The organism is Bacillus sp. RO1 (genome assembly GCF_012524115.1).
GTDB lineage: Bacteria > Bacillota > Bacilli > Bacillales > Bacillaceae_I > Sutcliffiella_A.
This window is the reverse complement of the sequence record NZ_JAAZWB010000089.1, coordinates 115,343-171,532: the sequence shown is the minus strand read 5'-3', so window position 1 is coordinate 171,532 and position 56,190 is coordinate 115,343. Positions and strand designations below refer to the sequence as shown.

Genomic DNA, 56,190 nt, shown 5'->3' with positions numbered 1-56,190 from the left:
GGCGCGATTGCAGCATAATGAGCCGCTCCTTACTTAAGAATTCGGCAGGGTTATTCAATATTATAACCAATGGTTTCATTTAAGGTGTCAAAAACTATAAAAGCAATAGTAAAATTATTACTTTTTAAATTTCATATTTCACCAAACGGAATAGCTGTATCCTTTATTTTACATGGAGGACAAAGAAACTAAATACATAAAAAGCAATAAGCAAAAGCTAGTTATTACAGTTGAGGTAGATAGCATAAACATTTTGAAATCTTCCTTGTGCTTAATTACTCCTTTAAACCCAAAGAATAATCCTATAAGAATTAGTAAAGTCCATATTAACATTATTGTCTGAAATGGGAACAAAGTATAGAAGTTTATAAGGAATAGTGGAAAAGTCAACAATTGAACAAACATAATGACTAAAAGAGTATTCATATAACACCACCATGTATCTCTTATCAAGAAATCCTAACTTGATAATTAAATAATTATTTCTATTATACTTTAAAAAGTAATATTTTTCCTTTGTTATTTTAATACCTAAAAAATTACAACTATTGTAACTCTACAATTGGATTAGTCTATGTTTTAGTGTCCAAAAAGACTCGTCAATCGATGAGTCTTATTACCTTTTATAATCGCCAGTTTTGGTGTCAATATCAGTGTTATTTTGGCTTATTTTTGGGTTTGAGCACCTGAAAACGAAACCCTTTACCTTAGCAGGGTAAGCTTCTTTTTTATGGAAAATTTACCTTGAGTAAATGGTCTATGTTTGAAATAATTGGTATTAAGTAATAGGGCAGGATAGCACAAGAAAGAAGGGGAAGGGTTATGTTAATCAGAGAGATAGAAATTGAGGATGCAGAGAATTTGATAAATCTCATTAAGGAAGTAGAAGGAAAATCAAATTTTATGCTAATGGAAGCTGGAGAAAGAAAAACTACTCATGAACAGCAACGAAAACATTTAGAACGTCTTGGACAACAAAACAATTCGACAATCTTTGTAGCAGAACAAGAAGGAAATTTAATAGGTTATTTGATTGCTGTTGGCGGAAGTGTAAAGAGAACTAAACACTCTGCTTACATTGTTGTTGGAATTTTAGAACAAAACAGAGGACAAGGGGTTGGAACTGTTTTATTTAAATATATTGATGAGTGGGCGAAAAGTCACCACATAACACGATTGGAGCTCACAGCGGTTACTAAAAATGAAGCAGGTGTAGCTCTATATAAAAAGAGCGGATTTGAAATAGAAGGCACAAAAAGAAATTCTCTTATGATAGATGGAACCTTTTATGATGAGTATTATATGTCAAAGTTAATAACTTTTTAACTCAATTATTTAGGAGCTATTGAAAAATTAATTATGAAGAAGGAGGAAATATAATGGTTGCCAGCTTAATTATAATTGGAATTATATTAATGATTTTAGGGATTTTATCACCTATTGGTTCTGGAACAACCATATTGATTTCTGTAATTTTATTTGGCATGGCAATAGTACTATCGTTTAAAAAAAGAAAGGTTTCAAGTTCCTGATTGCTAAGCTATATAGGATCTATAGTTAAAGAAATGTATAGTTATTTCGAAATATAGTCTTCAGCAATAGGGCGTCATTCTTGAAGAGGGATAGGTGCTTTAAAACCGAATGGGGAATTAGGATGAATGATCTTTCAAATAAATTAAATCAATTTATGAATAGAAATTTTAATGATCTCGTTCTAGCGCCGGGGTTATTTTATTCATGGGGGAATGGACTACGTTTTGAAATTTCCAACCCTGATTTATCTTTTCAAGAAAAGGCTAATCTTAAACAAGTTTATGAGCGTAGTACGGATATATTTAAAAGAGTTTTTGACGAAAATGACGAAATTTTATTAGTAACCAATGTGTACTGTCACAAAGCAGATACTTTTCTCCAAAGGAAGCCAATAAATGTGTACCGGAAGTATGTAAAGAATAGACAATCATTAAACAAATTAAGGCATGAGGTTTTGCCTAGTATCGAGTGGGATGATGAAGGAAGCGATGAATATCACAATGAAGTTACACATCGTTTTATATTTCAGTGCAAAAAAAGTGAAGTTCGCTATACACAACTTTTATTGGCGATAAGTTACGAAGACTTCGGGCATCAATCTTGTATTTTAAAAGGCTTTCCTAGGAATGGGTACGATATCTTTTTTGTGAATATATCAAAAAAGATTATTTATCATTTATACGATGATCGTGGTTGTGATGTTATAGCAGCAGATAAGGAAAATATACGCTTACTCTATGAAGTTCGCAATAAATGGATACTTGATTATGACCGAGATAAAATCGAAGGCACGTTCAGCTAAGTAGGGTTGTTACCGCTACTGTTAAAAAATCGGGCGCAGTTCTTGTAAAAGGGTATGCTATTATATTTTGCTAAAAGGTGGGAATAGTGAATGAAAATACTTGAACTAATAAAGAATTTCTTATTATTCAAGGTGAGAAACCTACCACTGAAATTAAGCCTGGGAGGTTAATAGTATGAAATCACTGGGGACGTTATACTTTTTCTGTGGGAAAATGGGAGCAGGAAAATCAACTAAATCAAAACAATTGGCGATAGATAAACATGCGGTTTTGTTGTCTGAGGATGAATGGCTTTCATCTCTTTATCCCAATCAGATCTCATCATTTGAAGATTATCTTAAATACTCAGCTCAGCTCAAGCCGTTGGTGAAAAAGCATGTCCAAAATATATTAAGCGTAGGTACAGATGTAGTGATGGATTTTCCAGCTAACACTAAAAAAATGCGAAAGTGGTTTTTGGATTTAGCTTCAGAAGTCAATGCAAACCATCAACTAATTTTTCTAAATCTAAATAACGAACATTGCTTACGTCAAATTGCTCAAAGACGTATCGAACAACCCGAAAGAGCAGCTTTTGACACAGAAGCGATGTTTATACACGTTACTAAATTTTTTGAAGCACCAGAAGCATCCGAAGGTATAAATATGTTAGAGGTTAGCGGAAAAGAATAACAAGGAGTTCAACATAGAGGGGTTGTAAGATAATTACATTTTTAAATAAAGAGAGTGAGTTGATGGTTTACATTCAAGATCATTTAGATCCTCTAGAAAAAATTTAAAACAATATCACTTAGGTGATACATAAATACTTTGAGATAATTCAACAACTGAAGGAGGATGTAAAAATATAAAAAAAAAGGAGACAGGAGATTCTTTGATTAGTTCTGTCTGAAAGTCAGGACCAATCACTGTCACCTTTTCCCTTAATCGGCTCAAATGAAGTATAAGTAAATAAAAATGACCGATAGCTTTTACATAGGTAGTCAATGAAATTATCTTGCTTGCATTGATTAAACATTTCTTTTATTCGTAAACTTATGAAGATTAGAAATCAGCATTTATGATGGTTTCTAATCCTTTTTTAAGTACGTCCTTTTAGAAGGTAAGAACTGTCCTCGATTAACATAGAATTGCTCAATATCAAATATTTCTAAAGAATGATGATTTAAATGGAGGGCTCATGAATATATACTTTATTAAATTAACTGAACCTACCTTACAACTTGTAGATAAGTTTAACCGGTGGGAAAACGACACCACTTTGATACCGAAAACACGCCCTAATCAAGACCAGTCAGAATTGGAACTGCAAAAATTCATTTCTATCGATAGTTTAACAGAACGCTTGGAGCATCATCATATTTACTTAATTTATATGGATGATCAGTTGGTTGGGGAAATGAACTATATAGTCGATCCGAACCATCTTTACAAAAAAGAGCAAGGATCAGCCTGGATTGGTATTACGATTGGTGAGCCAGAAGGGCGGGGGAAAGGAATTGGATATACGGCAATTCAATATCTTGAGAAACAGATTCAGAAGCATGGCCTTAAACGTATTGAACTTGGCGTGTTTGAATTTAACGCACAGGCACATAAACTGTATAAGAAGCTGGGATATAAGGAAATTGGAATAATAGAAAATTTTACCTATTGGCAAGATAAAATGTGGTCCGATATCCGCATGGAGAAGTATATAGGAGACGACTAAATTAATGAGGATAGGGTGTAATTATTAAACATCACGCTATAGGAAGTAGTGATTGACCAATAAAAGCTGCTACAGTCAAAATTTTGATGTTACTTTAGTTAGGACGGTCATTCAACCAATGATTCGTCAATTTTGCATCATAATGAAAATTATGATGGAAGTGCACAAGAAGAATTTTTTCATTTTAAGCATAATGATTACCAATAAGTTACTATATGAATTGGTTCTCCCGAAAAAGGCCGTTATCATAGAACAAGATTGGCGCTCAATTTTCATTTTAGGTCCTGATTCCAAAATAAATTATGGTGGATATAATGGTAATTTGAGATGAATTCTTATTGAGTAAATAAAGATGTTCAAGACGGTGGTTTGCATAGAAAAAGCCCCTTTTGAAGGGGCTTTTACTGAAATTATCTTCCGCGTCGCTCTTCTGACGGCTCTTCGTCTAAGTCCGGCTCTTCTTCATCCATGTTATACGGAGTGTCACGCTCACCAGGTTCTTTCACATCTCTTGGATCTGTGTCGATATCAAGACCCCTGTTCAGATCACGATCAAGATCACGGTCATAGCGGACAGGGCGATAGTTTACATCCTCTGGTCCATTATCGGGCTCGTTGTTCCCCATATTACATGCAGTAAGTACACTTAATGAGAAAAGAACAGACGCAAGTAAAAGCATTGATTTCTTCATTTTTATGAAACCTCCTTGTTGTTTAAAAGTGAAATCAATTTTAATATTTGCTATCCAAACATTTTTACTCTCCTTGCCAAAAATTCTCTTTGTTTCCTAAGGGATGTTTTTTTACTAGCATTTGAAAAAATATGGATAAGATAAATTTCGAAAGAAGGAGTCGTGCACTAATGACAAATACGAAATCTTTGCGAACTTGCGACCAAGGGCACCAATATTATAAAAGTAGTGATTGTCCAACCTGTCCGATTTGTGAGAAAGGACGCAAAATCGACAGTGGCTTTCTCTCACTACTTGCAGCACCAGCAAGACGGGCTTTAGAGAACAATGACATTATGACTTTAGAGCAACTATCTAGATATACGGAGAAAGAGATTTTGCAATTACACGGTATGGGACCAGCTTCCATACCTAAACTAAAGGCTGCATTAAGGGAAGTGGGCTTTTCTTTTAGAAACTAATCAATAGCTATAAATTAAATCCCAAGATAAAAGTTATATGAAGTTCTACAATTAATTGTCCTTTCTTGTACAGATATGGTTTTTTCTAGATATATCGCAGCGTAAAATACTTATTATGGTGCGGATTGATGAAATTTTTTCAAAATCAGCAATATTCACTAAAGACATTCGAAAGAAAATAGGCTACAATAAAAAGCGTTGTTAATCTATGCTTAAGCTAGTTTAGTTTAAGAACCATTAATTAAAAATTGCATAATTATTTGATACATTACAACATTTAGGTGCCTTTGTGAAGAAAGGTTAAAAGGGAAGCTGGTGAAAATCCAGCACGGACCCCGCCACTGTAAGCGTTGAATATTGCCGAGATTATCCACTGTGCAACAGCATGGGAAGGGTCGGTGATGTGCTTGAAACGCAAGTCAGGAGACCTGCCTATTTGTTTTTAAGGATTCTGCGAGGAAAGAATGCTTAAAGTGACATTCATTTATTTTTTCCAGTTATTAATGTTTTAAAGCGAATCTTTTTGGAAGAGTTTTAAAAATTATCTGGATTGAGTGGACCTTTAAACGTCTTTTTGCAACTAGCAGAAAGGCGTTTTTTTCATGCGAAAAAACAGGAGGTATGTTTATGAGTAAAAAGACGAAACAAAGGGGCTTGACACTGGTGTACACCGGAGATGGCAAAGGCAAAACAACTTCGGCAATTGGTTTGGCAGTTCGAGCAGTAGGCAGGGGGATGAAGGTGAAAATCTATCAGTTCATCAAATCACCTGATCGTACCTATGGTGAACAGATTTCTCTGAGAAAACTAGGAGTGGAGATGGAGCAGCTGGGAATTGGTTTCACTTGGACAAAGACACCAGAAGAGCATCGAGAAGCGCTTCGGAAAGGTTGGCCTAAAGCAAAGGACGCTGCCATGAGTGGTAAGTATGACATAGTTGTCTTGGACGAGTTAAATAATGCTCTAAGCATTCAAGGGTTTCCTGTAGATGATGTTCTACCATTAAAAGAAGTTTTGGCACTTATTAAGAACAAGCCTGAGCACGTTCATCTTGTCATTACAGGTAGAGATGCACCAGAAGAAGTACAGGAGGCTGCCGATCTTGTCTCTGTAGTCCATGCCGATAAGCATTATTACGACAAAGGAATTCCGGCAGTTAAAGGGGTGGAATTTTAAGAAGGAGGTGGGGAGAAAAATGGGCAAACGAAGAATTCTGATAGCAGGTACTGGCAGTGGGGTAGGGAAAACAACCATCACCATTGGTTTGATGGCGGCGATGAAGAATAAGGGTCTTAGTGTCCAAGGGTTCAAGTGTGGACCGGATTACATCGACACCTCATACCACACTGCTGTAACAGGTAGGAAGTCGCGGAATTTGGATAGTTGGATGCTTTCATCTGATTGCGTGAGAGAAGTCTTGGTTCGTGGAAGTGAGGGAGCCGATATCTCCATCATAGAAGGGGTGATGGGATTCTATGATGGGAAAGATCCGCTTTCAGATGAGGGAAGTAGTGCAGAAATAAGCATCCTCACCGGCAGTCCTGTTGTACTTGTGGTGGATTGCTCCGGAATGGCAAGGAGTGCGGCTGCAATGGTCAAGGGGTATCAGGAACTGTCAGGCAAGGTGAACATTGTTGGAGTGATCGCGAATAAAGTCGGAAGCAATGGTCATTTTCATCTGATTAAAGCAGCGGTCGAAATGGAATGTAAGATTCCAGTTATCGGCTATCTGACAAGGGAGTCCGAATTCGAGATGCCAGAGCGACATTTAGGACTTGTTCCATCCATTGAACGAGGGGAACTGGAAGGCTTTTTTCATGCATTGGGTGAGCATGTTGCAAACACGGTGGATGTTGATCGTTTATATGAGCTGGCGGATGAGGCTTCCGAGCTTACAACCGAGAGTAAGCCTTCCATTTTTACTGCATCTCCCAATAAAAAGGTTCGTATAGCCGTCGCCTATGATTCTGCTTTCCATTTTTATTATGAAGAGAACTTGGAACTTCTGCAAAACAGAGGGGCGGAATTAATCTTTTTCTCTCCATTGGAAAATGAGGAGATCCCAAATGATGTGGACGGATTGTATCTTGGTGGAGGCTTCCCGGAGGAATTTGCACCAAGACTCTCTACCAATACAAAAAGCAAGGATAGCGTCTATCAGGCAGTAGTGATAAGGGGAATTCCTACCTTTGCAGAATGTGGAGGCTATATGTATTTATGCAAGGAACTTGTGACCACAGGTGGAGACGCATATCCCATGGTTGGGATCATTCCTGGTAAAGTGCGCATGCAAACCAGGCTCGTTGCCCTTGGATACAGGGAGATCAAAGGGTTAAACGGGAATTTTCTCTTGAAGGAGGGAGAGGTGGCAAGAGGACATGAGTTCCACTATTCTACCTTTCATCACCAAACAGAGCTACCGGACGCATTTGAAACAAAAGGAATGAGAGGAAACGGGAAAGACGGGTATATCTGCAAGAACCTTGTTGCAGGATACACACATATTCATTTTGCCTCCAACCCAATGGTCGTGGAAAACTGGATTCAACAATGTCTGGAGGTAAAATTGCATGTTTAAAGGGACGCCACTGATGATCCAAGGAACGCATTCCGATGCGGGAAAAAGCGCTGTCGTAACAGCATTGTGCAGGATTTTTGCAAGAGAGGGTTATAAAACTGCACCGTTTAAATCGCAAAACATGGCGCTGAATTCCTATATTACCAGGGATGGAAAAGAAATTGGGAGGGCTCAGGGTGTTCAGGCGGAAGCAGCTGGTGTCGAGGCGACGACCGACATGAATCCCATCCTGATCAAACCTACCGGCGACTATCGATCGCAAATAGTCGTTCATGGAAGTCCTTATCGCAATATGAAAGCGGGTGCTTATCGTCAAGATTTCTATGAGTTAGGTCTAAAGATAATAACGGAAAGCTATAATCAGCTCAAAAAGGAGTTTGACTGCATCGTGATAGAAGGGGCGGGAAGTCCTGCCGAGGTGAACCTCAACGATCGTGAGCTCGTGAATATGCGTATTGCCAGGTTGACCAATGCACCTGTCATTCTTGTAGGTGATATAGAAAAGGGCGGAGTATTTGCAAGCCTTGTCGGAACATTGCAGCTATTAGAAGAGGAGGACCGTAAAAGAGTCATTGGCGTAGTCATCAATAAATTCAGGGGAGATGTGTCCCTGCTTGAACCTGGGCTTGAATGGTTTGAAGCACATACCGGCTTTCCTGTATTAGGTGTGATACCTTATGTTTCCGGCTTACATATTGAAGCGGAGGACTCTGTCGTCCTTGATAGCTATTCCAAAGAAAAAGACGGTACGAAAGACTTGGATATTGCAGTAATCCGCTTCCCTTATATCTCGAACTTCACTGATATAGATCCACTCTTTTCTGAGGAGGATTGTCATGTGAGGTATGTGCAGAGGGCGGAAGATCTCGGGGTACCGGACTTGGTCATCCTCCCTGGCAGCAAAAATACGTTAGGTGATTTGCAATTTTTGCATGAAAGTGGCATTGCGAACAGGCTACAGACTTTGGTAGAACTGGGAACTAATCTAATTGGGATATGTGGTGGATATCAAATGCTCGGTGAGGTAGTCGTGGATGAGTATGAGGTGGAATCTTCGTTAAAGGTGGGTACCGGACTTGATCTCATCCCGATGAAAACGCACATGGCAAAGGAGAAGAAGACAGTTCTTTCTGAGGGGATGCTTACGTTTAACGGAAAACAATTTTTTATTAAAGGTTATGAAATCCATATGGGAGTATCAACCGTCTCTGATAGAAAAGATGTCATGCCGTTTGTCGTGTTAACAGACCGAAAAGAAGGAGTGCAGATTGGAAATATCATAGGTACATACTTTCACGGTCTCTTCCATAATGACAGTTTTAGAGAGGAACTGTTGAACTCATTAAGACGGAAGAAAGGCCTCTCTCCTATAGTAAGCAGGAACTCTTTTGATAGAAAAAGAGAAGAGTCGTTTAATAGATTGGCAGATGTCGTAAGCACGCATCTTCATATGGAAATGATTAAGCAGAAGATGCTTGAATTTCATGAATTAAGCAAAAAGGAGGCAGGGAAACCGAATGAAGAACGTGTATAACTTAAAGCCTGTTAACCTAAAGCAAGGCGAGAAGATGGAGGAGTATTTAAACTCTTTAACCAAGCCTCAAGGTAGTTTAGGGGTTGTGGAGGAAATCGCAATTCAGCTTGCACAGATTACAGGGGAGGAGTTTCCTGAGGTAACACCACCAGGGATCATTGTTTTTGCTGCTGATCATGGTGTAGCTAGCGAAGGCGTGTCCGCATACCCTCAGGAAGTGACTGTACAAATGGTTCATAATTTCCTTGACGGGGGAGCCGCGATAAATGTATTGGGAAAACAGATTGGCGCAAAAGTTGAAATTGTCGACATAGGGGTGGCGGCAGATGTCAGCCGGGCAGGACTTCACATGAAAAAAGTCCGTAATGGGACATGTAACTTCCTCGAGCGGGATGCCATGACCAGAGAAGAGGCTTGGGATGCAATTGAAGTGGGAAGCGACATGGCAACCAATGTCATCGGAAGGGGGGCGAAATGTCTAATCGTAGGAGAAATGGGGATTGCCAACACGACGAGCAGTAGTGCTATCCTGTCTGCCTTAAGTGGGTTGGATGTAAGTGATGTCATCGGTACTGGGACTGGGATAAATTCTGAGCAATTGAAATGGAAAAAGCAAGTTATCCGTCAATCGCTTCAAGAACGAAACCCTGACCGGAATGATCCAATCGATGTACTATCGAAGGTCGGTGGCCTTGAGATTGCAGGAATGGTTGGCGCCATTTTGAAAGCAGCGGAGCTGAATATTCCGGTTATAGTGGACGGTTTCATCAGCACGGTGGCGGCTTTACTTGCGCAAAGGCTATACCCTGAAGTAAGAGGGTACCTTTTCATAGGCCATCAATCCATGGAGGCAGGCCATAAGCATGCGATTAAAATGCTAGATAAAACGCCAATCCTAAATCTCGGTCTCCGACTTGGAGAAGGGACAGGTGCGGCTCTTGCCTTTCCAATACTAATGGCGGCAACAAACATCGTGAAAGAGATGGCAACCTTTAAATCAGCAGGAGTTGCAGAAAAAATTTAAACATTACATCAAAAAGTAGAGGAGAAAAAAGATGAAACAAACTAAACAAAATTGGGGAATTATAGGTCTTGTTTTGATGATATTCATTGGAATAATAACAGGATGTGGGTCAACCTCACAAGAAACAAACGGAAATGTAAATGATGCGGCAATCTCTGGAAACACAAGCAGTGAGGAGCAATCGGAAAATACAGCCTTTCCTATAACCATAACAGACGATTCCGGTCAGGAAATCACCATTGAAAAAGAACCAGAAAGCATTATTTCTATGCAACCAAGTAATACAGAAATCGCTTATGCTCTTGGTCTTGGAGATAAAATGATCGGAGTGTCCGATTATTGTAACTATCCAGCGGAAACTGCCGATGTGGAAAAAGTAGGCGGCCAAGACATGAATGCGGAAATGATTTTGACATTAATGCCCGATATAATCTTTGTAACAGATTATCATCATCAGAATCATGAGGCAATTCTCAAACAGTATAAGGAAGCTGGAATAAGTGTTATTGTCATTGGCAGCGAATCTTCATTTGCGGATGTATATGAAACAATCGAATTGATTGGAAAAGCTACTGGTACAACAGTGGAAGCAGATAAATTAGTTGACGATATGAAGGAACGACTACTTACAGTGGAAGAAAAAGCTAAGCAAGTGACCGCAAAGAAAAAAGTTTGGGTAGAGGTTTCTCCTGCTCCGGATATTTTCACGACAGGTCAAGGGACATTCATGCATGAGATGCTTGAGACCATCCAAGCGGAAAATGCTGCCGGCAATCAGAAAGGCTGGGTAAAGCTAACGGAAGAGGAAATTGTCCAGTTAAATCCAGATGTGATCATTACTACTTATGGCTATTATGTGGACAACCCAAAAGAGGGGGTCATGGCTCGTTCTGGTTGGGAGGAGGTTCCTGCCATTAAGGATGGAAATGTCCATGATGTGGACAGTGATACGGTAACAAGGCCTGGCCCCCGTTTGATTGAAGGAGTGGAGCACCTTGCAAAACTTATCTATCCAGAGATTTTTGAATAATAAGGTCATTTGGTTGTATCTGGGGAGCGGAGGGTTTGTACTTGTTGCAGCCCTCCTTGGTTTATTAAACAGCAGTGTCTCGATTCCGATACCAACCATCTTGCATATCTTATCGGAAAATACACTCGGGAAGGGTTGGCTGCCTGACATTCCCAAGAATGAAGAAATGATCATTTGGCATATCCGCTTTCCGCGTGTGTTGCTCGCCATGTTTGTCGGGGCATCCCTTGCGATTGCTGGCGCGGCATTTCAAGGGTTGTTAAGGAACCCCCTTGCTGATCCCTACACCATTGGGGTTTCTTCCGGAGCTGCATTGGGGGCGGTAGCCGTACTTTTCTTCAACATCTCCATTATTGGTCTTGGAAGCTTCACCCTCCCTGTTGTGGCAATTCTCAGCGGATTGTTGTGTTTGCTCCTTGTATTTGGACTAGTCAAATTGAGTAACAGGGGGCTGGCAATAGAAACCATCATTCTGGCGGGAATCATAATAAGCGCGTTTATCAGCTCTATTATTTCTTTAATCATTGCCCTTGGTGATAAAGAATCTATGACCCAAATTATTTACTGGTTATACGGAAGTGTGGGAATGAGGAGTTGGGGGCATGTACAGCTTATTTTCCCGTTTATGGTGGCGGGATCTATTCTTTTGTCCCTGCATTATCGTGAATTGAATGCAATGGCGCTTGGGGAAGAGGCCGCAGATCATATCGGAGTGAATGTGAAAAGAGGGAAGGTACTAATCTTGTTTGGTGCTTCGCTTCTGACAGGTTCTGCAGTAGCTGTATCTGGATCCATCGGATTTGTGGGCCTTGTGATTCCTCATTTGGTAAGGCTAATGATTGGGCCTAATCATCGCCACGTACTACCTTTATCTATGCTGATTGGTGGGGGATTCCTGGTAGTTGCAGACTTATTTGCAAGAACCATCATTGCACCGAAGGAACTGCCGATAGGTGTAATAACCGCATTAATCGGAGCCCCAGTCTTTGCTGGTCTGCTAATCAGAGATAGGATAGGGAAGGGGAAAGGAAATGATTAAATTAAAACGGCTCGTCGGTGGTTACCAACCGGACAAACCAATTATAAACGGGGTTGACCTGGCTATTAGAAAAGGGGAGTTTTTTGCGTTACTCGGACCAAACGGGAGTGGAAAGACAACCCTCTTCAAACTTGTAACAGGTCAGCTTCCTGTGGTATCGGGGGAACTGTTGCTTTCAGGCAGGCCACTCTCTTCTTTTACAAAGTTGGAAAAAGCTAAGCAAATTGCGGTACTTACACAGGAAATTCAGGTTTCATTTGATTATACTGTCGAAGAAATCATCAGTCTTGGACGGTATCCACATCAAAAAGGTCTATTTAGGAGCCTCACCAAAAATGATAAAGAAATCATGCAGCAAGTGATGGATATTACTGGAGTGGCCGTGCACAAACATAAGCAATTCCGTAAATTAAGTGGGGGAGAGAAGCAACGCGTCCTTCTTGCAAAGTCCCTTGTCCAGGAACCGGAGATCCTTTTGTTGGATGAACCGACCAACCATCTTGATATAAAGCATACTTTTCATATGTTGGATCTTATCAAGGAGTGGCAGCACACAAAAGGACTGACCGTCTTTGCCATCCTGCATGATTTGAATGTGGCGTCTTTGTACGCAGATCGTTTGGCACTTTTACATAATGGGAATTTTTTGGAGGTGGGGGACTCTGACACTCTCAGAAAAGAGGAGCAGCTTGAAAGAGTATACGATGTGTTGATCAAAGCAGGACCACATCCAGTTGTCCCTAAACCCCAGCTATTAATGACGCCAAAGCTGGAAGCAAGGAATGAAGTTCAAGGCTTGGCAGATTTCGAATTGAACAGAGATGAGAGGTTAATCCATGTCCAATCCATCAGACCGTTAAGAACCATCTCTAATGGAGTGACAGGTGAGGGAATCCAGTGGCATAAACATTTCTGCAACTTTCATGTGGAGAAGGATTATAACTGTGACAATCCTGAAAAAGATATCGGGGAATGGTTGCATCAAAAGGGAATTCCGACTGAGCAGTCAGTCGGGATGATGACGGCAGTAGTGCTTTCGGATGTTGTGATAATCAAGAAGGAAATCAAAGGCATAGAGTTCATGGCAGTGGTTACAGCCGGGGTTGGGAATGCAGTTGATATCACAAACACAGAAATGTGTCAGACACCGGTGACCATTGGCACCATTAACATCATGCTTTTTATTGATGCACATTTAACGGATGGTGGACTTGTTAATGGATTGATGTCAGCGACCGAGGCAAAGGTGAAAGCCCTTCATGATATGAAGGTACAGGATCCAAAATCCCGCACGATTGCTACGGGGACTTCCACTGATGCCATAGTTCTCGCCGTTACCCAACAAGGGGATAAAACTCCTTATGCTGGATCTGGGACCCTTATTGGAAAGGGGATTGGTCATCTTGTCTATAAAGGGGTATCAAAAGCCATTCAAAAATACCGAAAAAGAATAGGTCAGCATGTATGTTAGATAATGTGTTCTATATAAGTATGTTTATTTTTGGAGCAGCGGTTGTGTTGGATGTAATCTCGGGGGATCCGCGATGGCTGCCACACCCGGTGGTACAGATGGGAAAACTCATTTCTTTTTTGGAGAAGACTTTGAACAACGGTCATAAGCGAAGGAGGAAGGGGGTGCTTCTGGCATTCATCGTAGTTCTCTCTGTTTATGGAATTGTATGCCTTATCATAACGCTATCCTATAAGATTCATTTTTATGTAGGCGTATTATTGGAAATCTACTTTATATGGACAACCATCGCCATCAAGGGATTAGCGGATGCAGGAAAAAGTGTATGGATTCCGCTTCTAGAAGGAAACTTGGAAGAAGCCAGAAGATCCCTTAGCATGATTGTGGGGAGAGACACAGAGAACTTGTCAGAGAGTGAAGTGGTCAGAGGAACTGTAGAAACCATAGCGGAGAATACAGTAGATGGCATTACCGCCCCTTTGTTCTGGGCAATGATAGGTGGAGCCCCTCTTGCCATGGCATACCGAGCCATCAATACTTTGGATTCCATGGTAGGTTATAAGAATGAAAGGTTTCTGGATTTTGGATGGGCCTCTGCAAGGCTGGATGATATAGCTAACTTTATTCCGGCAAGGCTGACAGCTCTATCCATATGGTTATCTTCTGTTTTTATCAAAGGCTCTAATAGAAAAGCGGGATGGCTCATTACTATGCGTGATGCGAAGAAACATCCCAGCCCCAATAGCGGTTGGCCGGAAGCAATGACAGCAGGCTTGATGGGGATCCAGTTAGGTGGGGTGAATTATTATAAAGGGATTGAATCTAACCGAAAAACGATGGGGGATTTTCATAGAAAACTAGTGACAGGGGATATCCCAAGATCCATTATATATATGCATGGGGGTTGGGGTGTGTTTTTTGGATTAGAAATATTATTTCTATTTTTATTAGGACAGAAATGAGGGTTGAGGATGAATTGGCCAGAACATGGCGGTCAGCCAGATATGATGAAGAAGCTCTTGCAGGCAGAAGAGCAAGAAGTCTTGGACTTTAGTGCGAATCTTAACCCAATGGGGCCACCTGAATGGTTGCAGGGGGAATTGGAGGGACAGTGGAAGAAGCTGTTGTGTTATCCTGACCCGAATTATTCTTTTAGCACTAGTTCATTGGCATGGATGGAAAGGATTCATAATGAGGAAATCCTTCTTACAAATGGAGGAGCGGAAGCTATTTTTCTTGCGGCTAAATATTTTGAAGGGAAAATAGCCGGGATCGTCCATCCTGCTTTTTCGGAATATGAACGGGCATGTAGGCATTATCATTTACAGGTGAAAGGCATTACTACATCACCTCTGAATAATTTTCGATTGCCGATGAACCAGCTGCTTGAAGCACTGCCTGATTGGGATGTCCTCTTCCTTTGTCGTCCCAACAATCCGACAGGGGTGGTCATTCCGAAAGCAGAAATTAAAATGTTATTGGAACAGGGTCTGCATCATCAAACTTTCCTAGTTATAGATGAAGCGTTCGTGGATTTTATTCCATCCGAGACGCTGACACCGTTGCTAAAGGAATATCCTAACCTAATTCTACTCCGGTCATTGACTAAGATGTACACGATTCCTGGTCTTCGGTTAGGTTATATGATGGCCAGAGAAGCTGTCATAAATGAAATAAAAAGCTTTCAGGTACCTTGGAGTGTGAATGCTTTGGCAAGTGCTATTGCTCCACTTTTACTAAGGGATAAAAACTTTGTCGCCCATACCGTCAGTTGGCTTGAAGAACAGACAAGGAAATTGCGAACCTTTGCAGAAAGTAATGACTTTTATTTATCTAACACTTCGGTGAATTTCTATCTTCTTCAGGATAATAGACATCCAGAAAAAACGGAGGCACTTTTCACTTTCTTGTTCCAACACGGTATTTTAGCAAGACATACATATAATTTCATAGGGTTGGAAGGCAGTCATTTACGGCTTGCTATAAGATCGGAGGAAGAAAATGCTAAATTGTTGACCATTCTTAAAAAATGGAGGGAGAGAGTGTGATCATTTTTATCTCCGGGGGGGCTCGATCAGGGAAGAGTCATTTTGCAGAAAGGTTGGCTTTATCCCTTCATAAAAAAGAACCCACTAATAATCTTGTTTATTTAGCTACTTCCCAAAATAGTGATAAAGAAATGGAGGGGCGAATAGCGATGCACAAGGATCAGCGCGGTAAGGAGTGGAAGGTGGAAGAGGTACCGGTTGAGGTTGCAAGAAGTATCATGCGAGCAAATAAAGGTGATGTGGTACTGCTGGATTGCCTGACCATTTGGCTTAGTAACATGATATTTCATGGAATTGTAGGGAACGAAGAAGAGATAGTTGCTGAAGTAGATAAGTGGTTGACTCTTGCAAGAAAGAAGGGATTGAGTTTATTAATTGTTTCAAATGACCTGAACGAAGAACCTCCTTCCTGTTATAAAACGGTCACTTCCTATATATATATGTTGGAATTACTTCATCAACATATCGTGAAACAAGCTGATGTGGCGGTACAGGTCAGAGTTGGTATTCCAAAATATTGGAAAGGGAGAGGGGTGTTAGTATGAAAAATAGCTTGTATGGATTAGCCTTATCTCTTCAGTTTTTAACCAGGATACCAGTACCTGTGGAGTGCCCTTGGAACAAAGAGAGTAGTAGGTGGGCGTTAAGATGTTATCCGCTAACAGGCATGGTGTTGGGAGGGATCATAGTCTTTATTATCTCATTTTTACATGGTGTCCTGCCAACTTGGATGTTGGCACTACTTATTTTGACCATCTGGATTTGGCTTACAGGAGGGCTGCATTTGGATGGCTGGATGGATGTAGCGGATGCGGTTGGTTCCAATGCAACACTTGAGAAAAAATGGGAAATTATGAAAGACCCACGCGTTGGAAGTTTTGGAATATTAAGTTTATTGTTCCTGTTAGTATGGAAAGCCGTTTTCATCTATTTACTATTGAACGAATCCTATCAATCTACCATGTGTTTCTTGGTCATCCTTGCCTGTTCAAGAGGAATTGCGGTTTATCTGATGCATCTTTTCCCAACTGCTCAACAGCATGGGTTAGCGTTTGAATGGAAGAAGAACCTGACTGGGAGGGACCTGGTACTAGCATTCCTGCCTATTGCTGTATTGTTTTTATTTCTTCCGCAGTACCTTGTACTGTTGCCAGCTTATGCCTTGTTCACATGGTGGTATGGCAAATGGATGATGAAACAATTCAAAGGAAGTAATGGTGATCTGATGGGGACTGCGATAGAAGGAGGAGAACTATGCGGGTTAATTGTTATGTGGACCTATATCTCGTTCGTCATTGGATAACCGATTGGAACAGGGAGAAACGTTATCTTGGACATACGGATCAGAATATCTTGATGGATGGGCTTGATGAGTTGGATTTACTAAAAACAGAGTTTGAAGATCTTTCTTTTGATAGCATTTATTCAAGCGATCTACTAAGATGTCAAAACACATTGAAGTTCTTAAGCCTGCGTCACTCTCCAAATCTTGATTCTAGATTAAGAGAAATGAATTTTGGTGATTGGGAAGGGAAGAAATACGAAGAGTTGAAGGAAGATCCTTGTTACCAAAGATGGCTTGATAATTGGGAATTACATAGCACCCCCTCTGGTGAGAGCGGTCAAATGTTCCAACGAAGGGTGGATGCATTTGTTTCGGATATGTTGAATAGAAATAACCTATCCTTTAATAAAACTAACATTCTGGTGATGACCCACGGTGGAGTGATTCGGTACATGCTTAGTCAGTTCAAAGCTACAAAATCTTTTTGGGAATCACCTGCTGTACCGCATGGAAAAGGATTACTATTGAAATTAGAGAAAAGAGAGGGGGACTGGGTGTGCAGCTCTTTATCGGTGGTGCCTATTGCGGAAAAAGAAAGGTAGTGAAAGCCATTCATACTGGTGAATTTTGCTGGGTTTCTTCCTATTATAATAGTAATTTTACCGACTGGAGATCATATCGGGAGGATGATACCGCTATTGTTTTAGAAGGTTGGGAAAAATGGATAATGGATGCTCTACAATTAGAACATGATGATGACTCCATTCGACAATTTTTTTATTCCTTTTTTTTGGAGTTAAAAGAAGAGGAACGAAAGAAGGGGAAAGAAATAATTCTGATCATGTTGGAAATGGGCAGGGGAATTGTCCCACTGAATAAACAGGAAAGAAGCCTCCGTGACATTGCGGGATGGATCTCGCAAGATGCTGCAAAACTAGCAGATGAAGTTTACTATGTTTGGCATGGAATGAAGGAACAAGTGAAGTGATGGACTTTTAGTAACTGTTTAGCTATATATGAAACAATACATTTTACACAACGCGTGTATCAAATTAATAAAGAAGGAATTGTATTTTTTCTATTCTTGGGGATATTATTCTTGTTAGCTGGAATAGGAGGGTGTAATAATGAATTACATGAAGTATTCGAAGGCAATGTCATTAGTCATGATGATTCTTCCCTGGTCTCTGGTTCCTATGTTAGGGAAGCATGCTTTCAAACGATACTTCCCATCTGGTATTTTTATTTCGTTTGTGGTACTGCTTGTTAACCTTATCGCCAAAAAGAGAAGATGGTGGAGGTGGCATGAAGCCTTTTCAACGAAGGTAACTTGGGTAATTCCATTTACGTGGGGACCGTTTTTAGTTGGTTCTATGTGTATATTAAAGTGGACATATGGCAACTTTTTTCGCTATATGCTGTTGAATGTAATTGTGGATGGAATGTTTACTTATGGTTTGATGTATTACTTACAAAGGCTTCACATATTCTCTTTAGTCAAAATGAAGAAAATTCAATTAATGTTTGTGTTTATGATTGATGCCTTGCTTTTATATGGTTTTACATTCTTAAAAGAAAAAGTATTAGTGAAATAAATTGGTCAACCAGATATATTTCCTTATCAGGTTGACCTTATAATACTTTGTTTTTCTGCTTCTACTTTGTTCAGCAATTTTTGAAAATAAGATTAAGATAAAATATAAGATAAATTCCAATCATAATTTTCCTTTACATATAAATAATATTCTATGAAACAAGTTTTAATCCCACCGCTGCACTTAGAACCATGGCTATAAAAATTAATCTTTTCCAATCCTTGGATTCCCCATATAAAATCATTCCTAATAGTGCACCACCAGAAGCACCAATACCTGTCCAAATTGCATAAGCTGTACCCATAGGTAGGGTCTCCATTGCGTAAGCTAGGAATATGAAACTTGCGCCAAAACCAAGAACTAATAAAGCAATGGATTTCCAATTTCGATCATTATGAAGTTTATTGATCATTGCAACACCAAACATTTCAAATAAGCCTGCTAAGATTAAAGAAATCCAAGCCATTAGAATTCACCGCCTTCTTTAACATTATCTGTTGTGACTAATTTCAATCCAATTACTCCTGCTAATAAAAATAAAATCAAGAGTGCTTTATCAACTTTAAATGGTTCTCCAAAGAATAGGATTTCAGAAAAGACAGTTCCTGCTGTACCTAGACCAACAAAAACCGCATAGACAGTTCCTACAGGTAATTTTCGTCCCGCCATAATCATTAAGTAGAAGCTAATGAAGATAGCAATAACAGTTCCAGTCCAACTCCAAAAGTCCTCAGCGTGTTTCAATCCAATTACCCAAAAAACCTCAAAGAATGCAGCGATAAATACTTTCATCCAGTCTTTATTCATCTAAAGACACCTCCAATTTTATTATTACCAAAAATACAAAAAAAGCCTGAGAGATAACTGTAAAACAGTATCTCCCAGGCTTTTATCCTTCCGTGACACAGCAGAGCTGTGAGTTTTCTCTCGGACCAGACCAATTATTAATTGCGGAACCCTAGAAAACATTTTACTTATGCAATTACTTTACATTATATACACATTTCACATTTATTCAAGACTAAAGTTTTGGAAACAGCATTGTACTTGTGTATATGGACCCGTATCGGCGTTTATATGAAATACAATGTAAAGAAAACCATTCTATGAAAATTTTGTTTAGTAATCATTCGTTCTTTTTTTACTCAAGGGCGTCATAATAGGAAAGTCTGTGTCTATTTGATCAAGAGCCCACAGAAATTGATGCCATTTTTGGATATTTCCTATTACTTTAATTGAAGAAGGAGAAGGGCGGTTGTTGGTAGTGGCTAACTCATATAAGGATTCTTTATTCATGATGACCATAACTTGATCCTCTTTTAATTCATCAGATAAATATCGAAAGATTCCACGTTTGACCTCCGTTAAAGCTTTTTCTTTCCGATCTGGAATAATGAAATTCAATTTGAAGTCATACTCCCCAGCAATCAATCCGTTGATTCGGATACTCAACATGTTCAACACTTGTTCGAGTGTCATTATATCTAAAACCTCAGTTGTGATGGTAGACCGCTGTATTGGTATAATTCCGTAACGAAGTTCTTGTGCACCCATCAGATATTCATTGCGCCATGGGCCGGATTCTGCGATGTATCCAAGCTGCTCAAGTGCATCCGCACAAAGGTATTTGGCTTTTTTATTGGATGGATTTGCGAAGATGACGTGCTTGGTGACTTCAGCTACCCATTGGTAATCACCTTCTCTAAAGCATTCTTTTGCTTTTTTGATGACTTCATCCTCGCCTCCCATATAGTCCACATATTTTTTGGAGGACTCTTCCGGGAGCAGTTTGTTTAAATCGACAGGGTTTCCGTTATACCATCCCATATATTTTTGGTATACCGCTTTAGAATTATGGTTGACAGTTCCATAAAAAGAACCGTTAAACCATTCGTCTTTTAAACTGTCGGGAAAGGTTACCATTCTTCCTACTTGATCGATCGTGTAGCCTTGATTTATCAACCTTAGTGTCTGATCATTGATATATTGGTACATGTCTCGCTGTTTTTCCATATATTCTATGCAGTATTCTTTTCCGTGCCTTGGCCAATTATGGACTTCAAATACAGACGTTAAATGTTCTCCAAATAAATCAATGGCCTGTTGGATGTATTGGGCCCATGCGACTGGGTCCCTCACTTCAGCTCCTCGTAGAGTATAGATATTATGAAGCGAAGCTGTACAGTTCTCTGCAATACACAGACTTTTTTCTCCTGGGATAAACATGTTCATTTCAGACGGAGCTTCTGTGTCCGGGGTGATTTGGAATTGCATTCTCACACCATCAATAACTTTCTCAACGTAGGATTCATCCTTGGAAGGTGAAATTTCTTCCGCATTATTGATTAAAGTCACAACACCAGTAGATACATACTTTCCGATGCCGCTGTCTACTTGACCTTTTTCTCCACGAGGCAGCACCTCTCCATACATGTAAAATCCTCGCCTTGACATGGCAACACCTGCTGTCACATTCTCTTCCAGGGCTGCACTTAAAAATCCGCTAGGTGCATAAATTTTCACTTCATCCGTAGTTCCACTATTAAGGACTCCATCAACACCTCCATAATGATCCACGTGTGAATGAGAAAAGATGATGGCACTAATGGGGATCTTGCCGAAATAGCTGTCAATTAATTCAAAGGCTGCTTCTGCTGTTTCTCTGCTTGTGAGACAATCGATAACAATCCAGCCTGTCTTTCCACGAATAATACTTAAGTTAGCAAGATCAAATCCTCTAACCTGGTAAATGTTTTCTGTTACTTGAAAAAGACCGGCATGTAAATTTAATTTTCCTTGGTACCATAGTTTCGGGTTAACGGATAAAGGAAGTTTGTCGTTCAATAGGAATTCATAGCGTTTTAAATCCCAAACAGGGAAAAACGAGTCATCTGGTTTGATAACGGGGAGGGAGACGTTTTTCAGGACATTTCTCGTAGCCCACTCCTGTTCAATCTTCAGCCTTGCCCAGGGCAGGTTCTTTTTTATTAATTTATTAATTCTTTTTGTTTTCTCCGTAGCATCCTTGGGAAAAGGGGTGAATTCCGCCTCCATCCTCCTGTTATGGTTTTGATCCATGAATTGTCACCTCCATTGAACATAGTATTCAGGTGAACTCCCCTTCATACATGGGGGAGCGTACAAAATATGACTTATTATTCATAAATATAGAGAGAATATTATTAAATCAACATATTTGTTGGCCACAAATCACCAGGACACGCATCTTGAAATGCAAGCGTTGTAATCTTCACAAAACAGAACCCCTCCTCAATTTTTGAGAAGGGGTTTCATTAATGACAAAGCTCATATAGAATCTATGTATTATTTAGGGACGATGATATGGTTATACTTGTTTAGTAATGTATCTAGTTCCTGGCTGAGCTTTAATGTTTTAGAAGAGGACATTCCGTACTTTGCGACAATATCAATTAATTCGGATCGCTTTTTTTCAATTAGTTCAATCAATTCATGTTTAGTAGCCAATGTTGAGTACCCTTCCTTCTTCCAATTCGTAACATCATTATACTAGAATTTAGGAGGCAATACAAAGAAAAATTGCAAGTTAATGGTACTTTAATAATTGTTAAACTAGTGAAAAATAACTAGGGAATACTGTCACGGTTTCGACATAGAATGTTAAAAACACATAGTTTGTTTTAACTGATTTTTTGTTACTATTAAATATATACTTTTGTAGGAGAAGTGATTTTATGTCTGGTGACCTTACGTTATTTTTGGCATTTGGGGCTGGAGTACTTTCTTTCATATCTCCATGTACCTTGCCAATCTATCCTGCTTTTCTCTCTTATATTACAGGGGTTTCAGTAGGAGAATTGAAAGAAGAAAAAGGAATGCTGCAAAAGAGAAGTATTTTACATACACTATTCTTCTTAATTGGATTTTCTTTAATTTTTATTGCATTAGGATTTGGTACAACCTTTTTAGGTAGATTTTTTGTGCAATACCAGGATTTAATTAGGCAAGTTGGTGCCATCCTAATCATCTTTTTCGGATTGGTAATATTGGGAGTTTTCCAACCTAAATTTTTAATGCAAGATAAAAAGTTCTCATTTAAAAACCGTCCATCCGGATATATTGGGACTGTTTTGATAGGTATGGCTTTTGCTGCGGGATGGACACCTTGCTCCGGACCGATTCTTGGCGCGGTGATTGGCATGTCATTGAATAATCCATCATCTGGAATCTATTATATGTTAGCCTATGTACTAGGATTTGCCATTCCTTTCTTTATTCTTTCGTTTTTCATTGGAAAAATGGGATGGATTAAACGAAACCATACGCTAATTATGAAAATAGGCGGTTATGCGATGATCATCATGGGAGTCATGCTTTTCTTTAATTGGCTGACTAAAATCATTGTATGGCTCACTGCCATTACCGGAGGATTCCAAGGATTTTAAATTGTGTGATATTTTAGTTGATTCTTGTGTCCGAAAAGAGTAAAGTTAAAATTGGGAATAAAGGAAAATTACAACTTTTTTATAGGACATAAGGAGGACTCTGCGGTGGCTAACGTTTTAGTAGTGGATGATGCAAAGTTTATGAGACTAACAATTGGGAACATTTTAACTAAATCTAACCACACTGTGATAGGTGAAGCAGAGAATGGACGGGATGCGGTTTCGCTTTTTCGCGATCACCAGCCTGATCTCGTAACAATGGATATTACCATGCCTGAAATGAACGGTATTGAAGCTGTTCGTGAAATAGTGAAAGACTATCCTAAAGCCAAAATCATTATGTGCTCAGCCATGGGACAACAGCGCCTGATTGTAGAAGCAATTGAAGCAGGTGCGAAAGACTTCATTGTTAAGCCTTTTGATGAAGGAAGGGTTTTGGAAGCCGTTAAGAGAGTGTTAGGATAATTGTAAAAACTATCGTTTTCATGCGATAGTTTTTTTCGTTAGGGGGGAGAATTATTTTTGTTTTTGCGAGAATTGCAGAAGGCTTCGTTCTGATTTACTTTCTAATTGTAAATTTTGTTTTGCAGATGGAAAGCTATGTAGATTTAGTTTTGGTTGATGAGCGGAAGGACATTATAGTGGACCAAACCTGGAGTACCGTTCAATTATTTATAATTGGAACAGGAACAGTTATCCTTTTCTTTTTTGTAAAAGGTGGTAAAGAGTTAACGGTCTATAAAAAAGGAATGTTATTTCTATACATAATTAGTTTTTCAGTCGCAGTGTTATTTACTATGTTATTTATAGTGGGTAATCTAATTGTTCAAGCACCTACTTTACAGGATAATTGGTTGTTCATAGATACTCTATATTTAACACTTGTCACATTTTTATTGGTTGTTTCCATTAGAAAATATCGGACTTTGCAAAAACCTTAGATATCACTTTTAATATTTCTCTTTTTCGGTATAATAGTAAGAGGTTAAAAGTTGTGAATACAGAGGATGATTAATTTGTATACAGTACTATCTACGATTTTTGCAGTTTGTATGGCATTGCTTGTTTTGTTTATCAGAATGAAAGCTGCGAAAAAACCCTCATCAGTGAAAAAAATTGTATTACCTCCCATTTTTATGAGTACTGGGGCATTAATGTTCCTATTTCCTGAATTTCGCGTTTCTTTTCTGCAAATATTAGAAGCTCTGACAGTTGGTGCGATATTTTCCATATTTTTGATTAAAACTTCTAAGTTTGAGATGAAGGATAATGATATATATTTAAAAAGATCGAAGGCATTTGTCTTCATTTTGCTTGGGTTATTGGCCGTTAGAGTTGTGATGAAGCTTGTTCTTAGTACGCAGATTGATATTGGAGAACTAACCGGAATGTTTTGGCTACTTGCTTTCGGCATGATTGTACCATGGAGAATAGCGATGTATGTTAAATATAAGAAGATAGAGAGTGGTTCCATTCCACCAACGATAAAAACCTCGGTCTAAAACCGAGGTTTTCTCTTTAGAAAAGGTGTTGATACGGGGTATGATCAATCTTAAGATGTTCCAATTTTTTTATAAGGAACTTATGATCCCGTTTAGGTGTAGCGAGAATATAGCCACGAATGACATGTTCTCTTGTTATTTCTTTCGCATTTTCTTTATAAGCAATTTCACCGATTTTCCCGGCTATCTTTTGTCTGGCAATATCACGGAATAATTCCGGTACGGGTGAAACTAGCTCTTCTAGTAGCTGCTTCAAATCATCCGGCCAGAGGTGACGGGTTTTTTCTAAGTAGAAATCCTGCCAATCCAATTCTGATTTGCCGTCTTCTTTTGGCATCCTTTTAAGAAATTTGCGAAACATGAAGAATCCGCCAATGGCCAATAATCCCACCATTGTGACGACCCAAAATAAAATTAACCATAAAAACCATCCGGTTAACATGTTCTTTTTCCCTCCGAACTCGTTAACATTCTTGTATTATTATAACCGAAACTATTATAATTGCACTAGTAAATGAAAAATCTAACCTAATTGATATAGAAAAAATGACAAAGTTTTGACGGAGGTGGCGACGATGAAAAAGATTGGTGCCGTAATTGGCAGCATGGGGAAAACCGAGATACTTTCCCAAAGAGTCTGCCCAAAATGTAATAGAGAAGTAAAACGCGTCCGTATGCAAATTATCGGCGGGGAAAATAAAGGTCAATGGCAAGAGTATGAAAATGAGTGCGATTGTCGATTGGCTGCTGAAACAATGCAAGCGGAGAAGCGTAGAAAACATAAGTACTTTGAACAGTTCTGTATTATTCCAAGGGAGCTCGAGGATGCTACTCTTGAGAACTTTAAAGTCGACTATTCCAGTCAAGGCGAGGCTTTAGCGAGCACGATAGACTTTTTTGACCAATTTACAGGTAGAGAGAACCTATATTACTTTGGTCGAACTGGTAGAGGAAAAACCCATTTAGCAGTAGGCTTGTATAAATATTTTAAGGATAATAATATTACTGCGATGTTTTTTGATGTACCGAAACTAATGGATACCATTGTTGCTTCCTGGGATAATGATTCGGGATATTCGGAAAGTAAATTTATGAAGGCGATTGCAGAAGTGGATGTACTTATTCTTGATGATCTTGGTGTAGAGAGGGTAAGTGAGTGGGTGGATCAAACGATCTATTCTATTCTGAACCAAAGACAAGGAAAGAGTATCGTGTTTACATCTAATATTCACCCTGGGGATTTGACGAAACGATATGGTGAACGGATTGCAGATCGTATTAAAAATAAAATGAGTCAAAATCAGTTGATTTCCATTGTGACACCGGAGAGCTATAGAACCAAAGATTTAACGATGTACAAAGACTAATATAATAATTTTTCTTTTCATTGCCCATAGCAAACTATTGCTATGGGTTTTTCTCATTGCGAAATAGATGCTAAAATTTGTCTATTTTTTCATGTGAAATAATGGTAAAATAATTCTAAATAGAAAGAAAAATCAAAAAGGGGTGCCTGATAATGAAACAAGTAGAACAATTAAAGAAAGAACTGTCTAAAGTAATCATCGGAAAGGACGAAGTAGTAGAACTGTTATTTGTCTCGTTACTCAATAAAGGACATGTGTTATTAGAGAGTGTTCCAGGTACAGGTAAAACGATGTTGGCAAAAAGCTTTGCCAAGACAATGGATGCAGGCTTTAAACGAATTCAATTTACACCGGATGTGCTGCCAAGTGATGTTACAGGGATTCAGTTTTTTAATCCAAAGGAACAAAATTTCGAATTAAGACCCGGCCCAATTATGACAAATATCTTGTTAGCAGATGAGATTAACCGTGCAACGCCAAGAACGCAATCAAGTTTACTTGAAGTAATGGAAGAGCGACAAGTAACCATTGATGGGGAAACATTATCTATCCCAGGACCTTTCATGGTGCTTGCAACACAAAATCCAATTGAATCCCAGCAAGGGACGTTTCCACTACCCGAAGCACAGATGGATCGTTTCTTTATTCAAATCGACTTAGGGTATCCAACGCTCGAAGAAGAAAAGGAAATGATGAATAAATACCGGTTAGACGAGCCGATTAAACAATTGACTTCTTTCTTTAGCAAAGAGGAAGTTATGGAACTCCAGGAACAAGTGAAACAGGTGAAAGTATCTTCTGTAGTAGAGGATTACATACTCGAAATCGTCCACATGACGAGAAATCATGAAGAAATAGAACTTGGGATAAGCCCGCGTGGGACATTGGCTTTAATGCGAGCAGCACAAGGGGCAGCATTTGTGAATGGCCGCGAATACGTTACACCTGAAGATGTAAAGAAAATGGCACCATATGTATTAAGTCACCGATTAGTTCTTACAATGGAAGGATCGTTAAAGAAGACCAATAAACAAGTGGTGACAGAAGTGTTGGCAAGAGTTGTAGTGCCTGTGGAGGCGACAATATAGGAATGACTAGGTGGAATCAACAAGTAGATAACCTAACTCACCATATTTATTTCCGTGCCTGCGCATTTGTCATTATTGCAATAGGATTCTTTACAGGACATCCCATTTTATTTTTTATGGGTAGCTTGTATTTTATGTATTTCGTTATCTCCTACTATTATTTAGCCAATGTAGGGAAAAAACTGAAGCTTACAATTGTTGACGGACAAGTGAAAGTTTTCCCAGGTGAAACAGGGATCATCAAATTGAAAGTGGAACAACCCTCCTGGTTACCTATTTTTTCTGGACGTATTCAACTTGTTGCAGATAATAACATTGAGTTTCAAAACGGAGACAGTAGAACGCGGATCAGCCAAATCAGTCTGCCGTTTTCCTTAATGGGTAAAAGTGAACTAGTCATTGAAATTCCTTTTACTGCGATTGAAAGAGGCGTAGCCAAATTACATCATATTGAGCTGCAAATCTCCCATTTTATTGATTTTGGAAAAGTGTATCTGCAAAAGAACGATTTGACGAAATTTGAAGCGTTGGTATACTCCGAGCAATTACCCGTAACTGGTCTTGAAAGAATTATGCCAAAGAATCAAGGCACATATCCAACTAGGTCGTCCCTTTTTGAAGATGTTAGCACGATTATCGGAACCCGTGATTATGCAGCGGGGGATTCCTTTAATAGAATTCATTGGAAAGCTTCTGCTAAGGTTACTAGCCTTCAAACGAAAATGTATGAAAAGACTTCTCAATTTTCTTGGTTAATTGTGTTTGATATTAGATCCGGAAATTTAGAAGAGAGAATTAAGGGCATTACCCATTTGTTACATCATGCGAACAAATTCAATATCCCTTATTCCTTGCTTGTAAACATTAAGAGGGTTGGGACACCAAGTTATTTTGAACTGCCTTATGGGGAAGGCAAACGCCATCTGCAAACTGCGTTAACTATGTTGGCGAGATTGCAAGGAAACAGTGTGTCCATTGGCATGACTACTTTTGAAAGAATAACCTATCAACATGCTGCACAGGCCCCTTATGTGATTCTTTGTGGGGAAGAAGAGCGCTTGCGAGGTTGGAGGATGCCTACTGGGACTAATGTAAACCTCCTTGAGGTAAAGGAAGATAGTTGTACATTACTACCATGGCGTTCAGAAGCAAGGAAGGAGGCAGTAAATGGCTAAACTATGGAGAAACAGCATTCACTTATTACTTGAGCTCAATATACTTTATTTTTTTATTTTGCTCTTGTACCTAGATTCCGGTAATCTGCCTTCTTTTGCAGGTGTCTTGTTGCCATATGGTTTTGCAATTGCAATTTTTGGCTTTTTAAACAACAAACTTCCAAGTAGTTATGTTGCCATCATGGTTGTGGCACCTGTATTAGCTCTTTTTGCTTACCTTTCTTCCTATAGTATAGGGCTTTCTCTGATTATCGGAACTATGATTAGTTTCCGTGCATTTATGTATTTTGTAGAGGAAAGGTTTATTTCCACTTTTGCACTGTTAATTATGTCATTCATCTGGATGCCTTTTGTATACGGTGCAGGAACATTGGTGGATTATCCTCATGGCCTTACGTTAATGATACTTTTTGGTGTGCAACTGGCACTTGTTATTTTATTGTATAGTGGAAATGCTGTGATTCAATTAAAGGGGATCCCTTATATGCAAAAAAGGGTGGTTAGTGCGACTGCCGCCGTTTTTATAAGCATCGTCGCTGTTTCTGCCGTTTTTGCAACAATAGGTAAATACCTGATAACAGCGGGACTTTCGATATTCGGCTTTGGTGTTAGCTTTATTTTTGATGTTATGGCAAGGCCTGTGTTTGCTTTGTTTGGAATGCTCGATTGGACGCCCAAAAGCGGTGGGCCTCAGGATGAGGGAGGCATTGAGATGGGGGAGGAGGAAGAAGCGGAAACCGCTGAGCTCTTACCACCCACAGAAAGCCTATTTGATAATCCTGTAGTAGTGGCAGTTGGTGTCATTCTTTTTCTTTCGGTCCTTTACCTCCTATTAAATAAGAAAAAAGTGAACAACCAAAAAAGAGAGATGCAGCCTGAACAGCAATTTACTTCTACTATGACTAAAAAGAGTGGCGGTGGATTCTTCGCTAGTAGAAGAAAGCAAAAGCCACCGGAAAATGAAGTAAGGAAGCTTATGTTTGAGTTAGAGCAGTTGGCTTTGAAAAAGAACCGTGGCCGCCTCCCAAATGAAACTTTGGAGGAATGGTTAAAACGGGAAACCACTTTTAAGGAAAGCTTCATGGAGTTGTATGCGAAAGTGCGTTATGGGGAAATGAAACTCTCCCCTGTGGAAGTGGAAGCATGCAGGACGATGGCAGAGGAAATTCGAAAAGTGATGAAGCAGTGGAAAAAAGCGAGTTAGATATTTATGACTGCAGTGTATCCTTCTCTGGGTACACTGTTTTTTTATGGGGGGCACTATGAAGACCTGAGTGGTAGAGAGAAGTCTTCATTGGCGTTATGAAGACCTGAGTAGCGGGAGATTGTGTACAGAGAGGTCTTCATAGGCGTTATGAAGACCTGAGTGGAGGTAGATTAAGTAGAGAGAAGTCTTCATTGGTGTTATGAAGACCTGAGTAGCGGGAGATTGTGTACGAAGAGGTCTTCATAGGAGTTATTAAGACCTGAGTAGCGGCAGATTAAGTAGAGAGAAGTCTTCATTGGTGTTATGAAGACCTGAGTGGCGGTAGATTAAGTAGAGAGAAGTCTTCATAGGCGTTATGAAGACCTGAGTAGCGGGAGATTGTGTACGGAGAGGTCTTCATAGGCGTTATGAAGACCTGAGTGGCGGGGGATTGGGTAAAGAGAAGTCTTCATTGGTGTTATGAAGACCTGAGATGCAGGAGATCAGGTAAAGAGAAGTCTTCATTGGTGTTATGAAGACCTGAGTAGCGGGAGATTAAGTAGAGAGAAGTCTTCATAGGCGTTATGAAGACCTGAGTGGCGGGGGATTGGGTAAAGAGAAGTCTTCATAGGCGTTATGAAGACCTGAGTAGCGGGGGATTGTGTACGGAGAGGTCTTCATCTGAGTCATGAAGACCTGAGTTGAGGAAGATTGGGTAAAGAGAAGTCTTCATCAGCGTTATGAAGACCTGAGTGGCGGTAGATTAAGCAGAGAGAAGTCTTCATTGGTGTTATGAAGACCTGAGTGCCGGCAGATTAGGTAAAGAGAAGTCTACACCCGCGTTATGAAGACCTGAGTGGCGGCAGATTAAGTAGAGAGAAGTCTTCATCTGAGTCATGAAGTCCTGAGTGTCGGCAGGTTGTGTAAAGAGAAGTCTTCATCGGCGCTATGAAAACAGCAGTGACTGGGAAATAGGAAAAGAGCATTTCTACTCATCGCAGTAAAACCGTCCAAACTCAATGCATAAAAGGGTTTGTGACACTTTCCCATAATTACCCTCCATCAAATTTCGCCGTATTTCTCCATTTTCAGCGATTATCCCCCTTCTACTGGAATTACACGAAGGTCAATATTATTGGTAGCGTTTACACTCACTATCTGGCTTTCATGCGAACTAATTGCCCAAACACCCTTGATATACATCCTCTACATGTTACGATTATAAACGTTGTTAAAAACGAACGGACAGACGGGAGCGATTAGATGCTGAAAGAAAAAGTGATTGGATTTATTGGAGCAGGATCAATGGCAGAGGCAATGATTTCAGGTATTGTTGCAAGTGAAATTATCCCTGCAAATAATGTTGTAGTAAGTAACAGATCAAACATCGAAAGATTAATGGAACTTGAAAATAAATACGGTGTTCGTGGCGTAATGAAGCAGGATTTGAATATGAGTGAACTAGACATTATTGTATTGGCCATGAAACCGAAAGATATAGAAACTGCATTAGCTTCATTAAAAGATCAACTAAATTCTTCACAATTACTGCTTTCCGTTTTAGCAGGTGTATCCACTGGCTATATGGAAGAAGGTTTGAATCCAGGACAGCCTGTTATTCGCGTAATGCCAAACACGTCAAGCATGATCGGTGAATCGGCTACAGCGATTTCAGCAGGAACGCATGTTGGGATGGATCATATGGTAGACACAAAAGTCATCCTTGAAACAATCGGCAAAGTATACACCATTGAAGAAGAACAAATGGACGTTTTCACAGGAGTAGCCGGAAGTGGTCCAGCATATTTCTACTATTTAATGGAGCACATGGAAAAAACAGCGAAGGCTGCAGGACTAGATGAAGAAGTAACACGTGATGTAGTTGCTCAAACGATTTTGGGAGCAGCAAAAATGATGCAGACAAACAATGAAGAGCCTGCGTCGCTTCGCAAAAAGGTTACTTCACCTAACGGTACTACTGCAGCAGGCTTGGAAGCATTAAGTGATAACGGCGGCGGAAAAGCTATCTCAGCAGCCATTAAAGGTGCAGCAGAACGTTCAAAAGAAATCAGTGCAGAAAAAGAAAAAGAATTGGTTTTACAGTAAGTTTTACAACTATGTTATAACAGGAGTGATTGAATGACCCCCGATAATAAGACAAAACGGGTAGTAATAAAAATTGGAAGCAGCTCATTGACAAGTTCACATGGTGAAATTAGCAGAAGAAAACTAGAAAGGCTTGTTGATGAAGTTGCTCAACTGAAGGATCAAGGATATGAAGTCTTATTGGTTTCTTCAGGTGCAGTAGCAGCCGGATATAGAAAACTAGGCTGCCTCGATCGACCAACAAGTTTACCGGAAAAGCAAGCGGCAGCGTCCATTGGACAGGGCTTGTTGATGGAGGCATATAGCGAACTGTTTTTATCTAACGGGTACGTAGCCTCTCAAATTCTTATTACAAGAGAAGATTTTTCGGATGAAAATCGCTACAATAACGCGCGCAACACCGCGAATGTTCTTTTAGAGCGTGGTATTGTACCGATCGTCAATGAAAATGACACCGTCACGGTAAACCGTCTGAAATTCGGGGATAATGATACACTTTCTGCTAAAGTGGCAGGACTTGTCGATGCAGATATGTTGTTAATTTTATCTGATATCGATGGATTGTATGATGCAGATCCGCGTAAAGATCCCGATGCCACTCTATTACGAAAAGTAGAAGAGATTACACCTGAAATTGAAGCGGCAGCTGGGGATCCTGGTAGCTCTGTCGGTACTGGCGGAATGAAGTCGAAAATTGATGCCGTGAAGATTGCCATGGCATCAGGAATCCCTGCCTTTTTAGGAAAAGCAGGAGTACCAAACATCTTACTTCAAGCCGTGGAAAAAGAAGCAACTGGTACGTATTTTGAATCGAAGGACTCAGCAGTAAACTTAAATCACAAAAAACAATGGATCGCGTTTAACTCAGGTCCTGAGGGAGAAGTAGTGCTTGCAGAAGGTGCCGACGTTTCCATGCTAGGCAAAAAGAGATTATTACCTTCAAGCATCAGTAAAGTGAAAGGTTATTTCCAAGAAGGATCTGTGGTAAGGATTCTGGACTTTGAAGGAAACAGAATTGGACTTGGAGTGGTCAACTACTCCTCGGAGCAGTTAAGAGAGTACGATCAAACCCAAGACAACTACGCAGAAGAAGTCGTAAAAAATGACGATTTAGTATGTCATTTAGAAGCATCCATTCCGGTCGGAATCTAATAATCACAAATAACAAGAAATAAATAACATTTCTTAAATATAAATTAGGAGGAATTTGATGTCTTTATTAGTAGAGACAAATGTAGAAACTCAAGCAAAGGAAGCGAAGAAAGCAGCAAAGGTAGTAAGCTTACTGACAACAGAGGAAAAGAACGAGATTCTTAAGCATATCGCCAACACCCTGGAAAGCAACGTATCCCATATCCTAGAGGCCAATAACAAGGACTTGGACAAAGGACGCGAAAAAGGCTATACAGAAGCGTATATGGACCGATTGGCACTATCTGAAGAACGTATTGCAGATTTTGCTAATGGCCTAAGAGAAGTTGCTGAACTAGATGACCCTGTTGGTGACATCCTTTCCGACTGGACATTGGAAAATGGCTTGCAAGTAGAAAAAGTCCGCGTTCCACTTGGAGTAATCGGCATGATCTACGAAGCACGACCAAACGTAACAGTTGATGCAACTGGACTTGCGTTGAAATCCGGAAACGCGATTGTTTTAAAAGGCGGATCTTCTGCTATCAACTCCAACCAAGCTATTGTAGATGTGATTCACAAAGCATTAAAGACCACATCTATCCCAGCTGAGGCGGTGCAATTTATTGCAAGTACGGACCGTAAAGCAACGCAAGAACTATTCACGATGAAAGAGCATATCGACGTGTTGATCCCTCGTGGAGGAGCGTCTCTAATTAATGCAGTCGTAGAAAATGCCACGGTCCCTGTTTTAGAAACAGGTGTGGGTAATTGCCATCTTTATATTGACAAGGATGCGGATTTGGAAAAAGCATTATCCATTGTCGTCAATGCTAAAACGGACCGTCCGGCGGTTTGTAACGCAGCAGAGACATTGATTGTGCATGAAGCTTGGTTCCATGCGAACAAAGATGCGCTAATCAATATGTTTAAAGAAAATGGCATCACGGTTCATGGAGACGACACAGTTGTTGAAACAATTCCTGGAGCAGTTAAGGCTGGGAAAAGCGATTGGACAAACGAGTATTTAAGCTTAGACATTGCAGTGAAGGTGGTTTCTGATATAGACGAAGCAATCGACCATATTGATGAATATGGTACGAAGCATTCCGAAGCTATCATCACAGAAAACAAAGAAACTGCCAACAAGTTCATGAAGCTTGTAGATGCAGCAGCTGTTTACCATAACGCTTCCACACGTTTCACTGATGGTGGAGCTTTAGGATTCGGTGCTGAGATCGGTATTTCTACTCAAAAACTTCATGCTCGTGGTCCGATGGGATTACCTGCATTAACAACGGTTAAATTCCAAATGACTGGTAATGGTCAAATTAGATAATAATGTTTTGTTATGAGTCTTGCCTATAGGGCAGGGCTCTTTTTAATAAACATTTTTAGTAAAAAGAGGATTTTTTTGTCGAAAGTGGAATACATAGTGTAGAGAGAGAAAAGGGGAGATACTATGCAAAATCAAATTGGTGCAGTACTTAAAGTAGTAGGTGGTATAGTAATAGCACTAGGATTATTGTTAGGGATTTTTGGTGGAACACAAACCAACAGTTTTTTATTTTTTGTTACTACTTTTCTAGGTTCTCTGGTTACAGGAATGGTTTTAATAGGGCTGTCTGAAATTATTCGAATCTTAGAAGTGATGAACGAGAACATGCCAAAAAGACGAAGAAAATTGTCGAAGAAATCAAATGCCACACTCATTGAAGCAACACCTCAACCTATGAGTACTAAGGAAGAGGATGATATAAAGTCATTTCTACATAAGCATGATATCGAAATAGAAAAAATTATCCCAACGCCCAAAGAAGATTATTTTATTATAAAAACATCTGCTAGGCATATTCTGATTGAAATGGGCGGCTTTTCACCAAAGATCATAAATGAGGAAAAGTGGCCAGAAGAATTGCTAGGTTGGTTTGAGCATAATTATCAAAATTAATAACACCCTTGTATTCTTATAGAATACAAGGGTGTTTTAGTAAGATCACTTTTATGTATGGCGGGACTGCGTGGGAATCGAACCCACCTGAGACGGCACGCGCCTCACAAGCGGTTTTGAAGACCGAGACAAGCACCAGCATTGCAATCAGCCCCATGCTTTGGATAGTACCATTTTACTTTTTGCTTTGAAAGAATGCAATAGGAAAGTGGCTCATAATAGTGGAAACATTTGTTCGGTTGTGGTACATTATTTACCAAGAGATCTAATTTCCAAAAAGGAGGGAGAAAAAGTTGAAATTAGAGAAAGATACGCAATACATAAGAGGCATCACATTGAAAAGAGAATTCATTCCCACATATGATCACTTCCCTTTCAATCTTCCAGTAATAAAAAATTTGAACACTCTTCATCTCCATCCTAATGTCACCTACATCATCGGAGAAAATGGCATGGGAAAATCCACGCTGCTTGAGGGAATTGCTATTGCTTTAGGCTTTAATCCTGAGGGAGGAACGTTAAATTTCAACTTTACAAGCTACGACTCTCATTCCGAGTTAGACAATTATTTACGTATTATAAAAAGTGCAGAAAGACCCTCGGATAGCTTTTTCTTTAGAGCGGAGACTTTCTATAATGTCGCAACTAATATTGAGGAAATGGATCGAGAATCTGGGGGAGGAAGAAGAATCATTGATTCATTTGGAGGAAAATCACTACATCAGCAATCACATGGGGAATCTTTTTTTGCTGCATTTGTGGAGCGTTTTCAAGGAAAGGGTTTATATATCCTAGATGAGCCGGAAGCAGCCTTATCTCCGCTTAGGCAGATGTCTATGCTTGCCAGAATTAACGAGCTGGTGCAAGATGGATCACAGTTCATCATCTCTACTCACTCTCCGATTGTCATGGCTTATCCCGGTGCGAAAATCCTTGAACTGACTACAGAGGGAATGTGTGAAACCACTTTGGAAAAGACTCCTCACTTTACCATCATGAAGCAATTCTTCGATGATAGGGATAGGATGTTGTACCACTTATTTCAACCTAATTGAGTAAATAGGAGGGAGTCAACATGATAGTAATTGGGCTGGACTTGGCTGGTCCAAGTAATCATAAGGATACTGTGCTTACCGTATTTCAACAGAGTGAGAATTATTTGATTTTCCAAAAAATGATCTCTAACATCAGCGATGAAGAAATACTAAACGAAATTTTAGACTTAAGTAGACTAGATGAGCTCGTCATTGGAATAGATGCGCCATTATCCTATCAGGATGGAGGTGGCGACAGGATAAGTGATAAACAGTTAAGAAAATTTATCGTTTCCCTTGGGATGAAGTCAGGTTCGATTATGCCTCCCACATACACCAGAATGGTATATCTTACATTAAGAGGGATCAAACTCACCAGAGAGATAGAGAAACTCCATACGACTTTCCCCGTTTCTATAGTTGAAGTACATCCTGGAGCCGCGATGGGGACAAGAGTAACGGAAAAAGAATTAGAACACGTACTTACATATAAGCAAAATCCTTCATCACGAAAATATCTTAAGAACTGGTTTGAACAACAAAACGTAATCGGGCTGCCAAAAGGGGTGGATAATGAAAGCCACTCCATCGATGCTTGTGCAGCAGCATTGGCAGCATGGCACTGGGCGGACCACTCACTAAAACCACAATGGATATTTTTTGCGCAACCTCCTCTACATCCCTTTGATTATTGTTGTTAAATCCAATAGTTTGAAAAAGGATATTTCTCTCTTACATCGAATTCTATTAGTGGTTAATTTATCCAAAAGGAGCGGGCATTTGTATGATTCAGAATTCCATTGCAACATTTAAGTGTGAAGTGGTTCAAAGAAAAGTTCAGTTGGTTGGTCAATGTGCGACAGGTAATTTCCCACAGTCCTTTCCTGAAGTGGCGATGAATGTACAACAAGTCTTTGAGAAAAGAAGAGGCGAAGTGAGGAAAACGGTAAATCCTGATGTAATTTATAGTCCCTACCTTGCAAACAGTCTGGTCGCAACATATTTTGCCTGTGTGGAAGTGAAAGAATGTGACGATATACCAAAGGGGATGTTGGCATTAAATATCCCAATGACAACATACGCAAAAATAAGCTGCTCAAATAAAACGATAGATAAGGGGTATGAGCGAATCTTTTCTTGGATGAAGGATAATGGATATCGTCAAGAAAGTCTCGAGAAAGCGTTCCCAATGGAAGTTTTTTATTTTGAAGATGATGTAGAAGAAGAAATTGTAGAACTATATATTCCTATTATTGATTAATAGAGGAGGATGCTTTAATGAAAACAATGGTTGGTGAATTAATAACCATCCCTTCTTATCGTGCGATGGGTCTTAAGTGGGAAGGTTCTTATGCGGAAGTTCCAAAATTAAGAGAATTAATCATACAGATGAGTAACCGAGTTAACGAACTTAGTTATGTGAAAAATCCTGGAACGCAATTAGGGTTATCTTATCACCTAAGGTCAGATGGATTTATTCATTACTCTGGTTTTGAAGTAGATGAAAAACAAGAGTTACTACCTAGAATGGTCGAAATTACTGTTCCGGAGATGAGTTATTTAAAGGTTGCGCACCCAAAAGGAAAAGATCTTGGTGTCACTTATACGGAAATTTACCAATGGTTTAAAGAGTGTGACTATAAACCATTAAAGGAAAAAGGTATAGAATATTACGATGATCTTCCAATTAAGCATGAAAGATATCCTGTCGATAGAAATCTAGAAGATCCACATTTTGAAATCCTTATTCCAATAGAGCTGAAATCATGAATACAAAACGATGCCACTTGCTGGTGTCGTTTTTTTGTGTAAAAAAATTCCTCTATAGCCGTTGCATTATTTTGGTAACTATAATATACTACATTACAACACTAATGCACTATGGTTGGACGGAGGTGGAACTTTGATCTTAAACACGGATGGTACAAAGCCGATATATGTGCAAATTGCCGAATGGCTTGAGACGGAAATCCTAAACGGAAATTTCCTCCAGGACCAAAAAGTATATTCGCAATATCAATTAGCTGAAATCTTTAATATAAATCCTGCAACTGCTGCAAAGGGGCTTACATTATTAGTCGAAGAGGAGGTCTTATACAAAAAAAGGGGGCTCGGCATGTTTGTGACAGAAGAAGCACAAGCTATCATCCTGACAAAAAGGCGTGAATATACGTTAAAAAGACTGGTTACTGAATTGGTATCAGAGGCAGAACAACTAAATGTAGGCATGGATGAACTGCTTGAAATGGTTAGGAAAGAAAGTAAACAAAGCAAGGGGGAGTAATAGATGAAAGTAGTGGAATGTGAAGGTTTAATCAAGGAATATGGTCGCTCAAAAGCACTTAATGACTTGAGTTTCCAAATTAGTGAAAATAAAATAACAGGGTTGATTGGGAGAAACGGTGCAGGAAAAACGACCCTTTTAAAAATAATGGCGGGGTTTCAGAAGCAGACTTCAGGAACGGTGAAAGTGTTTAATGAACAGCCATATAATAGCTTGTTTGCATCAGCCAACAGCATTCTTGTGGATGATCAGATGGCTTTTCCAATTGCGTTAAATTTGGGAGAGGTGTTGGATGCAGCTGCAAAATTTTACCCAAATTGGGATGAGGTATTGGCTAAGAGGCTATTTGACTATTTTTCCTTCCGGGCAAATCAGAGACATAGTGATTTGTCCAAAGGAATGAAAAGTACCTTTAACATGATTGTTGGATTGGCATCAAAATGCTCGCTTACATTGTTTGATGAACCAACTACAGGAATGGACGCTTCCGTCAGAAAAGACTTTTACAGAGCTTTGCTTAAAGATTATATCGCTAACCCAAGAAGTATAATCATTTCTAGTCATCATCTAGAAGAGATGGAGGATCTACTTGAGGATATCCTTCTCATGAAAAATGGCCGGAAATTATTACACGTCTCTGTATCTGAATTGAAAGAATACGCAATTGGCGTAAAAGGAAGCGCACATGCACTTACAGAGTGGTTGGTTGACAAAGAAGTGCTATACAAAAAAGAAATCGGTGCTTCTATGATTTATGTTGTAATAAAAAACGTTTACTCAGAAAAAATCAAACAAGATGCTAATAAGTTGGGGTTTGAACTAATACCAGTTTCATCTAATGACGTATGCATCTATCTAACGAATAATGACAAAGGGGGTATTGATGATGTCTTTAAATAAAGTAACCCTGGAACAAGTAGTAAGAAACCAATTTTTTTATAAAGTAGGCGCTTATTCCGGAGTATTCATATCTTTAATAGTTCTACAACTTATTGCTGTAGTGTTCTCTCTAAATGGAGTAGGAAACTCAAGTTGGGGTTCTGAACTATTAAGCTACAATCTTCACTATTATTCTGGCAATATAGTTTTTGTTTTTACCATGTTATGGGTGTTTATTGTATCCATTATCATTACATCAAAGAATTACAGGGATGAGGATTTCTCATTTGTTAGCAATAGATTGAGTAGTGATTTATCAAATATATTATTTATTGTTTTGGTCAGTTTTATCGGAACTGTTACAGCTCTATTATCGACATTTTTGTTAAAAGTAATTCTGTTATTTCTCCCCAAATTTGATTTGTTCTATCATTCTCCAATTTCAATGAGTATGGGTAACTTTTTGTTTTTTGGAATGGTGACAGCATTTTGTTACATTTTCCTATGCGGAGCAGCAGGATATTTTATTGGAACGTTGGTTAGGTTGTCTTCACTTTTCAAGATATTGGTTCCTGTTGTGTTTGTGGGCTACTTATTCATTGGAGATATGTTCAGTGAAGTTAGCGGTCTAGCTACAGTTGTTGAATTCTTTTACTTTGAATCTTCTCTAGTAACATTTGTTCTTAAAATATTTTTCACTGTGGTTCTCTTGTTCGTAAGCTCCGTTGCCATTTTCAATAGAATGGAGGTCAGACAATGAACATTTTAATATTGATAGGGGTTATAGTGGGTATCTATATTTTCTTTTCAAAAGGAGTGAAAAGGGTTAAATTTTTGACTTCCATCAAGAAAAACATTTTTGTTTTGGGAGGATATGCAATTGTTTTGCTTGTCTCAATGGTTATCTACTTTATGATACCAGATGAGAATTTTATGGAGGTACAAAGGCAAGGAAAAAACCAAAGTGGATTTCTTCTTTTTGAAAACCTAATGAATAAAGAAGAAGTGGACGAAAAGTATCTTGCAAGTGTTGATGCTTATCCACTAAAAGACAAAGAGCTTGTAATAAGAAATAAAGCAGGATTTGCAGAGTATAATGTATTATTCCAAAAAACAGAGGAGTTACAGGAAGAAATAGAGGTTCAAATTTATAAAGGGCAGTTTGAAATAAATGAGTTTGATTTTTCAAATGAACTCCCCCTACCCACGATTAACTATACTAATAACATAATAGAAGTGGAGAATGCCCCATATTTTGAAAAAAATTTAGCATTTTTAACACCTGAGTTTCCGTTTACGCAATTTAGTGGAGAACGTTGGGAAGTGCAAGGTTCTGGCAGTGCCCAGAGTAGTCCCATCATTTACATCAATATACCAAAGGATGTTGATGTAATCTGGAATAAAGACAATATTATTGTTGATGAAGTAAAATAGATCAAACCCAGCATGAGTCGTACATTCATGCTGGGTTAGTTGTTTTTCTCATCCGTTCTCTTTTTGGCGATATAAAAAGCCAGGATAACCAGTGGGATTGCGATAAAGAAAGGTATATTGATGTGACTCTGTGTTACGATAGCCAAAAGCAGTAATACTCCAATTCCAATAATGATATATAAACATCCTCTCCCGAAAGTCTCCAATCAGGCTCCCCCTTTAGTTTTTTATAAGTATAGTCTAACTTATGCTCCTTTGTTGTTCGAACAACCCTTAAAAAATTTTAGTGGCATTGAAGAAGGTCAAAGTGCACAACAAATGGCTAAATCTATCAAAATTCCATATTTTCTAACTTTTTTCTGTGTAAACCGACAAAAAATAATGCCTATTAAGGAATATTGTAGTAGGTATGCGTTACAACTGGAAAGGAGGTGAAGCGATGAATGTGCGTCACAGTTTGATTCTTTCACTTTCCTTACTGTTTTTACTGCTTTTTCCTACTATTGGAGATGCTGAAAAAGGGACACATCAGTCTGAAGGGAACGGAAAACCTGCTGAAAAAAATGTGGTTGACTCAAAAAGGGGTTCTAAGAAGGAAGAGACTACTGGCAATACCTATGCCGAAATTCCTAATAATGAGAATACTAGAGCAAACTACAGCAATGCTGAATTACCTAAGGCTGATAAAAAGCCAGAGGTAGCTTTGCCACATAAAGAGAGGCAGTCTGAACCTTCCAATAAGCTGCATGCCCAGGCAAATAAGAAAGCAAAAAAGGTTCGGTTAGAGAAAACGGAGAAAAGTAAGAAATCAAATTCAAACCAGCCTGTACATAATAAATCAGAATCAAAGAAGCCGTCTGAGGTTGTTAAAAAGGAGCCTAGTAAAAAGGTTCGAAAGGAACAACTAATAGTCAACATGGCAAATAAATTAGATGGTAGATCTAACAAGTCGCCCACTCTTAGTCAAGTCAATAATGTAACCGTAAAGGCTAATGGCGAATTACCGATGGAGGATCTCCCTGAGCAATTTCCAGAATCAGAGTCTCCGGAATTTTTTATATCCCAGACAAAGCCTTCAGGAAGTAACGCGAAAGGACAATCTTCTGATCAGAAAGTATCATCTACATCTATCTTTGACCTGATAGCAGGATCTTTAGAGGACATACAAGTGAATTTCTTGCAACCTTATGTAATGAGGCAACATATTTATCGGGACCAGTGGGTTAACGCGCCACCAGCACCGCCACCAGAAAATGCTCTTTTTTTCTAATATTATATAAAACTATTATGATACGGAAAAGGGAGCGAATTCAAAATGAAAATCAACTTTATTAATGGTAAAACAGTCGTAAAATCTTTAGTTTTGGCAGGTGTACTTTCTTTAGGATTTGGAGTTGGAATGAGTGAGGCTGCAGGGAAAGAGAACAAGCCAAATGCAGCACAAAAAGTGGAATCTGTAAAAGAAGAGAAAGTAAATTCTTCTGCTAAGTCTGCTGTACACTACTCCACGGAAGAAAAAGTAGAAGAGCCTAAAGAAGCACAACCGGTTATGGATGAAGTTCAGGAAGAGCCTGAAACGGAAGAAGCGGTTGAAGTAAAAAAAGAGAAAAAAGAGAAAAAAGAGAAAAAAGCAAACAAGGGCCGTTCTATGGCAAGTGAAAAAGCCAATGAACAAGCTAAACTGAATGCTGCCCCTAACGCTGCTGTACACGGTAATGCTGAAGAAGTAGAAGAAGAAATGACTGAGGAAACTACGGAAGAAGCAACAGAAGAAGTGACTGAGGAAACTACAGAAGAAGCAACGGAAGAAGTGACTGAGGAAACTACGGAAGAAGCAACGGAAGAAGTGACTGAGGAAACTACAGAAGAAGCAACAGAAGAAGTGACTGAAGAAACTACAGAAGAAGCAACGGAAGAAGTGACTGAGGAAACTACTGAAGAGGTAAGTCCTTCTGTTGAGAACAAACAAAACGCTAACGGTAGCAAAAATGCTAACGAAAAAGCGAAAGAACATGCTGCACTTCAATCTGCAGTTCGTGTTACCGTTGAAGAAGAAACAACGGAAGAAGATGAAACTGAAGTAGAATAATTAAGTAGTAGACTCCAGGGTTTATACAGAATCCTGGAGTCCTTTTTTCATTTTCTTCTGAGATTTGGAAATGTCCGAAGATTTTACAGATTTGACCGAAGTTTTTGGAAAGTTGACCGAAGTTTTTCGAGAATTGACCGAAGATTTCATGAATTTGACCGAACGAAATTTTCAATTGACCGAAGGGGAGAATTTTGTGACCGAACAAGGGCATTGAATTGTCCGAACTAACCACTTTAAGGTAGCAGAATTGACCGAACTAATGAGAAAAGTGACCGAACCAAAAATTCACAGCAAAAAACAGGGATTTTTGCATTAAAAAGCATTAAAAAAGCCCTTTTTTAGTACTTTTTATACCATTTGGAGCCACCCCCTTCCTTCTGCATCCTCGCCTTTAAACCCGCCCCAACCTATATTTACACTCCCCTGTCACATTTTTTAACAAAGCGCATATACTTTCCATTGTGTGATAAAAATTTTGAAAGGAAGTATGACAAATGAAGGAATTAATTTTAAAAGATCAAATGGTAATTGCAGACTGCAAAGTAGAGACATTTGTAACAGATTTTAAAGTGATCGAAGTGAATGTTTCTGATTCAACAGAGACCTTACCTGCATTAGTAAATCCAGTAAAACTAAATTTCTAACATCCAAATAAAAATCTTGCAATCCTACATAATGGAAAAGCAAGAAGGGAGAAGCGTATCCACTATTGGTTTACGCTTCTTTTGCGTTCTACCGTAGTTTCATTTCAAGTTTTCCAAATTGATTGGTATAATTATAATTAAAGACTATTTTAATGGAGGAACAATTTGGACCAGTATTGTACAAAGCATAAAAAAGCTCTCGTTGAGCGTTATCATAGAGCCACTCAAGAAATTGAAGTATATTGTGTGGATTGTGAAATAGAAAATAAATACGAGACTCAAGTACAGAACAGCAGTCAAGTTAAAAGGAAGATAATGAAGAATTTGAGCGGAAAGATATGGACTGTTTTGGTGGTGTGCACTCTAATAGTCCTTTTTATCCCGATACATACTTTTGTGAAGATAATCCTTTGTTTCATGTTATTTATATTAGCAATAAAGATAATTTTTGACCCTTTTTTATCGCGGCCCCCTGAAGATCGAAAACCTGACTGGGACGATATCCGTGCGAAAGCGCTCAATCAAAGCAGTATCCAGGCAAATGAGGTAGCAAACATCAAAAGACAATGGAAAAAGGGATTTTTGCAAGAAAATAAGCATACAGCTTGGACGGAAGAAGAGTGGCAACAATACTTGAAACAACACTATAGAAAATAGGACGTCCACCTATACAAGCATAAACATGCTATCATACGCTATCATATTAGGGAGTGATAGAGATGGCATGCTTTATTAATAAAGTAGTAATTAAAGAGGTCAATGGCGGAGTGGTAAACTTCGGGAATATCTTTAAAGTTTCTCCAATTGCTGAGGAAACTGGTGTAACTGGATCGGGTTCAGGAAATCTTGGACAATGCATCAAGACCTTTACTAAGATTAGTGTCGTAAATGTATGCGGAAAGAAAAACGTAGAAATAAATGATGAAATAGGTGAGGGGTTTGACTGATAAGCACTATACAATTGGAATGGCAGGGCATATTGATCACGGCAAGACCACGCTGACGAAAGCTCTGACTGGAGTGGATACGGATAGACTGAAAGAAGAGAAGGAGAGACAGATATCCATTGAGCTCGGTTATGCACCTCTTAATATGGCTGATGGCTCCCTTTTATCTATTATTGATGTGCCAGGGCATGAACGATTCATTCGGCAGATGATTGCAGGGGTATCTGGAATTGACCTGGTCATATTGGTTGTCGCTGCAGATGAAGGGGTAATGCCACAAACGAGAGAACATCTGGAAATTGTTAAATTCCTGCAAATTCAAAAAGGAATAATCGCTATAACCAAAAAAGATAAAGTGGAAGAAGAATTTTTGGAGCTTGTTAAAGAAGAAATAATGGATGAGTTAGAGGGTTCCGTATTTCAACATGCGCCAGTTGTCTTTATGGACAGTACAAAAAATATTGGCATTGATGAGTTGAAGGACACGATTTTAGATCAATTAAAAAATATTACAGTCAAGCAGGAAAGTGGAGAGTTTCGCTTGCCGATTGATCAGGTATTCACTATTAAAGGGCAAGGGACGGTTGTCCGGGGAACGATTATGGAGGGGTTGATACATACAGATGACGAGCTTCAAATTCTTCCTTCTGAAATACCTGTAAAAGCAAGGCAGTTGCAAGTGCACAGTAAAATGGTTGAAAAAGCAATGGCGGGTCAGCGAGTTGCTGTGAACCTTCCTAATATAAGTGCTGCAGATATCAATCGAGGAGATGTGCTTGTTCATTCTCAAACATATGATCCAACTGATACCATTGATGTATGTTTAACATTTATTAAGAAGCTTCAATATCCAATCAAGCAAAGAAGTATATTGAAAGTACATATAGGAACTGCTGAAGTAATGGGAAAAATTATATTTTTTGATCGAAATGATTATCAAGATTCGCATGAAGAAGTACTGTGTCAGTTGCGATTAGAAGAAAAAATCACAGTAAAAAGAGGAGACAGGTTAATCATTAGAAGACCGACTCCAGTTGAAACAGTCGGTGGTGGTTGGGTTATTCAAGCAAAAGGTTCTAAATATAAATTTGGACAAAACACGATACGAACACTTCAAAAAGTGAAAGAAGGGAGCCCAGAAGAAAGAGTTTACCAAGCACTAAATAAAAATAAACTGTTAGAAATCAATGAACTACAAAAACAAACCGGCTTAAGTTTAAAGGAGTTAGGTTCATTATTAGAAGCTGGAAAATTGATCAGAATTACAGAAAATTACATTTCAGGTCTGGTAGATGTAAAAGCCATTTTACAACAAGTATTGAACTATATCCGTGATTTTCATAAACACTATCCTTTAAAAGCGGGAGTGGCAAAAGCGGAATTACTTTCACACTTTACAAATTCGGTACCCAAAGATTTAGTAGAATATGTTCTTCAATCACTTCAAGATGACCGGAAGATAATGCGACAGGAAAGTTTGTTGTTTGAGGCTGGCTTTGAACCTCACTTTCCTCCTTCTTGGAAAAAAAGGATGGAACAGGTTTTGTCGCGTTTGGAAGGAGACGGTCTTACTCCTCAGCCATATTTGGAATATGGACGGGCGGCGGAACTTCCTGAAAAAGAGTTGCGTGAACTTCAACATTACCTCATCAAGCAGAAAAGGATGTATTCGTTGGATGACAAGCATCTAGTTAGTGTGCAACATGTAGACGATTCCATCACGAAATTAAAGAAGGTATATCCAGAAAAATTAGAGCTGAGCGGGGTAAAAGAGGTACTCGGTTTGTCGCGCAAATATTTAATACCTTATATTGAATTATTAGATGCGTTACAGATCACGAAAAGAGAGGACTCTGTTAGGTATTGGATATAATGGAAAACGGAGCTACTGAAGTATTCAGCTAGCTCCGTTTTTGTTTACATAAATACATTTTTCTCTTTTTTCTGAAACAGATCCAATAATTGCAGCAAGCACATCCTGCTCTTTCAATTTACTTACATATTGATATGCTTCAGATACTGGCATGCTTACAAGTAAGCCTCCTGAAGTGATCGCATCACACAATACAAGTTGTTCATGTAGAGTGACGGAATTATGGTAATGGACATCGCTAGTTAGCCATTGATGGTTGGATTTAGATCCTCCTGGTATGACACCGTCTTCTGCCAACTCATATGATCCAGTCAATACAGGCACCTTTTTCAGGTCGATATGTAAGCTTACGCCGCTTCCACGAGCGATTTCACCCGCATGACCTAAAAGGCCAAAGCCTGTAACGTCTGTCACAGCATTCGGGCTGAATTGTTTCAACGTTTCAGCTGCATGTTTGTTTAGGGACGCCATGGTCTCTGTTACAAGAGTAATTTGTGCATCAGTTGCTTTTTCCCTTTTGATAGCGGTAGTAAGAATGCCTACCCCGATTGGCTTTGTCAATACTAGTGCATCCCCAGGGCGTGCACCGGTATTCTTCCATATCTGTTCTGGATGGGCAAAACCTGTAACGGATAAGCCGAACTTTGGCTCCTGATCATCAATGGAATGTCCGCCAACAATGACTGCACCAGCTTCCTTCACTTTGTCCAATGCACCAGATAGGATGGCGTGTAGAATATCGGGACCCAATTTCTTAATTGGATATCCGACAATATTTAGAGCTGTTTTTGGAGTGCCTCCCATCGCATAAACATCACTCAATGCATTGGCAGCAGCAATCTGTCCAAACATGTAAGGATCATCCACAACCGGTGTGAAATAATCGAGCGTTTGAATCATGGCTATCTCATCGTTAATTTTATAAACACCGGCATCATCAGAAGTGCTAAAGCCAACCAATAAATTAGGATCGTGGTTATTTGCAGGTAAGTCACGCAAAACTTGCGCGAGGTCACTAGGACCAAGTTTGCATCCTCAGCCAGCTTTCGTCGATAGTGATGTTAAACGAACTTTTTCGTGTTCAGTCATTATACCCACCTCCTGTCTACATTAAAGTATATTCCTACTTTTAACACTTATCCAGTGATAAAGATTTGAATTTTGCGAAAAGATAGTAGATGTACTATGATAGTACTAGTGACTGAGAAGGAATATCTTGGTCATCGTAGTGAAAACTTGCATAGGAGGAAAAATCATGAGCAATTTCAAGGTATCAATCGAATTTTGCATGCAGTGAAACTACGCGCCAAAAGCCGCGAGTTTCGCGGAATCACTATTCACACATTTCCGTTCTGACATTTCGTCCATGGAACTAATTCCTAGTTCCGGTGGAAAATTTGAAGTATCGGTTAATGGGGAAAACATTTATTCCAAAAAAGAGACAGGTGTATTCCCTAAAGCAGAAGACATTATTGCACAATTGGAAAACAAGTAAGAGGGAAGGGGCGACCCTTCTCTTTTACGTTTTCCGTAAGGTATAATAGTAAAATGATTTATCGGAAAAGGTGAAAAATATGAAAGATATTTTACGTAAAATCCCCCCCGTTCATGAATTAAAAAACCAACATACATTTTTGCTCCTAGGCAAAAAGTACAATCTAGATGAAACTGTACTTACTTCAGTAATCAGGCAGGCATTAGATGTGGTAAGAAATAAAGTGAAAAATGGACAGCACATAGATAAAAATCTTACTTTCTTCATTTGGGATGAAATTGAGAAGATATTAAAAACAAAAAGTCAACCAAGCCTTCACTCTGTTATCAATGCAACAGGCACCATCCTACACACCAATTTAGGTCGTGCTAGGTTAAGCAGAGAGGCAATAAACAGAGTGATAGAAGTTGCGGAGAACTATTCCAATCTTGAGTTTGATATATATTCTGGAAAACGGGGCTCTAGGCACGATCTCGTGGAAGATTTAATAAAAGATGTTACAGGGGCAGAAGCAGCGATCGTGGTAAACAATAACGCAGCGGCTGTATTTCTGATTCTGAATGCATTTGGTAAAGGAAAAGAAGTGATTGTTTCAAGGGGCCAACTAGTGGAAATCGGAGGGTCTTTTCGGATCAGTTCTATTATGGAAGAGAGCGGTGCCAAACTTGTAGAGGTAGGAACCACAAATAAAACTCATTTAAAAGATTATGAACAAGCTTTGAGTGACGAGACAGCGATGATACTAAAAGTACATACAAGCAATTTTAAAATAATTGGATTTACCCAATCTGTTTCAACAGAGGAGCTTGTAAGTCTAAAACAAAGGCAAGAAAAATTAGTTGTCTATGAAGACTTAGGAAGCGGTGTGCTTTTTGATTTTTCGGCAAAGGGGATCGGAGAAGAACCTGTCGTAAAAAAGGTGCTGCAAACCGGAGTCGATCTTGTATCCTTTAGTGGAGATAAGCTATTAGGTGGCCCTCAAGTAGGAATTATTGCTGGCAAGAAAGAACTGATTGAACAACTCAAAAGACATCAATTAGCACGGGTACTAAGGGTGGATAAAATGAGCTTTGCTGCTTTAGAAGCGACGATCCATGCATACGCTAATAACAAAGCTGAAAGTATTCCTGTTGTGAGAGATATGCTTCTCACCCCACAAGAGGTTCTTGAGAAGGCCATGATTTTCCTGGATTCCGTGAAAGAGTTGGAATTATTTAAATGGGAAATTTATGATGTCGAGTCAATGGTAGGCGGAGGAACCATGCCTGATGTGACTCTGCCATCCATTGCGGTTAAGGTAAACGCTGAGTCCCTTTCTGCGCAGGCTCTAGCAGACGAATTAAGAAAAGGGACCCCAAGTATAGTAGTCCGTGTCCAAGATCAACAGGTGATTCTGGATTTCCGAACTATTACACAAGGGGAAATACCTAAGCTAGCTGATGCTTTTCGTAAAATCGAGCTTACATATCGTGGCTAGAATTATGCTTTTGGCGGGTATGCTGGCGGTTTTTCACTTTATGAGATCCGCTTAAAGGTGCGGGTTGGCCTGATTGATTATCTTTAGGCTGGTTTCTGACCATATCTTTATGACTGTTCTTGTTCATTGTTTATCTCCTCCTTTGCTTATAGTTTTTGAAAAATGGACAGGTTTATGCTCAACTGTCTGAGGTATATTTTTCATTTGTTCGGGCAGTATAGGTAGAGCTATTATTTACTTTGACCTAAAGGAGCGAAAAGATATGCCATATCATAAAGATAAACAGCAAGCTTTCCAAGCAGCGCAACAAGGAACAGAACAAGCGAGAGATGTGTACGAAGCAATTGTCAGAAATGATCCAAATTACGGGCACGATTTCAAACGATTAGAAAATGAAGTAAACGAAGCGATGGAACAGATCAACAATGCCCTAGAGGTAGCATCCGAAACACAACGACCGCAACTCATGCAATTTCAAGCGGATCTTCAACGCCTGATGCAGCAAGGGGAAGGGAATACGTTGGAGTAGAAGGTTGTATTGTGTGAGGCCATGTTTAGGCCAACCTTGAACCGGTAGTTTGGGTTTTAGGTTGGTTTTTTTGTGTTGATGTGGAGTGGATGTTAATACGGATAGGATATTGATGGTCTTTTGGTAGGAATTGAGGAGAAAATGCTGGTAAAGGACGAAAAAACGTCTTCTAATTTAGTGTTGAACATGGTTCGGTCACTTTAGTTCAATCTTCGGTCAAAAAACGATGGAATTATGAGAAGTTCGGACAATTAATAGGGGTAGTTTGGACAACTTTTACTGGGTGTTCGGCCAATTAGAAATTTCGTTCGGTCACTTTTCGAAAAACTTTGGACAATTTCCCAGAATATTCGGTCACTTTCACCAAAACTTCGGTCAAATATACAATATCTTCGGACATTTGAGTTTTGCAACTACTCTACACCTCATTATTGATGAAGAGAGATCACCAAGTAACGAATACAAAAAAACCAACCCTACAGAAGTAGAGTTGATTCCACATTAAGTACTATTACTGATTCTTCTTACGTTTTTTATTATTCTGCTTTTGTGCTTCTGTCAAAGGCTCATTGGAAAGTTCCTCATTGTACCCGGCACCTTTGCCCTGTCCGCTGGCACTATTCATCCCTTCAATGACATGATTCGATTTTCTTTTTGCCACTTTGCTTCACCTCCATTTATAGTTTCTCCTGAGGTTTGAACGTCATGTATTTGTGGAATATTATGAAAGATAAGCGTAACTTATGTGATTTGATAACTTTATTGATATTTACTTATGAGAAATGTTGTATTAAGATAATATTGTAAGGACTATTCGGTGGGAGAAACAACTCGAAATTTGTCTCAAAGAAAAACATTCGCAAACGCTTTCCACTAAGAAGAAAGCTTGTTTTTCAATGCCTATTAATTGTTCATAGCGAGGTCCTATTAAACTATGAGTAGCAGGGGGTAATACATATGACGAAGCAAGATGTTTTTAATGCCCGCACGTCTTTTGATGTGAACGGCAAAACGTATCATTACTATTCTTTGCAAGCGCTTGAAAAAGCAAACATTGGTAACGTATCACGCTTACCATACTCCATTAAAGTATTATTAGAATCCGTTCTACGTCAAGTAGACGGCCGTGTAATCACTAAAGAGCACGTTGAAAACTTAGCAAAATGGGGAACAGACGAGCAGAAGGACGTGGATGTACCATTCAAGCCTTCCCGTGTTATTCTTCAAGATTTCACAGGAGTTCCAGCTGTAGTTGACCTTGCGTCTTTACGTAAAGCAATGGCTGATGTTGGTGGAGATCCTCAGAAAATCAATCCTGAAATCCCGGTTGATCTTGTAATTGACCACTCTGTACAAGTTGATAAAGCTGGTACAGCTGACTCTTTAGACTTCAACATGAAGCTTGAGTTTGAACGTAATGCAGAACGTTACAAATTCCTTAGCTGGGCGAAGAAATCTTTTGACAATTACCGTGCAGTTCCACCAGCAACTGGTATCGTTCACCAAGTTAACCTTGAGTATTTAGCAAACGTTGTTCACGCAGTAGAAGAGAATGGCGAATATGTTGCCTTCCCTGACACGCTTGTTGGTACTGACTCTCATACAACGATGATCAATGGTATCGGTGTTCTTGGATGGGGTGTAGGTGGTATCGAAGCAGAAGCAGGAATGCTTGGCCAACCTTCATACTTCCCGGTTCCTGAAGTTGTTGGGGTTAAATTGACAGGTGCACTACCTAACGGTACAACTGCAACTGACTTAGCATTAAAAGTAACGCAAGTATTGCGTAAACATGGTGTAGTTGGTAAGTTCGTTGAGTTCTTCGGACCTGGTGTATCTGAACTACCACTAGCTGACCGTGCAACAATCGCAAACATGGCACCTGAGTACGGAGCAACTTGTGGATTCTTCCCAGTTGATGAAGAGTCTCTTGATTACATGCGTTTAACTGGACGCAGTGAAGAGCAAATCAAATTGGTAGAAGAGTACTCCAAAGCAAACGGATTATTCTTCAGCCCTGATGCTGATCCTATCTACACAGATGTAGTAGATATCGACCTTGGGGAAATCGAACCAAACCTTTCCGGACCTAAACGTCCACAAGACCTTGTGCCACTATCCATGATGCAGGAAACTTTCCGCAATGCATTAGTAGCTCCACAAGGGAACCAGGGCTATGGTTTAACTCCTACTGACATTGCTAAAGAGGTAGAAGTGACATTGGCTTCTGGTGAGAAAACAACGATGAAAACAGGATCTATTGCGATTGCATCCATTACTTCCTGTACAAATACATCCAACCCATACGTATTGATCGCTGCTGGTTTAGTTGCGAAAAAAGCGGTGGAATTAGGATTGGAAGTACCAAGCTTCGTGAAAACATCCCTAGCACCTGGCTCAAAGGTTGTTACAGGTTATCTTCACGATTCCGGACTTCAACCATATCTTGATCAATTAGGTTTCAACATCGTAGGTTACGGTTGTGCGACATGTATCGGTAACTCCGGTCCATTGGCGGATGAAATCGAAGAAGCAGTAGCAGAAAACGACTTGCTTGTTACTTCTGTACTTTCTGGTAACCGTAACTTTGAAGGACGTATCCACCCGCTTGTAAAAGGTAACTACCTTGCATCTCCACCTCTAGTTGTGGCATATGCACTTGCTGGTAATGTGGATGTTGACCTTCAAAATGATGTAATTGGAAAAGACAAAGATGGAAACGATGTATTCTTCAAGGATATCTGGCCTTCTATGACAGAAGTGAAAGAAGTTGTTAAATCAACGGTAACTCCAGAGCTATTCCGTAGAGAATATGAGCATGTATTCGATGACAACAAGCGCTGGAATGAAATCCAGACTTCTGATGAGGCATTATACTCATGGGATAATGATTCCACTTATATTCAAAACCCGCCGTTCTTTGAAGGATTGACTGCTGAAGCGGGTACGGTAGAACCACTTACAGGTTTACGTGTAGTTGGTAAATTTGCAGATTCTGTGACAACTGACCACATCTCTCCAGCTGGTTCCATTGGGAAAGATACACCTGCAGGTAAATACCTACAAGCAAATGGTGTAACTCCTCGCGAGTTTAACTCCTATGGTTCTCGTCGTGGTAACCATGAAGTAATGATGCGTGGTACTTTTGCAAACATCCGTATCCGTAACCAAATCGCTCCAGGTACAGAAGGCGGCTGGACAACTTACTGGCCAACTGGCGATGTAATGAGCATTTATGATGCTTGCATGAAGTACAAAGAAGAAGGCACTGGCCTTATGGTCATCGCTGGAAAAGACTATGGTATGGGAAGCTCCCGTGACTGGGCTGCTAAAGGAACAAACCTACTTGGAATTAAAACAGTTATCGCGGAAAGCTTCGAAAGAATTCACCGTAGCAACCTTGTTCTAATGGGAGTTCTACCTTTACAATTCAAAGATGGCGAAAGTGCAGAAGTACTTGGCTTGACTGGTAAAGAAACGTTTGAAGTAGCTGTTGACGAAACAGTTAAACCACGTGACTTTGTAAAAGTTACTGCTACAGACGAAGAAGGAAACAAGAAAGAATTTGAAGCGCTTGTTCGTTTCGATAGCGAAGTAGAAATCGACTACTACCGTCACGGTGGTATCCTGCGTATGGTATTACGCGACAAGCTAAAAGCATAATTCAATTTATAAGCTGGTCTCTTTTAATCCGAGACCAGCTTTTTCTTTTGACTTAAATGTTATAAAATTGACATAGGTTAAACTACCGTACACTTATATGTATGGTTAAATGATAGTAATACATCGTAAAGGAGTACGGTATGGATGCTGTTCAATTAGGTCCGCTGCTAATAAAGAAGTCTTATCTGGTTCTTCTTTTTTCATGTTTATTAGCATATCTTTATATTGCTATATACCTTAGAGATAAACCGGAATTGGTTAAAACAGTGGAGAATCATTTAATAACTGGTTTACTGATATGGATCCTTTTCTTTAAATTCAGTATTATTATATTCAGGCCGTCCATTATTTGGACAAATCCTTTTGGTCTGCTATTTTTTACTGGGGGGACAAGGGGTTTTTATCTAGCAACATTTGTAACAACAGCGTACTTATTTTGGAAACTTCATCAATCCAACTTACATATTAGAACTTCAACAATCATTTTGATTCCAAGTATAGTTATCATCATCTCTAGCTATTACGGAATAATGGCAATTTTATAAAGGTGGGAATGTAGATGGTAAAAAAAATAATAGCAATTGCCTTTCTAGTTGCATTAAGTGGCTATGCAATCCTTCAGGTTTTTGGAGAAAAAGATCCGGCTACTGGCACACAACCAGGGAACAAAGCAATGGACTTTGAACTAAGTACACTAGATGGAAATACAGCACAACTATCCGATTATGAAGGAAAAAAAGTCATTGTGAACTTCTGGGCTACTTGGTGTGGTCCGTGCAGAGCTGAAATGCCAGAAATGCAAAAATATCACACAGAAAATGAGGACGTCGTGATGCTTGCTGTTAATTTGACTACTAGCGAGCCAAGTATAGATTCAGTTAGGAAATATGTAGAAGAGGGTGGATATACTTTTCCAATTCTTCTTGATGAAGAAGATATCTTTAGGCACTATCAAGTCTTGACTATGCCATCTACTTTCTTTATCGATTCAGAGGGTGTCATTTCCTATATGCATTTAGGACCCATGACATATGAGTTGATGGAAGAACAGGTTGGTAAAATGAATTAATGAGGGAGGTTGTACAGAGGAAGGTCTGTGCAACCTCTTTTAATATTTCCAGCGAAAATGACCGGTTATCGGCGATTTAAAAGATGTTAACTTAATTTCAGATGCAAATGGGTAAGTATTATGAATAATGTATGGGATACCATCTTTCGTACGTTTATCAGAAACAATGCCAACATGATCAAAATCTCCACCAAGAAACACGACGATGTCACCAGGTTGCCATTGCTCTAAATTGTGTATATCACCTTTTTTAACTTCAGTGGTCAATGATTCTGCATACCTTTCAAAAAAGACAGATTGGTTTGGGACACGCCTAAAATCAATATTAGGGTCAGGTGAACCGCCGACTCTTGGATACAATTCTGTATTTTCGGCTATGTCTTTATCCATAAGATCCTTTAAGTTTATTGCTGCTCCTAAAAGACCACGCCAGACCACGTCCGTACAAACACCTTCTGTATCTGGTGGATAACCACCGTCATAATACACACTTTTATAAGGTGTACGCTGCTCTACCTCTTTTCTTGCAGTATAAACAATGTCTAATTCATCTGGTATCCCATTATTATTTTGATCTGAGCCAGATAATGTGGAAGGGATATCCATCGTTTTCTTAAAAGGAAGAGAAACATTAATTCCAAGATAGTCCCAAATGATGCCTTCCTTAAAAAGAAAGGTAAAGCATAAAAGGAAGGTTAGGATACATGAGATAAAAATCCACGTTTTCTTCTTCATGTCTCACCTCTATTCAGTCGGCCATGTTTTTAATTTGTTCCATATGGTGTATATCGTGTTCCACAAACATGCCTAGAAATGTTTGTGGAGTAAAATTGCGTTTATTGTTTCCAATGGTGAATTTTACTTCTTGATTCAATTTTTCCATATTACTTATTAACTTCTTCCTAGTAATAACAAATTCCTCTAATAAATCATTAGTACTTGAAAAAGACTTTATGGAGTGAATGGCTTTATTATTGTATTCATCATGTTCTGGAAAGTTTGGTAGAACACCGCTGTCCTTCATTTCAGGTACCATATCTTCCAATAAGAATAAATCCCAAAAGTATATATGACCGATGATTTCCTTGATGGACCATTTTCCTTTTTGTATTGGTTGGTTTAGTTCGCCTTCGGTCTTGGTTGTAAATGAATAAAAGAATTCCATATTGTTTCGATAAGCTTGATAAGGTGAAATTGTCAATTCCATAAAAAAAATCCCCACTTTATATAATTTTCTTACTTTTAATTGTACAGTAACTATGAAAGTGAAACAAGAACATATATTCGTTTTAAGTGGTTTTTTATACCAGTTTTAAATTTTCTGAAAACGGATATAAAAACAATAGCTACTTCTCTAAAAAGATCTCTATTTCACTGATATCTTCTAATTTTCATGAAATTCTAATTAATTCCGCTTAAAGTTATCATAATTTTAGAGTATTTTGGACATTAATACTATTACAATAATAAATAAGTAGGTGAGACGATGAGAAGAATTCGTAAACGTTCATTTGAAGAACTTGTTTTAGAGAACAAACAGCTGTTATTAAAAGACGAAGAGGCACTCCGTAAAATTGAAGACCGCTTAGAAGAAAAAATGTTAAATAAAGCGGCAGAATAACTTTCAAATATTTCTTGTTATGAATATCCCTCCACCTTGAGATAGTAAAGGTAGGAGGGATGTTTTAATGAGTAATCCAAAAGGAAGCAGAAAACATTTTATGCCAAACCACATCGGCACTCAACCACAAGAGGCTGGCGGTAATAAAGGCAAACAAATGCAAGATACATCTGGTAAACACGCTCAAGTAATTCAAACTAAGGGTGAATAATACATCCAACTATTTCAAGTGTTATTTAAGCCTTCAAAGTAAAGAATATAGCTTGTAGTACCATTCATTCGATAAAGGGAGGCGTTTTGTTATGGACCAAAACAAACAACATCGTGCAAACCCGGATGATCGCAGTGATAATGTAGAAAAACTACAAAGCATGGTGCAGAACACAATAGAGAATATTGAGGAAGCGCATGACTC

Annotated in this window: 65 protein-coding genes, 1 tRNA gene, 1 pseudogene and 2 riboswitches (1 of these 69 running past the window's edge); of the genes and pseudogenes, 54 read left to right on the top strand and 13 right to left on the bottom strand. The window is 39.1% G+C overall.

Translation table 11 applies throughout. The features are described 5' to 3' along the window. The first annotated feature begins 822 nt into the window (after window positions 1-822). The 5 genes from HC179_RS19620 (at window position 823) to HC179_RS19600 (ending at window position 4,047) form a co-directional block, all read left to right on the top strand. Window positions 823-1,326 carry a GNAT family N-acetyltransferase gene (locus HC179_RS19620; protein WP_168865878.1) on the top strand — a complete coding sequence of 168 codons (504 nt, stop codon included), beginning with the start codon at window positions 823-825 and terminating at the stop codon, window positions 1,324-1,326. A gap of 53 nt (window positions 1,327-1,379) precedes the next feature. Next, complete coding sequence (locus HC179_RS19615; protein WP_168865877.1) at window positions 1,380-1,532, top strand: hypothetical protein; 153 nt, start codon at window positions 1,380-1,382, stop codon at window positions 1,530-1,532. 122 nt (window positions 1,533-1,654) lie between these two features. Beyond that, the gene (locus tag HC179_RS19610) at window positions 1,655-2,335 is read left to right on the top strand and encodes a DUF3885 domain-containing protein (RefSeq protein WP_168865876.1); all 681 of its coding nucleotides are present in this window, start codon (window positions 1,655-1,657) and stop codon (window positions 2,333-2,335) included. A 175-nt stretch (window positions 2,336-2,510) separates the two neighbouring features. Beyond that, window positions 2,511-3,008: a P-loop nucleotide/nucleoside kinase family protein gene (locus HC179_RS19605; RefSeq protein WP_168865875.1), complete on the top strand. Its 498-nt coding sequence runs from the start codon at window positions 2,511-2,513 to the stop codon at window positions 3,006-3,008. 508 nt (window positions 3,009-3,516) lie between these two features. Beyond that, the gene (locus HC179_RS19600; RefSeq protein WP_168865874.1) at window positions 3,517-4,047 is read left to right on the top strand and encodes a GNAT family N-acetyltransferase; all 531 of its coding nucleotides are present in this window, start codon (window positions 3,517-3,519) and stop codon (window positions 4,045-4,047) included. A gap of 410 nt (window positions 4,048-4,457) precedes the next feature. On the opposite strand, the gene HC179_RS19595 is transcribed toward HC179_RS19600, so the two are convergent. Continuing rightward, complete coding sequence (locus tag HC179_RS19595) at window positions 4,458-4,739, bottom strand: hypothetical protein (RefSeq protein WP_168865873.1); 282 nt, start codon at window positions 4,737-4,739, stop codon at window positions 4,458-4,460. A gap of 170 nt (window positions 4,740-4,909) precedes the next feature. Between HC179_RS19595 and HC179_RS19590 the strand changes: the two genes are divergently transcribed. The 15 genes from HC179_RS19590 (at window position 4,910) to HC179_RS19520 (ending at window position 18,804) form a co-directional block, all read left to right on the top strand. Then, complete coding sequence (locus tag HC179_RS19590; protein ID WP_168865872.1) at window positions 4,910-5,200, top strand: RNA polymerase alpha subunit C-terminal domain-containing protein; 291 nt, start codon at window positions 4,910-4,912, stop codon at window positions 5,198-5,200. 262 nt (window positions 5,201-5,462) lie between these two features. Beyond that, window positions 5,463-5,650, top strand: a riboswitch (cobalamin riboswitch). 177 nt (window positions 5,651-5,827) lie between these two features. Beyond that, the gene (locus HC179_RS19585; RefSeq protein WP_168865871.1) at window positions 5,828-6,376 is read left to right on the top strand and encodes a cob(I)yrinic acid a,c-diamide adenosyltransferase; all 549 of its coding nucleotides are present in this window, start codon (window positions 5,828-5,830) and stop codon (window positions 6,374-6,376) included. A 19-nt stretch (window positions 6,377-6,395) separates the two neighbouring features. Further along, window positions 6,396-7,778, top strand: a complete 1,383-nt coding sequence (locus HC179_RS19580; protein ID WP_168865870.1) for a cobyrinic acid a,c-diamide synthase CobB — start codon at window positions 6,396-6,398, stop codon at window positions 7,776-7,778. Then, window positions 7,771-9,312 (top strand): cobyric acid synthase, encoded by a 1,542-nt coding sequence (locus HC179_RS19575; RefSeq protein ID WP_168865869.1) that lies wholly within the window; start codon window positions 7,771-7,773, stop codon window positions 9,310-9,312. Before HC179_RS19580 ends, HC179_RS19575 begins: the two co-directional genes overlap by 8 nt. Beyond that, window positions 9,296-10,336 (top strand): nicotinate-nucleotide--dimethylbenzimidazole phosphoribosyltransferase, encoded by a 1,041-nt coding sequence (gene cobT / locus HC179_RS19570; RefSeq protein WP_168865868.1) that lies wholly within the window; start codon window positions 9,296-9,298, stop codon window positions 10,334-10,336. The genes HC179_RS19575 and cobT overlap by 17 nt, the downstream gene beginning before the upstream one ends. Window positions 10,337-10,367: 31 nt before the next feature. Then, window positions 10,368-11,366: an ABC transporter substrate-binding protein gene (locus tag HC179_RS19565; RefSeq protein WP_168865867.1), complete on the top strand. Its 999-nt coding sequence runs from the start codon at window positions 10,368-10,370 to the stop codon at window positions 11,364-11,366. After that, entirely contained in the window at window positions 11,332-12,405 is a 1,074-nt protein-coding gene (locus HC179_RS19560; protein WP_168865866.1) for a FecCD family ABC transporter permease, read from the top strand. The genes HC179_RS19565 and HC179_RS19560 overlap by 35 nt, the downstream gene beginning before the upstream one ends. Continuing rightward, the gene (locus HC179_RS19555; RefSeq protein WP_168865865.1) at window positions 12,398-13,876 is read left to right on the top strand and encodes an adenosylcobinamide amidohydrolase; all 1,479 of its coding nucleotides are present in this window, start codon (window positions 12,398-12,400) and stop codon (window positions 13,874-13,876) included. The genes HC179_RS19560 and HC179_RS19555 overlap by 8 nt, the downstream gene beginning before the upstream one ends. Further along, window positions 13,870-14,838: an adenosylcobinamide-phosphate synthase CbiB gene (cbiB, locus tag HC179_RS19550; RefSeq protein ID WP_168865864.1), complete on the top strand. Its 969-nt coding sequence runs from the start codon at window positions 13,870-13,872 to the stop codon at window positions 14,836-14,838. Before HC179_RS19555 ends, cbiB begins: the two co-directional genes overlap by 7 nt. Window positions 14,839-14,847: 9 nt before the next feature. Next, a complete protein-coding gene (gene cobD, locus HC179_RS19545) occupies window positions 14,848-15,924 on the top strand; it encodes a threonine-phosphate decarboxylase CobD (protein ID WP_168865863.1) in 1,077 nt (358 codons plus the stop codon). Then, window positions 15,921-16,469 (top strand): bifunctional adenosylcobinamide kinase/adenosylcobinamide-phosphate guanylyltransferase, encoded by a 549-nt coding sequence (locus HC179_RS19540; protein WP_168865862.1) that lies wholly within the window; start codon window positions 15,921-15,923, stop codon window positions 16,467-16,469. The genes cobD and HC179_RS19540 overlap by 4 nt, the downstream gene beginning before the upstream one ends. Further along, on the top strand, window positions 16,466-17,227 hold the full coding sequence (gene cobS, locus HC179_RS19535) for an adenosylcobinamide-GDP ribazoletransferase (RefSeq protein WP_168865861.1): 762 nt from the start codon (window positions 16,466-16,468) through the stop codon (window positions 17,225-17,227). The genes HC179_RS19540 and cobS overlap by 4 nt, the downstream gene beginning before the upstream one ends. Next, on the top strand, window positions 17,179-17,811 hold the full coding sequence (locus HC179_RS19530) for a histidine phosphatase family protein (RefSeq protein ID WP_168865860.1): 633 nt from the start codon (window positions 17,179-17,181) through the stop codon (window positions 17,809-17,811). Before cobS ends, HC179_RS19530 begins: the two co-directional genes overlap by 49 nt. Next, window positions 17,766-18,197 carry a bifunctional adenosylcobinamide kinase/adenosylcobinamide-phosphate guanylyltransferase gene (locus HC179_RS21245; RefSeq protein WP_168865859.1) on the top strand — a complete coding sequence of 144 codons (432 nt, stop codon included), beginning with the start codon at window positions 17,766-17,768 and terminating at the stop codon, window positions 18,195-18,197. Before HC179_RS19530 ends, HC179_RS21245 begins: the two co-directional genes overlap by 46 nt. 139 nt (window positions 18,198-18,336) lie before the next feature. Then, entirely contained in the window at window positions 18,337-18,804 is a 468-nt protein-coding gene (locus HC179_RS19520; protein WP_168865858.1) for a hypothetical protein, read from the top strand. Between the two features lie 151 nt (window positions 18,805-18,955). On the opposite strand, the gene HC179_RS19515 is transcribed toward HC179_RS19520, so the two are convergent. The 4 genes from HC179_RS19515 to HC179_RS19500 all read right to left on the bottom strand — a co-directional run bounded on the left by HC179_RS19515 (window position 18,956) and on the right by HC179_RS19500 (window position 22,290). Further along, window positions 18,956-19,270, bottom strand: a complete 315-nt coding sequence (locus HC179_RS19515; RefSeq protein ID WP_168865857.1) for a DMT family transporter — start codon at window positions 19,268-19,270, stop codon at window positions 18,956-18,958. Continuing rightward, complete coding sequence (locus HC179_RS19510; RefSeq protein ID WP_168865856.1) at window positions 19,270-19,611, bottom strand: DMT family transporter; 342 nt, start codon at window positions 19,609-19,611, stop codon at window positions 19,270-19,272. The genes HC179_RS19515 and HC179_RS19510 overlap by 1 nt, the downstream gene beginning before the upstream one ends. 69 nt (window positions 19,612-19,680) lie before the next feature. Further along, window positions 19,681-19,777: riboswitch (guanidine-I (ykkC/yxkD leader) on the bottom strand. 146 nt (window positions 19,778-19,923) lie between these two features. Beyond that, window positions 19,924-21,882 carry an alkyl/aryl-sulfatase gene (locus HC179_RS19505; protein WP_240948591.1) on the bottom strand — a complete coding sequence of 653 codons (1,959 nt, stop codon included), beginning with the start codon at window positions 21,880-21,882 and terminating at the stop codon, window positions 19,924-19,926. Between the two features lie 246 nt (window positions 21,883-22,128). Continuing rightward, window positions 22,129-22,290, bottom strand: a complete 162-nt coding sequence (locus HC179_RS19500; RefSeq protein WP_010193472.1) for an aspartyl-phosphate phosphatase Spo0E family protein — start codon at window positions 22,288-22,290, stop codon at window positions 22,129-22,131. Between the two features lie 227 nt (window positions 22,291-22,517). Here HC179_RS19500 and HC179_RS19495 point away from each other — a divergent pair, with 227 nt between their 5' ends. The 4 genes from HC179_RS19495 (at window position 22,518) to HC179_RS19480 (ending at window position 24,730) form a co-directional block, all read left to right on the top strand. Then, a complete protein-coding gene (locus HC179_RS19495) occupies window positions 22,518-23,228 on the top strand; it encodes a cytochrome c biogenesis CcdA family protein (RefSeq protein WP_168865855.1) in 711 nt (236 codons plus the stop codon). Between the two features lie 105 nt (window positions 23,229-23,333). Continuing rightward, complete coding sequence (locus HC179_RS19490; RefSeq protein WP_168865854.1) at window positions 23,334-23,693, top strand: response regulator; 360 nt, start codon at window positions 23,334-23,336, stop codon at window positions 23,691-23,693. Between the two features lie 176 nt (window positions 23,694-23,869). After that, window positions 23,870-24,169, top strand: coding sequence for a hypothetical protein (locus tag HC179_RS19485; RefSeq protein ID WP_168865853.1), 300 nt, complete (start codon window positions 23,870-23,872; stop codon window positions 24,167-24,169). Window positions 24,170-24,235: 66 nt separating this feature from the next. Next, the gene (locus HC179_RS19480; RefSeq protein ID WP_168865852.1) at window positions 24,236-24,730 is read left to right on the top strand and encodes a CcdC family protein; all 495 of its coding nucleotides are present in this window, start codon (window positions 24,236-24,238) and stop codon (window positions 24,728-24,730) included. A gap of 16 nt (window positions 24,731-24,746) precedes the next feature. Here HC179_RS19480 and HC179_RS19475 read toward each other — a convergent pair whose 3' ends face one another. Next, on the bottom strand, window positions 24,747-25,172 hold the full coding sequence (locus tag HC179_RS19475) for a DUF2621 domain-containing protein (protein WP_168865851.1): 426 nt from the start codon (window positions 25,170-25,172) through the stop codon (window positions 24,747-24,749). A gap of 133 nt (window positions 25,173-25,305) precedes the next feature. Between HC179_RS19475 and HC179_RS19470 the strand changes: the two genes are divergently transcribed. The 8 genes from HC179_RS19470 to HC179_RS19435 all read left to right on the top strand — a co-directional run bounded on the left by HC179_RS19470 (window position 25,306) and on the right by HC179_RS19435 (window position 34,734). Beyond that, a complete protein-coding gene (locus tag HC179_RS19470; protein ID WP_148986364.1) occupies window positions 25,306-26,097 on the top strand; it encodes an ATP-binding protein in 792 nt (263 codons plus the stop codon). 152 nt (window positions 26,098-26,249) lie between these two features. Beyond that, window positions 26,250-27,185, top strand: a complete 936-nt coding sequence (locus HC179_RS19465) for an AAA family ATPase (protein WP_205825397.1) — start codon at window positions 26,250-26,252, stop codon at window positions 27,183-27,185. A 2-nt stretch (window positions 27,186-27,187) separates the two neighbouring features. Next, a complete protein-coding gene (locus HC179_RS19460) occupies window positions 27,188-28,360 on the top strand; it encodes a DUF58 domain-containing protein (protein ID WP_168865850.1) in 1,173 nt (390 codons plus the stop codon). Continuing rightward, complete coding sequence (locus tag HC179_RS19455) at window positions 28,353-29,564, top strand: hypothetical protein (RefSeq protein ID WP_168865849.1); 1,212 nt, start codon at window positions 28,353-28,355, stop codon at window positions 29,562-29,564. The genes HC179_RS19460 and HC179_RS19455 overlap by 8 nt, the downstream gene beginning before the upstream one ends. A gap of 1,245 nt (window positions 29,565-30,809) precedes the next feature. Continuing rightward, window positions 30,810-31,652: a pyrroline-5-carboxylate reductase gene (proC, locus tag HC179_RS19450; protein WP_168865848.1), complete on the top strand. Its 843-nt coding sequence runs from the start codon at window positions 30,810-30,812 to the stop codon at window positions 31,650-31,652. Window positions 31,653-31,685: 33 nt separating this feature from the next. Further along, window positions 31,686-32,804: a glutamate 5-kinase gene (proB, locus tag HC179_RS19445; RefSeq protein WP_168865847.1), complete on the top strand. Its 1,119-nt coding sequence runs from the start codon at window positions 31,686-31,688 to the stop codon at window positions 32,802-32,804. A gap of 58 nt (window positions 32,805-32,862) precedes the next feature. Beyond that, window positions 32,863-34,122 (top strand): glutamate-5-semialdehyde dehydrogenase, encoded by a 1,260-nt coding sequence (locus HC179_RS19440; RefSeq protein WP_168865846.1) that lies wholly within the window; start codon window positions 32,863-32,865, stop codon window positions 34,120-34,122. Window positions 34,123-34,245: 123 nt separating this feature from the next. Further along, a complete protein-coding gene (locus tag HC179_RS19435; protein ID WP_168865845.1) occupies window positions 34,246-34,734 on the top strand; it encodes a hypothetical protein in 489 nt (162 codons plus the stop codon). Window positions 34,735-34,792: 58 nt separating this feature from the next. Here the strand turns inward: HC179_RS19435 and HC179_RS19430 are convergent. Then, window positions 34,793-34,889 (bottom strand) — tRNA-Sec (locus HC179_RS19430). A 138-nt stretch (window positions 34,890-35,027) separates the two neighbouring features. Here HC179_RS19430 and HC179_RS19425 point away from each other — a divergent pair. The 8 genes from HC179_RS19425 (at window position 35,028) to HC179_RS19390 (ending at window position 40,365) form a co-directional block, all read left to right on the top strand. Then, window positions 35,028-35,789 carry an AAA family ATPase gene (locus HC179_RS19425; RefSeq protein WP_168865844.1) on the top strand — a complete coding sequence of 254 codons (762 nt, stop codon included), beginning with the start codon at window positions 35,028-35,030 and terminating at the stop codon, window positions 35,787-35,789. Window positions 35,790-35,809: 20 nt separating this feature from the next. Continuing rightward, the gene (locus tag HC179_RS19420) at window positions 35,810-36,469 is read left to right on the top strand and encodes a DUF429 domain-containing protein (RefSeq protein ID WP_168865843.1); all 660 of its coding nucleotides are present in this window, start codon (window positions 35,810-35,812) and stop codon (window positions 36,467-36,469) included. 83 nt (window positions 36,470-36,552) lie between these two features. Further along, window positions 36,553-37,029 (top strand): GyrI-like domain-containing protein, encoded by a 477-nt coding sequence (locus tag HC179_RS19415; RefSeq protein WP_168865842.1) that lies wholly within the window; start codon window positions 36,553-36,555, stop codon window positions 37,027-37,029. Between the two features lie 17 nt (window positions 37,030-37,046). Beyond that, window positions 37,047-37,538 (top strand): GyrI-like domain-containing protein, encoded by a 492-nt coding sequence (locus tag HC179_RS19410; protein ID WP_205825396.1) that lies wholly within the window; start codon window positions 37,047-37,049, stop codon window positions 37,536-37,538. Between the two features lie 133 nt (window positions 37,539-37,671). Further along, window positions 37,672-38,052, top strand: a complete 381-nt coding sequence (locus tag HC179_RS19405; RefSeq protein ID WP_168865841.1) for a GntR family transcriptional regulator — start codon at window positions 37,672-37,674, stop codon at window positions 38,050-38,052. A gap of 3 nt (window positions 38,053-38,055) precedes the next feature. Further along, on the top strand, window positions 38,056-38,952 hold the full coding sequence (locus HC179_RS19400) for an ABC transporter ATP-binding protein (RefSeq protein ID WP_168865840.1): 897 nt from the start codon (window positions 38,056-38,058) through the stop codon (window positions 38,950-38,952). Continuing rightward, window positions 38,936-39,691, top strand: coding sequence for a hypothetical protein (locus HC179_RS19395; RefSeq protein ID WP_168865839.1), 756 nt, complete (start codon window positions 38,936-38,938; stop codon window positions 39,689-39,691). Before HC179_RS19400 ends, HC179_RS19395 begins: the two co-directional genes overlap by 17 nt. Beyond that, window positions 39,688-40,365, top strand: coding sequence for a hypothetical protein (locus tag HC179_RS19390; RefSeq protein ID WP_168865838.1), 678 nt, complete (start codon window positions 39,688-39,690; stop codon window positions 40,363-40,365). Before HC179_RS19395 ends, HC179_RS19390 begins: the two co-directional genes overlap by 4 nt. A gap of 35 nt (window positions 40,366-40,400) precedes the next feature. Here the strand turns inward: HC179_RS19390 and HC179_RS19385 are convergent, their stop codons facing one another. Further along, window positions 40,401-40,571 carry a hypothetical protein gene (locus HC179_RS19385; protein WP_168865837.1) on the bottom strand — a complete coding sequence of 57 codons (171 nt, stop codon included), beginning with the start codon at window positions 40,569-40,571 and terminating at the stop codon, window positions 40,401-40,403. A gap of 233 nt (window positions 40,572-40,804) precedes the next feature. Between HC179_RS19385 and HC179_RS19380 the strand changes: the two genes are divergently transcribed. From HC179_RS19380 to selB, 6 genes are all read left to right on the top strand, one after another. After that, window positions 40,805-41,635, top strand: a complete 831-nt coding sequence (locus HC179_RS19380) for a hypothetical protein (protein ID WP_168865836.1) — start codon at window positions 40,805-40,807, stop codon at window positions 41,633-41,635. A gap of 45 nt (window positions 41,636-41,680) precedes the next feature. Continuing rightward, window positions 41,681-42,454, top strand: coding sequence for a hypothetical protein (locus HC179_RS19375; protein WP_168865835.1), 774 nt, complete (start codon window positions 41,681-41,683; stop codon window positions 42,452-42,454). Window positions 42,455-42,951: 497 nt separating this feature from the next. After that, entirely contained in the window at window positions 42,952-43,101 is a 150-nt protein-coding gene (locus HC179_RS19370; protein ID WP_168865834.1) for a hypothetical protein, read from the top strand. A gap of 165 nt (window positions 43,102-43,266) precedes the next feature. Beyond that, window positions 43,267-43,758, top strand: coding sequence for a hypothetical protein (locus HC179_RS19365; protein WP_168865833.1), 492 nt, complete (start codon window positions 43,267-43,269; stop codon window positions 43,756-43,758). Window positions 43,759-43,820: 62 nt separating this feature from the next. Continuing rightward, window positions 43,821-44,048, top strand: coding sequence for a spore germination protein (locus HC179_RS19360; RefSeq protein ID WP_168865832.1), 228 nt, complete (start codon window positions 43,821-43,823; stop codon window positions 44,046-44,048). Next, window positions 44,032-45,921, top strand: a complete 1,890-nt coding sequence (gene selB, locus HC179_RS19355) for a selenocysteine-specific translation elongation factor (protein ID WP_481747980.1) — start codon at window positions 44,032-44,034, stop codon at window positions 45,919-45,921. Before HC179_RS19360 ends, selB begins: the two co-directional genes overlap by 17 nt. Before the next feature lie 24 nt (window positions 45,922-45,945). Here selB and selD read toward each other — a convergent pair whose 3' ends face one another. Continuing rightward, on the bottom strand, window positions 45,946-47,010 hold the full coding sequence (selD, locus tag HC179_RS19350; protein WP_168865830.1) for a selenide, water dikinase SelD: 1,065 nt from the start codon (window positions 47,008-47,010) through the stop codon (window positions 45,946-45,948). Window positions 47,011-47,230: 220 nt separating this feature from the next. On the opposite strand from selD, the pseudogene HC179_RS21240 reads away from it, so the two are divergent. Together HC179_RS21240 and selA are read left to right on the top strand one after the other, a co-directional pair. Beyond that, a pseudogene (locus tag HC179_RS21240) lies at window positions 47,231-47,416 on the top strand (Rdx family protein); the annotation flags it as partial. Between the two features lie 79 nt (window positions 47,417-47,495). Continuing rightward, window positions 47,496-48,893 carry an L-seryl-tRNA(Sec) selenium transferase gene (gene selA / locus HC179_RS19340; protein ID WP_168865829.1) on the top strand — a complete coding sequence of 466 codons (1,398 nt, stop codon included), beginning with the start codon at window positions 47,496-47,498 and terminating at the stop codon, window positions 48,891-48,893. Here the strand turns inward: selA and HC179_RS19335 are convergent. Continuing rightward, window positions 48,877-49,020, bottom strand: coding sequence for a small acid-soluble spore protein P (locus HC179_RS19335; RefSeq protein WP_010193529.1), 144 nt, complete (start codon window positions 49,018-49,020; stop codon window positions 48,877-48,879). The two genes, selA and HC179_RS19335, sit on opposite strands and share 17 nt — an antisense overlap. A gap of 135 nt (window positions 49,021-49,155) precedes the next feature. Between HC179_RS19335 and HC179_RS19330 the strand changes: the two genes are divergently transcribed. After that, window positions 49,156-49,422 carry a hypothetical protein gene (locus tag HC179_RS19330; protein ID WP_063561001.1) on the top strand — a complete coding sequence of 89 codons (267 nt, stop codon included), beginning with the start codon at window positions 49,156-49,158 and terminating at the stop codon, window positions 49,420-49,422. Window positions 49,423-49,933: 511 nt separating this feature from the next. On the opposite strand, the gene sspO is transcribed toward HC179_RS19330, so the two are convergent. Beyond that, window positions 49,934-50,083, bottom strand: a complete 150-nt coding sequence (sspO, locus tag HC179_RS19325; RefSeq protein WP_010193533.1) for a small acid-soluble spore protein O — start codon at window positions 50,081-50,083, stop codon at window positions 49,934-49,936. 296 nt (window positions 50,084-50,379) lie between these two features. Between sspO and acnA the strand changes: the two genes are divergently transcribed. Next, entirely contained in the window at window positions 50,380-53,085 is a 2,706-nt protein-coding gene (gene acnA, locus HC179_RS19320) for an aconitate hydratase AcnA (protein ID WP_168865828.1), read from the top strand. Window positions 53,086-53,644: 559 nt separating this feature from the next. Next, on the top strand, window positions 53,645-54,154 hold the full coding sequence (locus HC179_RS19315) for a TlpA family protein disulfide reductase (RefSeq protein ID WP_168865827.1): 510 nt from the start codon (window positions 53,645-53,647) through the stop codon (window positions 54,152-54,154). A 39-nt stretch (window positions 54,155-54,193) separates the two neighbouring features. Here the strand turns inward: HC179_RS19315 and HC179_RS19310 are convergent, their stop codons facing one another. Together HC179_RS19310 and HC179_RS19305 are read right to left on the bottom strand one after the other, a co-directional pair. After that, entirely contained in the window at window positions 54,194-54,889 is a 696-nt protein-coding gene (locus tag HC179_RS19310) for a DUF1287 domain-containing protein (RefSeq protein WP_168865826.1), read from the bottom strand. A 13-nt stretch (window positions 54,890-54,902) separates the two neighbouring features. Continuing rightward, a complete protein-coding gene (locus tag HC179_RS19305; protein WP_168865825.1) occupies window positions 54,903-55,361 on the bottom strand; it encodes a DinB family protein in 459 nt (152 codons plus the stop codon). 279 nt (window positions 55,362-55,640) lie between these two features. On the opposite strand from HC179_RS19305, the gene HC179_RS19300 reads away from it, so the two are divergent. The 3 genes from HC179_RS19300 to tlp form a co-directional block, all read left to right on the top strand. Then, window positions 55,641-55,775 (top strand): FbpB family small basic protein, encoded by a 135-nt coding sequence (locus HC179_RS19300; RefSeq protein WP_082153446.1) that lies wholly within the window; start codon window positions 55,641-55,643, stop codon window positions 55,773-55,775. A gap of 67 nt (window positions 55,776-55,842) precedes the next feature. After that, on the top strand, window positions 55,843-55,986 hold the full coding sequence (locus tag HC179_RS19295) for an acid-soluble spore protein N (RefSeq protein WP_010193544.1): 144 nt from the start codon (window positions 55,843-55,845) through the stop codon (window positions 55,984-55,986). Window positions 55,987-56,077: 91 nt separating this feature from the next. Then, a protein-coding gene (gene tlp / locus HC179_RS19290; RefSeq protein WP_060663629.1) for a small acid-soluble spore protein Tlp crosses the window boundary here: on the top strand, window positions 56,078-56,190 show its start. Its footprint extends 130 nt past the window's final position; the window shows 113 of its 243 coding nt (coding positions 1-113); it begins with the start codon at window positions 56,078-56,080; the stop codon falls past the right edge of the window.

What these genes read in the sequence shown, in the direction of transcription:
- HC179_RS19620 (WP_168865878.1), top strand. Translation starts at nt 823, where the DNA reads ATGTTAATCAGAGAGATAGAAATTGAGGATGCAGAGAATTTGATAAAT.
- HC179_RS19615 (WP_168865877.1), top strand. Translation starts at nt 1,380, where the DNA reads ATGGTTGCCAGCTTAATTATAATTGGAATTATATTAATGATTTTAGGG.
- HC179_RS19610 (WP_168865876.1), top strand. Translation starts at nt 1,655, where the DNA reads ATGAATGATCTTTCAAATAAATTAAATCAATTTATGAATAGAAATTTT.
- HC179_RS19605 (WP_168865875.1), top strand. Translation starts at nt 2,511, where the DNA reads ATGAAATCACTGGGGACGTTATACTTTTTCTGTGGGAAAATGGGAGCA.
- HC179_RS19600 (WP_168865874.1), top strand. Translation starts at nt 3,517, where the DNA reads ATGAATATATACTTTATTAAATTAACTGAACCTACCTTACAACTTGTA.
- HC179_RS19595 (WP_168865873.1), bottom strand. Translation starts at nt 4,739, where the DNA reads ATGAAGAAATCAATGCTTTTACTTGCGTCTGTTCTTTTCTCATTAAGT.
- HC179_RS19590 (WP_168865872.1), top strand. Translation starts at nt 4,910, where the DNA reads ATGACAAATACGAAATCTTTGCGAACTTGCGACCAAGGGCACCAATAT.
- HC179_RS19585 (WP_168865871.1), top strand. Translation starts at nt 5,828, where the DNA reads ATGAGTAAAAAGACGAAACAAAGGGGCTTGACACTGGTGTACACCGGA.
- HC179_RS19580 (WP_168865870.1), top strand. Translation starts at nt 6,396, where the DNA reads ATGGGCAAACGAAGAATTCTGATAGCAGGTACTGGCAGTGGGGTAGGG.
- HC179_RS19575 (WP_168865869.1), top strand. Translation starts at nt 7,771, where the DNA reads ATGTTTAAAGGGACGCCACTGATGATCCAAGGAACGCATTCCGATGCG.
- cobT (WP_168865868.1), top strand. Translation starts at nt 9,296, where the DNA reads ATGAAGAACGTGTATAACTTAAAGCCTGTTAACCTAAAGCAAGGCGAG.
- HC179_RS19565 (WP_168865867.1), top strand. Translation starts at nt 10,368, where the DNA reads ATGAAACAAACTAAACAAAATTGGGGAATTATAGGTCTTGTTTTGATG.
- HC179_RS19555 (WP_168865865.1), top strand. Translation starts at nt 12,398, where the DNA reads ATGATTAAATTAAAACGGCTCGTCGGTGGTTACCAACCGGACAAACCA.
- cbiB (WP_168865864.1), top strand. Translation starts at nt 13,870, where the DNA reads ATGTTAGATAATGTGTTCTATATAAGTATGTTTATTTTTGGAGCAGCG.
- cobD (WP_168865863.1), top strand. Translation starts at nt 14,848, where the DNA reads ATGAATTGGCCAGAACATGGCGGTCAGCCAGATATGATGAAGAAGCTC.
- cobS (WP_168865861.1), top strand. Translation starts at nt 16,466, where the DNA reads ATGAAAAATAGCTTGTATGGATTAGCCTTATCTCTTCAGTTTTTAACC.
- HC179_RS19530 (WP_168865860.1), top strand. Translation starts at nt 17,179, where the DNA reads ATGCGGGTTAATTGTTATGTGGACCTATATCTCGTTCGTCATTGGATA.
- HC179_RS19520 (WP_168865858.1), top strand. Translation starts at nt 18,337, where the DNA reads ATGAATTACATGAAGTATTCGAAGGCAATGTCATTAGTCATGATGATT.
- HC179_RS19515 (WP_168865857.1), bottom strand. Translation starts at nt 19,270, where the DNA reads ATGGCTTGGATTTCTTTAATCTTAGCAGGCTTATTTGAAATGTTTGGT.
- HC179_RS19510 (WP_168865856.1), bottom strand. Translation starts at nt 19,611, where the DNA reads ATGAATAAAGACTGGATGAAAGTATTTATCGCTGCATTCTTTGAGGTT.
- HC179_RS19505 (WP_240948591.1), bottom strand. Translation starts at nt 21,882, where the DNA reads ATGGATCAAAACCATAACAGGAGGATGGAGGCGGAATTCACCCCTTTT.
- HC179_RS19495 (WP_168865855.1), top strand. Translation starts at nt 22,518, where the DNA reads ATGTCTGGTGACCTTACGTTATTTTTGGCATTTGGGGCTGGAGTACTT.
- HC179_RS19480 (WP_168865852.1), top strand. Translation starts at nt 24,236, where the DNA reads ATGATTAATTTGTATACAGTACTATCTACGATTTTTGCAGTTTGTATG.
- HC179_RS19475 (WP_168865851.1), bottom strand. Translation starts at nt 25,172, where the DNA reads ATGTTAACCGGATGGTTTTTATGGTTAATTTTATTTTGGGTCGTCACA.
- HC179_RS19470 (WP_148986364.1), top strand. Translation starts at nt 25,306, where the DNA reads ATGAAAAAGATTGGTGCCGTAATTGGCAGCATGGGGAAAACCGAGATA.
- HC179_RS19465 (WP_205825397.1), top strand. Translation starts at nt 26,250, where the DNA reads ATGAAACAAGTAGAACAATTAAAGAAAGAACTGTCTAAAGTAATCATC.
- HC179_RS19460 (WP_168865850.1), top strand. Translation starts at nt 27,188, where the DNA reads ATGACTAGGTGGAATCAACAAGTAGATAACCTAACTCACCATATTTAT.
- HC179_RS19455 (WP_168865849.1), top strand. Translation starts at nt 28,353, where the DNA reads ATGGCTAAACTATGGAGAAACAGCATTCACTTATTACTTGAGCTCAAT.
- proC (WP_168865848.1), top strand. Translation starts at nt 30,810, where the DNA reads ATGCTGAAAGAAAAAGTGATTGGATTTATTGGAGCAGGATCAATGGCA.
- proB (WP_168865847.1), top strand. Translation starts at nt 31,686, where the DNA reads ATGACCCCCGATAATAAGACAAAACGGGTAGTAATAAAAATTGGAAGC.
- HC179_RS19440 (WP_168865846.1), top strand. Translation starts at nt 32,863, where the DNA reads ATGTCTTTATTAGTAGAGACAAATGTAGAAACTCAAGCAAAGGAAGCG.
- HC179_RS19435 (WP_168865845.1), top strand. Translation starts at nt 34,246, where the DNA reads ATGCAAAATCAAATTGGTGCAGTACTTAAAGTAGTAGGTGGTATAGTA.
- HC179_RS19420 (WP_168865843.1), top strand. Translation starts at nt 35,810, where the DNA reads ATGATAGTAATTGGGCTGGACTTGGCTGGTCCAAGTAATCATAAGGAT.
- HC179_RS19415 (WP_168865842.1), top strand. Translation starts at nt 36,553, where the DNA reads ATGATTCAGAATTCCATTGCAACATTTAAGTGTGAAGTGGTTCAAAGA.
- HC179_RS19410 (WP_205825396.1), top strand. Translation starts at nt 37,047, where the DNA reads ATGAAAACAATGGTTGGTGAATTAATAACCATCCCTTCTTATCGTGCG.
- HC179_RS19400 (WP_168865840.1), top strand. Translation starts at nt 38,056, where the DNA reads ATGAAAGTAGTGGAATGTGAAGGTTTAATCAAGGAATATGGTCGCTCA.
- HC179_RS19395 (WP_168865839.1), top strand. Translation starts at nt 38,936, where the DNA reads ATGATGTCTTTAAATAAAGTAACCCTGGAACAAGTAGTAAGAAACCAA.
- HC179_RS19390 (WP_168865838.1), top strand. Translation starts at nt 39,688, where the DNA reads ATGAACATTTTAATATTGATAGGGGTTATAGTGGGTATCTATATTTTC.
- HC179_RS19380 (WP_168865836.1), top strand. Translation starts at nt 40,805, where the DNA reads ATGAATGTGCGTCACAGTTTGATTCTTTCACTTTCCTTACTGTTTTTA.
- HC179_RS19375 (WP_168865835.1), top strand. Translation starts at nt 41,681, where the DNA reads ATGAAAATCAACTTTATTAATGGTAAAACAGTCGTAAAATCTTTAGTT.
- HC179_RS19370 (WP_168865834.1), top strand. Translation starts at nt 42,952, where the DNA reads ATGAAGGAATTAATTTTAAAAGATCAAATGGTAATTGCAGACTGCAAA.
- HC179_RS19360 (WP_168865832.1), top strand. Translation starts at nt 43,821, where the DNA reads ATGGCATGCTTTATTAATAAAGTAGTAATTAAAGAGGTCAATGGCGGA.
- selA (WP_168865829.1), top strand. Translation starts at nt 47,496, where the DNA reads ATGAAAGATATTTTACGTAAAATCCCCCCCGTTCATGAATTAAAAAAC.
- HC179_RS19335 (WP_010193529.1), bottom strand. Translation starts at nt 49,020, where the DNA reads ATGAACAAGAACAGTCATAAAGATATGGTCAGAAACCAGCCTAAAGAT.
- HC179_RS19330 (WP_063561001.1), top strand. Translation starts at nt 49,156, where the DNA reads ATGCCATATCATAAAGATAAACAGCAAGCTTTCCAAGCAGCGCAACAA.
- acnA (WP_168865828.1), top strand. Translation starts at nt 50,380, where the DNA reads ATGACGAAGCAAGATGTTTTTAATGCCCGCACGTCTTTTGATGTGAAC.
- HC179_RS19315 (WP_168865827.1), top strand. Translation starts at nt 53,645, where the DNA reads ATGGTAAAAAAAATAATAGCAATTGCCTTTCTAGTTGCATTAAGTGGC.
- HC179_RS19310 (WP_168865826.1), bottom strand. Translation starts at nt 54,889, where the DNA reads ATGAAGAAGAAAACGTGGATTTTTATCTCATGTATCCTAACCTTCCTT.
- HC179_RS19305 (WP_168865825.1), bottom strand. Translation starts at nt 55,361, where the DNA reads ATGGAATTGACAATTTCACCTTATCAAGCTTATCGAAACAATATGGAA.
- HC179_RS19300 (WP_082153446.1), top strand. Translation starts at nt 55,641, where the DNA reads ATGAGAAGAATTCGTAAACGTTCATTTGAAGAACTTGTTTTAGAGAAC.
- HC179_RS19295 (WP_010193544.1), top strand. Translation starts at nt 55,843, where the DNA reads ATGAGTAATCCAAAAGGAAGCAGAAAACATTTTATGCCAAACCACATC.